This window comes from Flavobacteriales bacterium (genome assembly GCA_025210295.1).
Lineage (GTDB): Bacteria > Bacteroidota > Bacteroidia > Flavobacteriales_D > Parvicellaceae > S010-51.
Map to the genome: position 1 here is coordinate 1 of JAOASC010000019.1, position 47,582 is coordinate 47,582.

Annotated in this window: 26 protein-coding genes and 2 rRNA genes; 17 read left to right on the top strand and 11 right to left on the bottom strand. The window is 34.7% G+C overall.

Annotated elements, in window-relative coordinates:
• Both N4A35_05860 and rrf read left to right on the top strand, forming a co-directional pair.
• Nucleotides 1-1,141, top strand: a 23S ribosomal RNA gene (locus tag N4A35_05860); the annotation flags it as partial.
• Between the two features lie 79 nt (nucleotides 1,142-1,220).
• A 5S ribosomal RNA gene (gene rrf, locus N4A35_05865) occupies nucleotides 1,221-1,332 on the top strand.
• 332 nt (nucleotides 1,333-1,664) lie between these two features.
• On the opposite strand, the gene N4A35_05870 is transcribed toward rrf, so the two are convergent.
• The 6 genes from N4A35_05870 to N4A35_05895 form a co-directional block, all read right to left on the bottom strand.
• Nucleotides 1,665-3,119: a TlpA family protein disulfide reductase gene (locus N4A35_05870; protein MCT4580926.1), complete on the bottom strand. Its 1,455-nt coding sequence runs from the start codon at nucleotides 3,117-3,119 to the stop codon at nucleotides 1,665-1,667.
• A 35-nt stretch (nucleotides 3,120-3,154) separates the two neighbouring features.
• The gene (gene coaD / locus N4A35_05875) at nucleotides 3,155-3,616 is read right to left on the bottom strand and encodes a pantetheine-phosphate adenylyltransferase (protein ID MCT4580927.1); all 462 of its coding nucleotides are present in this window, start codon (nucleotides 3,614-3,616) and stop codon (nucleotides 3,155-3,157) included.
• A 169-nt stretch (nucleotides 3,617-3,785) separates the two neighbouring features.
• A complete protein-coding gene (locus N4A35_05880; GenBank protein ID MCT4580928.1) occupies nucleotides 3,786-4,574 on the bottom strand; it encodes a C40 family peptidase in 789 nt (262 codons plus the stop codon).
• 47 nt (nucleotides 4,575-4,621) lie between these two features.
• Nucleotides 4,622-5,578: a transketolase family protein gene (locus N4A35_05885; GenBank protein MCT4580929.1), complete on the bottom strand. Its 957-nt coding sequence runs from the start codon at nucleotides 5,576-5,578 to the stop codon at nucleotides 4,622-4,624.
• A gap of 10 nt (nucleotides 5,579-5,588) precedes the next feature.
• Nucleotides 5,589-6,971, bottom strand: a complete 1,383-nt coding sequence (locus N4A35_05890; GenBank protein MCT4580930.1) for a VWA domain-containing protein — start codon at nucleotides 6,969-6,971, stop codon at nucleotides 5,589-5,591.
• Between the two features lie 57 nt (nucleotides 6,972-7,028).
• On the bottom strand, nucleotides 7,029-7,874 hold the full coding sequence (locus N4A35_05895) for a transketolase (protein ID MCT4580931.1): 846 nt from the start codon (nucleotides 7,872-7,874) through the stop codon (nucleotides 7,029-7,031).
• A gap of 189 nt (nucleotides 7,875-8,063) precedes the next feature.
• Between N4A35_05895 and N4A35_05900 the strand changes: the two genes are divergently transcribed.
• From N4A35_05900 to N4A35_05945, 10 genes are all read left to right on the top strand, one after another.
• The gene (locus N4A35_05900) at nucleotides 8,064-8,447 is read left to right on the top strand and encodes a hypothetical protein (GenBank protein MCT4580932.1); all 384 of its coding nucleotides are present in this window, start codon (nucleotides 8,064-8,066) and stop codon (nucleotides 8,445-8,447) included.
• Between the two features lie 6 nt (nucleotides 8,448-8,453).
• On the top strand, nucleotides 8,454-10,901 hold the full coding sequence (locus N4A35_05905) for a gliding motility-associated C-terminal domain-containing protein (protein ID MCT4580933.1): 2,448 nt from the start codon (nucleotides 8,454-8,456) through the stop codon (nucleotides 10,899-10,901).
• Nucleotides 10,902-11,015: 114 nt separating this feature from the next.
• Nucleotides 11,016-12,107, top strand: a complete 1,092-nt coding sequence (ychF, locus tag N4A35_05910) for a redox-regulated ATPase YchF (GenBank protein MCT4580934.1) — start codon at nucleotides 11,016-11,018, stop codon at nucleotides 12,105-12,107.
• Nucleotides 12,108-12,158: 51 nt separating this feature from the next.
• Nucleotides 12,159-13,229 carry a type IX secretion system protein PorQ gene (porQ, locus tag N4A35_05915; GenBank protein MCT4580935.1) on the top strand — a complete coding sequence of 357 codons (1,071 nt, stop codon included), beginning with the start codon at nucleotides 12,159-12,161 and terminating at the stop codon, nucleotides 13,227-13,229.
• 82 nt (nucleotides 13,230-13,311) lie between these two features.
• Nucleotides 13,312-15,423: an RNA-binding transcriptional accessory protein gene (locus N4A35_05920; protein MCT4580936.1), complete on the top strand. Its 2,112-nt coding sequence runs from the start codon at nucleotides 13,312-13,314 to the stop codon at nucleotides 15,421-15,423.
• 37 nt (nucleotides 15,424-15,460) lie between these two features.
• On the top strand, nucleotides 15,461-18,799 hold the full coding sequence (locus N4A35_05925) for a gliding motility-associated C-terminal domain-containing protein (protein MCT4580937.1): 3,339 nt from the start codon (nucleotides 15,461-15,463) through the stop codon (nucleotides 18,797-18,799).
• Nucleotides 18,800-18,826: 27 nt separating this feature from the next.
• Nucleotides 18,827-20,122: a polysaccharide deacetylase family protein gene (locus tag N4A35_05930; GenBank protein ID MCT4580938.1), complete on the top strand. Its 1,296-nt coding sequence runs from the start codon at nucleotides 18,827-18,829 to the stop codon at nucleotides 20,120-20,122.
• A 93-nt stretch (nucleotides 20,123-20,215) separates the two neighbouring features.
• The gene (locus tag N4A35_05935) at nucleotides 20,216-21,775 is read left to right on the top strand and encodes an NAD(P)/FAD-dependent oxidoreductase (protein MCT4580939.1); all 1,560 of its coding nucleotides are present in this window, start codon (nucleotides 20,216-20,218) and stop codon (nucleotides 21,773-21,775) included.
• 14 nt (nucleotides 21,776-21,789) lie between these two features.
• Entirely contained in the window at nucleotides 21,790-23,445 is a 1,656-nt protein-coding gene (locus tag N4A35_05940) for a S8 family serine peptidase (protein MCT4580940.1), read from the top strand.
• 1 nt (nucleotide 23,446) lies between these two features.
• Nucleotides 23,447-24,181: a hypothetical protein gene (locus N4A35_05945; GenBank protein MCT4580941.1), complete on the top strand. Its 735-nt coding sequence runs from the start codon at nucleotides 23,447-23,449 to the stop codon at nucleotides 24,179-24,181.
• A 22-nt stretch (nucleotides 24,182-24,203) separates the two neighbouring features.
• Here the strand turns inward: N4A35_05945 and N4A35_05950 are convergent, their stop codons facing one another.
• A complete protein-coding gene (locus N4A35_05950; protein MCT4580942.1) occupies nucleotides 24,204-26,783 on the bottom strand; it encodes a BamA/TamA family outer membrane protein in 2,580 nt (859 codons plus the stop codon).
• Between the two features lie 64 nt (nucleotides 26,784-26,847).
• Between N4A35_05950 and N4A35_05955 the strand changes: the two genes are divergently transcribed.
• Nucleotides 26,848-27,600, top strand: coding sequence for an RNA methyltransferase (locus N4A35_05955; protein MCT4580943.1), 753 nt, complete (start codon nucleotides 26,848-26,850; stop codon nucleotides 27,598-27,600).
• A 69-nt stretch (nucleotides 27,601-27,669) separates the two neighbouring features.
• Here N4A35_05955 and paaZ read toward each other — a convergent pair whose 3' ends face one another.
• Nucleotides 27,670-29,718: a phenylacetic acid degradation bifunctional protein PaaZ gene (gene paaZ, locus N4A35_05960; protein ID MCT4580944.1), complete on the bottom strand. Its 2,049-nt coding sequence runs from the start codon at nucleotides 29,716-29,718 to the stop codon at nucleotides 27,670-27,672.
• A 302-nt stretch (nucleotides 29,719-30,020) separates the two neighbouring features.
• Here paaZ and N4A35_05965 point away from each other — a divergent pair, with 302 nt between their 5' ends.
• Complete coding sequence (locus tag N4A35_05965; protein MCT4580945.1) at nucleotides 30,021-30,779, top strand: LytTR family transcriptional regulator DNA-binding domain-containing protein; 759 nt, start codon at nucleotides 30,021-30,023, stop codon at nucleotides 30,777-30,779.
• A 4-nt stretch (nucleotides 30,780-30,783) separates the two neighbouring features.
• Nucleotides 30,784-32,697 carry a sensor histidine kinase gene (locus N4A35_05970; protein ID MCT4580946.1) on the top strand — a complete coding sequence of 638 codons (1,914 nt, stop codon included), beginning with the start codon at nucleotides 30,784-30,786 and terminating at the stop codon, nucleotides 32,695-32,697.
• 18 nt (nucleotides 32,698-32,715) lie between these two features.
• Here N4A35_05970 and N4A35_05975 read toward each other — a convergent pair whose 3' ends face one another.
• Both N4A35_05975 and uvrB read right to left on the bottom strand, forming a co-directional pair.
• Complete coding sequence (locus tag N4A35_05975; protein ID MCT4580947.1) at nucleotides 32,716-35,295, bottom strand: DUF5686 and carboxypeptidase regulatory-like domain-containing protein; 2,580 nt, start codon at nucleotides 35,293-35,295, stop codon at nucleotides 32,716-32,718.
• A gap of 66 nt (nucleotides 35,296-35,361) precedes the next feature.
• Nucleotides 35,362-37,365, bottom strand: coding sequence for an excinuclease ABC subunit UvrB (gene uvrB, locus N4A35_05980; GenBank protein MCT4580948.1), 2,004 nt, complete (start codon nucleotides 37,363-37,365; stop codon nucleotides 35,362-35,364).
• A 221-nt stretch (nucleotides 37,366-37,586) separates the two neighbouring features.
• Between uvrB and N4A35_05985 the strand changes: the two genes are divergently transcribed.
• The gene (locus N4A35_05985) at nucleotides 37,587-38,471 is read left to right on the top strand and encodes a cysteine dioxygenase family protein (GenBank protein ID MCT4580949.1); all 885 of its coding nucleotides are present in this window, start codon (nucleotides 37,587-37,589) and stop codon (nucleotides 38,469-38,471) included.
• 88 nt (nucleotides 38,472-38,559) lie between these two features.
• Here the strand turns inward: N4A35_05985 and clpB are convergent, their stop codons facing one another.
• A complete protein-coding gene (gene clpB, locus N4A35_05990; GenBank protein MCT4580950.1) occupies nucleotides 38,560-41,175 on the bottom strand; it encodes an ATP-dependent chaperone ClpB in 2,616 nt (871 codons plus the stop codon).
• Between the two features lie 250 nt (nucleotides 41,176-41,425).
• Here clpB and N4A35_05995 point away from each other — a divergent pair.
• The coding region (locus N4A35_05995) for a hypothetical protein (GenBank protein ID MCT4580951.1) at nucleotides 41,426-47,582 on the top strand (6,157 nt) is incomplete at its 3' end.

Here is a 47,582-nt window from a genome sequence, read left to right on the forward strand (position 1 = left end):
CGCTTACTTCTGGTAAGCCGCAGTGAATAGACCCAGGCGACTGTTTATCAAAAACACATGGCTTTGCTAAATCGAAAGATGATGTATAAGGCCTGACACCTGCCCGGTGCTGGTAGGTTAAGTGGAGATGTTAGCTTCGGCGAAGCAGTTAAATGAAGCCCCAGTAAACGGCGGCCGTAACTATAACGGTCCTAAGGTAGCGAAATTCCTTGTCGGGTAAGTTCCGACCTGCACGAATGGTGTAACGATCTGGGTACTGTCTCGGCCACGAGCTCGGTGAAATTGTAGTAACGGTGAAGATGCCGTTTACCCGCAACGGGACGGAAAGACCCCGTGCACCTTTACTATAGCTTCACGTTGGTATTGGATAATTGATGTGTAGGATAGGTGGGAGATTATGAAGCGGCTTCGCTAGGAGTCGTGGAATCAACCTTGAAATACCACCCTTTAATTATTCGATGCCTAACTTGGGAACAAGGACAGCGTGTGGTGGGTAGTTTGACTGGGGTGGTCGCCTCCAAAAGAGTAACGGAGGCTTCTAAAGGTGCCCTCAGTACGCTTGGTAACCGTACGTAGAGTGTAATGGCACAAGGGCGCTTGACTGTGAGACCGACAAGTCGAGCAGGTACGAAAGTAGAGCATAGAGATCCGGTGGTTCCGCATGGAAGGGCCATCGCTCAAAGGATAAAAGGTACGCCGGGGATAACAGGCTGATCACTCCCAAGAGCTCACATCGACGGAGTGGTTTGGCACCTCGATGTCGGCTCGTCACATCCTGGGGCTGGAGAAGGTCCCAAGGGTTGGGCTGTTCGCCCATTAAAGTGGCACGCGAGCTGGGTTCAGAACGTCGCGAGACAGTTCGGTCCCTATCTGTTGTGGGCGTTAGATATTTGAGAGAACCTGTCCCTAGTACGAGAGGACCGGGATGGACACACCACTGGTGTACCTGTTGTGGCGCCAGCTGCATCGCAGGGTAGCTATGTGTGGTTGAGATAAGCGCTGAAAGCATCTAAGCACGAAACTCTTCTCAAGATGAGATATCTTTTAAGGGTCGTTAAAGACGATGACGTTGATAGGCTACAGGTGTAAAGTCAGTGATGGCAAAGCCGAGTAGTACTAATTACCCGTAAGCTTTTAATAGGAGCATTTTATTTTGAATCGGGTCTGATTACAAGACTAATTTTATTAACTATTTTCAATATGTTATGATATTAACCGTTTTCGGTGACTATTGCAATGGAGTCCACCTCTTCCCATTCCGAACAGAGAAGTTAAGCCCATTAGCGCAGATGGTACTAGAGTAAAATCTGGGAGAGTATGTCGTTGCCGGTTTTTGAAAAGCCTTTACAAAAATAATTGTAAAGGCTTTTTTTTGATGAAAACTTTTTAGCGAAAAATTCGATCGCTCTTAATTAAAGACTAAAATTGAGCCCCTTTATCGTCCCTTGAATATAAAATAGTTTCTTAAGTAAGAATTTTATCTTTGATTTTTTATCATGACATCTACAATAAATAAAGGCCTCTCTAGGATTTATTTATCATTTTAATGTTCGTATGCATGTAGAACTATAAAATAGTCTCTATTGTCTTAATAAAGCTTTAACTTGAAATAATTAACCTTTAAATCAAAGAGTGAAGGGAGAAATTAATAGTATCAGTATATTCTAATTACTTTTACCGCCAACATTACGTGTATTTTTAGGTTCCTTGGCTTTTTTGATATAAAAGAAAGTTTTGTCAATACTAGGTCTTGGATAGTTAGGTGCTGGACTTAAAGCCTGAGCTTCTTGTATTTTCCCATTTTCATCAATTAAGACATAACTCGGAACGCTTAATACCTCATAATTTTTAATTATACTATTCTCTCCTTTATAATGAGCAATATGCCATTTATAAGCTCGGTTATTTTTCATATAAGCAGCAAATTCTTTTTCACTTTCATCTAATGATATACTAATAAACTCAACATATTTACCATATTTTTCATGCAAGTCTTTCATGATTTTTAACTCCTGAATTGCCGTTTGATTCCAAGAAGCAAAGAACTGTAGATAAACATATTTTCCCTTAAAATCTGAAAGAGAGATGGTGTCTTGTTTTATAGTGATTAAATCAAAGTTTGGGGCTTCTGAATTAGGGCTTAATAAATTAATTTGATCAAGCATGTTATCAATTAACTGTTGATGCTCATTAATTGTAGAAGTTTTACGAATTTGACCTAAAATAGATATGATGTTGACAGGATCAAAACTTTTCTGATAATATGATTCATATAAATTCAATAAGGTAACCAATTCTCGTATAGAATCATTTTTAAGAAAAGGGCTATTGACTAATGCCTCATCCAACTTCTGAGCACTACTATAATTATTGATTGCATGTTTAATTTTATCATACAAACCTAAATTTGATTGGAAAAAACCATCGAAATTTTGTTTGAAAAACTCCATGTAGGCATCATTATGATAAAGAATAGGATATTGGTTAAGGTAAACCTCGAATAAATAAATCTTATTTTTCATCATACCTCTCGATAGATAGAGTTGCTCTATACCAGCTACTGAATATTTAATGTATTCATGGAAATATTTATTTTTTATTGGTCTATAGTCTTTGATTAAAACTTTTTTGAGTTCGTTAATGCTGTCTTTGTAACTGTCATCTTGTAAAATAAGTCGTTGCATTCTCAAAGAGTCCCCAAATAAAAAATCATCTATTCTATAATTTAGCTCTAATATTAATCCATTTAAGTCATCTTTTGGTAAATTATCGTAAAGTAATGATACCGTTTGTCCAGTTATTTTCTGAGCATTGAATTCAGCTGCTGGAAAATAAACACTATACTTAGGAGTTGATGGGTCAATATATAAGATCGCAGAAGTATTTCCGATTTCAATTGAGGTCTTTTTTGCTTCTTCAGTCTCTATTTGAAAAGTAGCATAACCTAAACTATCAATTTGCTGTTTGTCTAACTTTTTTGTTTTATAAGTAACAAAATCTTCAGTGGTATTAAGTAAAGCATATTTTCCTTTGTATGCAGGAGCATATAATTTAATCTTTGTTTGGGCAGTTCCCCAAAGTGTAGCCAAGCTTAATATGGTAATGAAAAATAATCGCATAAATGTTGAATAGGTAAACAATTCTTATACCAAGATTAGTCAGTGAGTTTTATCGCAGCTGGAACAAACTGACTAACGTCTCCATTGTTTCTATAGATATCCTTAACAATTGTAGATGAAATAGCACTATATTCGGGTTCTGTTAACAAGAAAAATGTTTCTACATTATTCTTTAAAAGCTTATTCATCTGAGCAATTGTAAATTCATACTCAAAGTCAGCATTAGAACGTAAACCCCTTAGAATATAATTCGCCTCTTGTTTGATGCAGAAGTCAACAGTGAGTCCGCTGTAAGTCATTACTTCAACATTGGGAACATCTGCAAAAGTCTCCTTAATCCATTGCTCACGGGTAGGATGATCAAACATTCCTTTTTTGGAAGAGTTAACTCCTATTGCAACAATGATTTTATCGAATAAGGGAGCAGCCCTTTTCACAATAGATTCATGTCCTTTAGTTATGGGATCAAAAGATCCAGGGAATACAGCTATTTTCATATTTGTTGCTTAAGAATTGATTATACTAAAAACGTGGTGAATTAGGTACGAAGATACTGTTTGAAAGTTACACCTAGAGCTTCTTTTATAACAATATATACAAAAAGAGGAATAAACTTTTTAGATATAAGCTTGATAGAAAGAATTAATAAAAGACAAGAAAAGCTTCTTATTCAAAGTATCGTTTAATGATTCTTAGTTGATGCGTATAGCTTTTAGTTTCTTCATTATAAATACCTTGATGATCTAGTAGATCTATACGTACTTGACCAGAGGCGTGAATAATCTTGTTGTCATTTAAGATAATTCCCACATGAGTAATGCGTCCTTCAGCGTTATCAAAAAAAGCTAAGTCTCCAACTTGAGCATTAGCTACAAAATTAATCGTGTCACCTTCTTCCGCTTGTTGATAGGCATCTCGAGGTAATTGATAACCACAAAGCTTATAAACCATTTGAGAAAAGCCAGAACAATCTATTCCTGCTGGAGATTTACCTCCCCATAAATACGGAGCATTATGGTATTGCATGGCAAAGCTTTCAATATTTTGAATATCTTTTTGGGCAATATTTCCTTCAAATCGATATTGCTCGTTACGAATCCTTACTTTATTACGATGGTAGTAGGGCAGGGTAGCACCAAGAGGTAAATAGAAAGTACCTTTATTGTCATGATGTAGTTTAGTTAGAGTATCGCCAACTAAATCAAATTCATTTAATGTCAATTCATCAAACTCTTGTCCAGTAATTTCAGTAAACTGCTTTCGACAAATCCATGCTTCATAAGCATCATATTGAATTCGAATTTTAATCCATTTTTCTTGTTCTTCAAGAACTGTATAATGCTCACCAAAAAGTAATTGTGTCACAATTTCAGCGCGGTCATTAGGTTCAGCTCGACAAGGGATTACAGATAATGTGCAGATACCATAAGACATAATTCTATTTTTTAAATGCATAGAAAAAGGTTAATTTTCACTTAACCTTTTTCTAATTATGCAGTCGTTTATTTTTTACGTTGAATGGCTTTTTTGGCCGAAGCAACAATATTAGCAGTGTCTAATCCATATTTAGTCATCAACTCATTAGGCGTTCCACTTTCACCAAAAGAATCGTTAACAGCAACAAACTCCATTGGCGTTGGGTGATTTGTAGCTAAAACTTGAGCAATACTTTCACCTAAACCACCAGCTATTTGATGTTCTTCAGCACTTACAACAGCTCCAGTTTTTTTAGCAGACTCTATAATGGCATTGGTATCTAATGGTTTAATCGTATGAATATTGATCACTTCAACGCTAATACCTTCAGCTTCTAATTCTTTAGCAGCTTCTAAAGACTTCCATACAAGATGTCCTGTAGCAAAAATAGTCACATCTTTTCCTTCTGTTAAAGGCAAGGCTTTTCCAATTTCAAAAGCTTGATCTTCTGGAATAAAAATAGGAACTTTTGGTCTTCCAAACCTCAAGTAAACAGGTCCATGGTGCTTTGCTATTGCAATAGTAGCTGCTTTAGTTTGATTGTAGTCACAAGGATTAATAACGGTCATTCCAGGAAGCATCTTCATCATTCCGATATCTTCTAAAACTTGGTGAGTAGCACCATCTTCTCCTAATGTTAATCCAGCATGAGAAGCACAAATTTTTACATTTTTATCAGAATAAGCAATCGACTGTCTAATTTGATCATAAACCCTACTTGTAGAAAAATTTGCAAAAGTACCAGTATAAGGTATCTTTCCTCCAATAGTCATCCCCGCTGCTATTCCCATCATATTAGCTTCCGCAATTCCTACCTGAAAGAATCTTTCTGGATGCTCATCTTTAAATTGATTCATTTTTAAAGACCCCGTTAAATCTGCGCATAAAGCAACAACATCTTTATTTGTTCTTCCAAGTTCTGTTAAGCCGTCTCCAAAGCCAGAACGGGTATCTTTGTTGCCTAATACAGGATATTCTTTCATAATTGGTGATTTAAAAAGTTATTTTTTCAGTTAGATTTGGTGATATTTTTATTTCTTTCTCAATGGTGTGTGCTGTATTCATTGATTTTTCAGATCGATATACAATTCTATATTTTCCAGGTTGTAATTTATAGCCTACAAAACTAGCTGATTCTGTTAGATTGCATACCCACTTATTTTGACCGTCTTTGATTTGAAAGATAGCACATGGGCCTGCTCCTTTGCTTATTTCAAGTGTTCCGTTTTGTGGAATCGTAATAGCAGTTGATTTACTTTGGTTTATTTTAACATCCTCTATATAGATTCGAGGTAAGGTAAGAATTTCTAGATCGTAGGTACCTACAATATAAGAGTGATCATAGTTGAGTTGCTGAACGTTTAATGTAGACATTTTCCCTTTTTCTCTTACAATACAATTAATATTGGTGAATTTAGAGTCAGATCCTTGAAGCTTTAAGGAAAGTTTTCCTTGAGGAGCAGGTATTTCTATTGTATTATGAATTCCAGCTTTAAGTTTGATGTGTTCTTTGATTTGTTCAGGAACAGTATGTACAACAACTTTGTAGGTATATAATGGGTTTAAAGATATGGTGTCTGGAACCTGTTTACGGTTGATGGTGTGCATGTAAGTATGCATAAGCCGACCGTTTCTCTCATTATAAATAGACATGGTAACATCAGTTTCCTTCGCTTCTCCTTTGGTATTTAGTAAATTGATTTGGGCAGTGGTGTTATTTAAGGCTTGACTAATTACAAAATTCAAAACACTCTCAAAAGCATCTTCTGTTTCTGCACTCATAAATTCACCAATACATTCGAATTGACTTAAATAACTTGTGTCGAGTCCTAATCCAATAATGAATGGTTGAAGTTTAATTCCTTTTGCTTTCAATGCTCTTGAAACAGCGCAAGGATCTTCATCACAAGCTTCTATACCATCAGAAATTAGAATGATTACGTTTCTACAGTTATCACAGTCTGGAAAATCTTCAGCAGCATATTCCAGTGAACGAGCAATAGGAGTAGTCCCTTTAGGTTGTAATCCTCTAATTTTACTCTGTATTTTAGTAATGTTAGCCACTCCACTTGCCAAAGGAACTTCTAGTTTGGTGTCAGAGCAGTCTTGATGACCAGGGATAATTCTGGTTTGGTGACCATACATTCTTAACCCTACTTCAATATTGTCTAAGCCTTTTAAACTATCTAATGTTTGTGTTAATAGCTTTTTGGCTACCTTAATTTTTGTCCCTTTTTCCCATTGGGCATTCATACTGTTGGAACCATCAAAAATGAATAATATTCTTGTTGTTGGAACAGCTTGACTATAACCTAATTGGATTGAACCCAAAGGAAATAGCAAGAGAACAGTAAGTATTTTAATAAAACTTTTCATTCATTATAATTTTTGAGATTCATTAGTTCAATAATGATTCCAAAAATTAATTTACGTTTAATAATCGCCTAAAGTTTCAGGATTTTGAGCTAACGCAGAAGCTAATTGCTCATCATTTGGTGGTGAACCATGCCATTTATGAGTTCCCATCATAAAGTCAACACCATTTCCCATTTCAGTTTTCATGATAATAGCAATAGGTTGCCCATTACCAGCTAATGCTTTAGCCTTTTCCAAGGTTTCAATTACTTCAGCTACATGATTACCATCCATAGTGAGAACTTTCCATCCGAAAGCACTTAATTTCGCATTGAGATCCCCTAGTGGAAGTACATCATCAATATCACCATCAATTTGTTTGTGGTTATAATCAATCGTAGCAATAAGGTTGTCGACATTTTTTCCAGCTGCATACATTAAAGCTTCCCAAATCTGTCCTTCTTGTAGCTCACCATCACCATGTAAGGTATAGACTAGAGCAGGATCATTATTCAATTTTTTTGTTTCAGCAGCTCCAATGGCTACAGAGAGTCCTTGTCCTAATGAACCACTAGCAATTCTTACACCAGGTAAACCTTCATGAGTAGTAGGATGCCCTTGTAAACGGGTGTTTAATTTTCTAAAAGATGCTAATTCATTAACAGGGAAATAGCCTACGCGAGCCAAAACGCTATATAAAACTGGAGATATATGACCATTAGAAAGAAAGAATAAATCCTCATTTTTACCATCCATTTTAAAATCAGATGGTGTGTGTGTCATCGTATGATTATACAAAACAGTAAGAAACTCGGTACAACCTAGTGAACCACCAGGATGACCAGACTGTACAGCATGTACCATTCTTACTATATCTCTTCTTGTTTGAGTACATTTTCGTTCTAATTCTTCAATTTGATGCATCTTTTTTTGATTTAATTACGTCGATATTACAAATGTAAGTTTTTTGAGAATAAAAAAGTACAATATGACACTCCTATTTTAACTATAAATTTTAGGAATACTATTTTAGATATAATTAGGAGGTAATAATTAACGAAAAGGTAACAGAAATTTATTATCTTAGCAAACTGTTTTTAAACTATACTACTAATGATTAAGAAATTACTATTGTGTTCAATAGCCTTTGCAGGTGTTGGACTACTCTATGGGCAGGACGTTGAACCTGATTCTAGGTTAACGGTTAAATATACCAAAAGTGAATTGCAAGAATTAAAGTCAAATGATCAAGAACAATTGGAATTCTTGAATTTTTGTATTGACAACGCTTATACAATCATGCCATTTCCTGAAGAAAAAGCAGCTGCTTCGGAAATTAGAGGAAGCGTTACCTTGGGTAATATGAATGAAATTAACTTTTTTAGTTTAGGATATGAATTAGAAGAGGAAAATTGGCAGTATTACCGAATCAATGGGAGCCAAAAGATGTTAGTAATCTTCTCGAAAGAAGAGGTTTTACGTAGAATGAAAAAATAGTTGACCATGAAGAATTTTATTATAACAGGATTAATATCAGTATTGAGTTTATCATTTTATGGTCAAACTTTAATATCAGCTGCAGATACTACATGTGATTGTTCAAACGCAAGTAGTGTTTTTAATGATGGAAGTAATGCCAATTTCCAAGATGCAGGAGGTGGAGCTGATTATAGCTCAAACGAGAATGAAGTCATTACGTTTTGTCCAGATGCTGGTGCTTCAAAGGTTTCGGCAACATTTGCAACTAACTCAGGTTTCTCTTGGGATGTTGATGCTTCTGATACTTTATATGTTTATGATGGACCGTCGACTTCAAGCCCACTGATAGGAGCTTATAATTCAACAACAGATCCAAATGGATTTTTTGCGATAGCTTCTTGGAATAATCCAAGTGGTTGTTTAACATTTCAATTTGTGAGTAATGGTTCTGCTGAAGGAACTGGTTGGGATGCTAACATTTCTTGTGGAAATCCTCCTCAACCATTTGAAGTACATATGGAAGGTTTTATCAATGGTCAAGCAAATGGAGCTGATGATATGACGAACGATTTGAATCCAGTGGATACTGGATATATTGATATTTGTTTAGGAGATTCAATTATGTTGGTTGCAAATCCAGTATTCCCACATGATCCTTCTGTTACAGGTAATGGAGGTTACGATCAGATAGGAAATCATACGATCAACTGGGAGGCAACAAATGGTTTTTCAGCAACAGGTGATACGGTATGGTTTAAGCCAACTTTTCAAAGTGGATATTTAATTACACTTAGTGTTGTTGATGCTTTTCCTCAAACAGAAGGGTTAATGATGGTTGTAAGAGTATCAACTACACCTAGTTTTACAACTTGTACAGCATTAGATGATACAATATGTGAAGGACAAGTAACACAGTTAGTAGGGGGAATTACTCCAGGGGATACTGTTGGTGTTCAGGCAACAACAGGAGCTGTAGAAATTGGTGGAACATTCGCTAGTTTAACATTTTTACCTGATGGTTCAGGGCAAAATTACACTACAGATGTAAGTATTTCTGGGTTTCCAGCAAATGGAACAATCCAATCAGCTACAGATATTAATAGAATTTGCTTAAGTATGGAGCATTCTTTCTTAGGTGATTTAGAAATGATGTTGACATGTCCAAATGGTCAGTCTGTGACTGTATTTAATTCATATACAGGATCAGGACTTTTCCCAGGAGGATTCGGAGGTGGAGGTACTTACCTTGGAGGAGCAAATGATACCGGTAACGGTACCGTTGGTGTCTGTGAAGAATATTGTTTTTCTGAAATGCCAGGGTCATTAGCAAGTTGGGCAGTGTTAGATGCTGGAACAGGAATACCAACTTCTCCAGCTACAGGACCGTCAACAGGGACAATGGTTACTCCAGGTACATATAATCCTGAAGAGTCATTCTTCCCAGCTTTACAAGGATGCCCAATTAATGGAAACTGGACAATTACTGTTAGAGATAACTTAGGGATAGATGATGGTTACATTTGTGAATGGGGAATTTTCTTTGATGCCACATTGAACCCTAATAACGAAACATATACGGCGTCAATTGTGAATGAATTCTGGAGTCCAGATCCAACAATTATAACAGGTGATAATGATACAGCGATTATCGTACAACCGCCATTAGGAACAACAGGTTATACTTTTAATGTTGAAGATAGTTTTGGATGTGCTTATGATACAACAGTATTGGTTGAAGTGATCCAAGGACCATCAATTAATAGTCCAACAACAAGTTGTTTAGGAGATGATATTCAATTTTCAGGAACTTATGCTCCTGAAGGTGGAAATTGGTCATTCTCTGGACCAGGAAGTATTTCTTTCTTCCCAAATACAACATTTATTAACCCTAAAGTAACAGCAGATCAAGCTGGAACGTATTCTATAATATTCATGGATAATCAATGTGGAGATACAACAATTCAACAGGTTACATTCTTACCGTCTCCAACAGCAAATATTGTTCAAGATTCGGCAACTATTTGTAGTGGAGATTCTATTATAATGGCTGTTGAAACTTCTGACCCTAATAATGTAATATGGTTGTTTAATGGCGATACGATTTCGAATTCAGTATTAGTATCAATGGCTACTCAAGGGGTCTATACTGCCGATGTGTCAAGTCAATGTGGTTCAGCATCTGATGCTTTTGAATTATTCGTAGAAGATTGTAGAATGCCAAATGTTATCACTCCAAATGGTGATGGTCATAATGACATCTTTTACACTAATATTGCTGATAACTATACTGATACTCACGTTACAATATTCAACAGATGGGGAAGAAAAGTATATGAAAATACCAATTATGATAATTCATGGAATGGAGTAAATAAAGGTGGAGCAGCTTTACCAGGTGGTGTTTATTACTATGTATTAACATACAATGGTGGTTCACAAGAACAAAAAGGCTTTATTACATTAATTAAATAAAAGAATCAATTAGTTAAAGTTTAAATAAAAGCTCCCATTTGGGAGCTTTTTTTGTTGGTACATACTTGTAAAAAATGTATTTTCGCACCACATTTAAATAAATATAGTATGGCTTTGAAATGCGGAATTGTAGGATTACCAAATGTGGGTAAATCAACGTTGTTTAATTGTTTGTCAAATGCGGTAGCACAAAGTGCTAACTTCCCATTTTGTACAATAGAACCGAATGTAGGAACCATTACTGTTCCAGATGAAAGAATAACTAAATTAGAAAACTTAGTAAGTCCTGAACGAGTAGTACCAACAACTATAGAAATAGTTGATATTGCTGGTTTAGTTAAAGGAGCTCACAAAGGAGAAGGTTTAGGAAATCAATTTTTGGCTAATATTAGAGAAGTCGATGCGATTATTCATGTGGTAAGATGTTTTGAAGACGGAAATGTGATACATGTTGATGGTAGTGTAGATCCCGTAAGAGATAAAGAGGTGATTGATATAGAATTGCAATTGAAAGACCTTGAAACTGTTGAAAAAAGAATTGCAGGAGTTGCAAGAAAAATTAAGTCTGGAGATAAAGAAGCAATTAAGCAAAATGAATTATATGGAGAGTTAAAAGAATTGCTTGAGTCAGGTAAATCGGCTCGTTCTTTAACTTTAGATGAGGATAAACAAGCATTGTTGGATGAACTGCAATTAATTACAGCAAAGCCTGTGATGTACCTTTGTAATGTGGATGAGGCTTCCGTAAAAGATGGAAACGCTTATGTTGATGCCTTAAAAGAAGCTGTAAAAGGTGAGGGAGCAGAGGTTTTAGTTTTAGGTGCTGCTATTGAGGCTGATATCAATGAACTGGAAACTTATGAAGAGCGTCAATTATTTTTGGACGATTTAGGATTAGATGAGCCAGGCGTAAGTAAATTGATTAAGTCAGCGTATCAATTGTTAAACCTATCGACTTATTTTACAGTAGGAGTGAAAGAAGTAAGAGCTTGGACTATTACAACAGGGATGACAGCTCCTCAAGCTGCTGGAGTAATTCATACAGACTTTGAAAAAGGGTTTATTAGAGCCGAGGTAATAAAATATCCAGACTTTATAGAATTGGGCTCAGAAGCTAAAATTAAAGAGGCTGGAAAACTTCAGGTAAATGGAAAAGATTATGTAGTAGAAGATGGAGATATCATGCATTTTAGATTTAATGTATAATTTCTCTATTGTTTTATACTAATTTTAATTTGCTTTCGTTAGCCTATTAGCATGAAGCATTACCTAATAATTATTAGCTTTTTTACCTGTTTTTATAGTTTCTCTCAAATAGGGGGAGAACAAACATATCAGTTCTTAAACTATACCAACTCAGCTAGAGTTGAGGGGGCAGGAGGATACCTTATTGCAATAAGAGATAACGATCCCTCATTAGGGGTGGAGAATCCTGCATTGTTGAATCGTTCAATGCATGGTTATTTGGTGTTGGATTATACCAATCAGTTTGCAGGTGCAAATTTTGGTTTTTCTTCCTACACTAAACATTATGCTAATGTAGGTACATTTAATGCTAGTCTTTTGTATGCAAATTATGGAAAGTTTGATTATGCAAATGCTGAGGGAATACTTACTGGAGGAAGTTTTACAGCTAGTGATTTAGCTTTAAGGCTTAGCTATGGTAGACCAATTTCTGAAAGGTTTTCAGTAGGAGCTAACTTCAATGTTTTAGGAAGTTTTTATGAACAGTATAATTCTTTTGGGATAAGTGGAACTTTAGGGGCTAGCTATTATAATGAAGAAAAAGAATTTTCGAGTGGCCTATTAATTAAAAATATTGGTTATCAGTTAAAATCATATAGGAGTAATAATAAAGAGCAATTACCTTTTAATGCAGTAATAGCTGTTTCTAAAAAATTAGCACATGCTCCTTTTCGTTTTTCATTTACTTATCATAATTTACAACGATTTAACTTGCTGTATTTCGATGAAGATGCTCCGGTAGAGACAGATCCTTTAACAGGTGAAGTGGTTGAAAATAAAGCGCCAGGATTTGGAAAAAAGTTAGTGCAACACATTATTATTGGAGGAGAACTAATTTTATCCGATAACTTTCATATTCAAGCTGGTTATAACCATTTTGTAAGGACAATGAGTAAGGTCTCAGCAAAAACAGGAGCTGCTGGTTTATCTTGGGGAATAGGTTTTAAAGTGAAACGTTTCCATTTAAGCTATGGAATGGGGAAACGTCATATTGCAGGAGCCAATAATCATATCACAATTTCAACCAATATTGGAAAACAAGTTCCTGCCGAGGATACTTTTTATCGCCAGCATCAAAAATAGATAAAAGGCTGACTTTTTTAAGGAGGTATTATATTATATGTGCTAATTCAATACTATCTTTGCTTTCATTACGAATGGTGATATGAATACAGCAGATTTTGCAAAGATAATAGGGGTCAAAGAGACACAAATAAAAAGAGTAGAACAACTCATTGAAGAGGGGGCAACCCTACCTTTTATTGCTCGTTATCGAAAAGATTATACAGGAGGAATAACAGATATTGAATTAGAAAAAATAGCATCGTTTTTAACTCAAAAAAAGCAGTTTGAAGAACGTAAAGAGACTATTTTTAAAGCATTGAAAACCCTGAATGTACTAACAGATTCTTTAGCGGAAGAGTTGAATAAATCCAAAACAATTCAGGGATTAGAGGACCTTTATGCTCCATTTAAACCAAGAAGGAAGTCAAAAGTAGATGTGGCAATTGAAAATGGTTTGGCTCCTTTAGCAAAAATGCTGATGGCTCAAAATGGTACAGCTATAGAAAGCATCGCAAATCGCTATGTAAAAAATGGAATCAAGACTATAGATGAAGTGCTAGAGGGAACAGTTGATATTGCTGCATTATGGATTAGTGAACGGGTAAATATAAAGCAGCAATTGAGAAAGCTATATTGGAGAAAAGCTGTTTTAAAAACTAAATTGGTAAAAGGAAAGGAAGAAGCGGGAGAGAAGTATAGAGACTATTACGATTATGAAGAAAGGTTAGGACGACTAAAATCTCATCGTTTTTTGGCTATTTATAGGGCACAAGATGAGGGGATTTTAAAAGTCAATATAGCTCCTGAAAAAACAGAAGCAATTGAAATTATAGAACGATATGTTCTTAAATCAAATCACCAAGATACTTTTCTGTCAAAAGCAATTGTTAAGTCCTATTCCAAGTATTTTAAACCAACTTTAGAAGCAGAGGTAAGAAAAGAATTGAAAACGCAATTTGATGATGAAGCTATTGTTGTGTTTGCTAATAATTTAAAACAATTATTACTCCAAGCTCCACTAGGAGGTAAGCGTATTTTGGCCATAGATCCTGGCTTTAAATCAGGATGTAAATTAGTCTGTTTAAATGAAAATGGAGATCTATTATCTAATGCGACAATATATCCCCACCCACCTCAAAAGGAAGTTACTTCTTCTAAAAAGAAAGTCGCTACTCTAATAGAACAATATAAGATTGAAGCTATAGCCTTAGGAAATGGTACAGCAAGTCGTGAGACCGAACGTTTTTTAAAAAGTATACACTACCGAAATGATTTATCAATTTATATCGTCAATGAAGCTGGAGCCTCTGTATATTCAGCATCAAAAGTTGCAAGGGAAGAGTTTCCTAATTATGATGTAACTGTAAGAGGAGGGGTGTCTATAGGTAGGCGTTTAATCGATCCTCTAGCTGAGTTGGTAAAAATAGACCCTAAGAGTATTGGGGTTGGACAATATCAACACGATGTGAATCAGAATAAGTTAAAGAGTAAGTTAGATTATACCGTTGAAAACTGTGTTAACAGTGTTGGTGTAAACCTCAATACAGCAAGTAAATATTTATTGTCTTATGTTGCAGGGATAGGTCCGCAATTAGCAGAAAACATCATTAAATATCGTGCAGAACATGGTAGTTTTAAATCAAGAAAAGACTTGATCAAAGTACCGAAATTAGGAAAAAAAGCTTTTGAACAAGCATCAGGTTTTTTGAGGATAGTTGAGGCAAGTAATCCATTAGATAATAGTGGGGTACACCCTGAAAATTATAAGCTGGTGGAGTTAATTGCTCATGAACACCAAACATCAATTGTTGATTTAATAGGGAATGCATCAGCTGTTAATGCCATTCAATGGTCCAATTATTCAACAGATGAAGTAGGTGTACATACATTGGCAGATATAAAAAAAGAGTTATTACAACCTAATCGAGATCCTCGAAATAAGTTAAAAGCATTTGCATTTGCTAAAATCAATTCTATAGCTGATATTGAGGTTGGTATGGTGTTACCTGGAATCGTTAATAATGTAACTAATTTTGGTGCTTTTGTTGATATTGGGATCAAAGAAAATGGATTGATACATATTTCAGAATTAGCAGATGAATATGTTAGTAACCCTGCCAGCGTAATTGCGTTACAGCAACAAGTGCAAGCAAGGGTGATTAATATAGATAAAGAACGAAAAAGAATTAATTTAAGTTTAAAATCGCAATAATAAACAACTTCTAAAGCAATTATACGTTAGTTATACAGTGGGAATCCTAAAGAAAATAACACAAGCAATTCAATTGTTAACCCTAACAGTTGTTATGCTGTTGGTTGTCAATAAAATGTGGGCAAACCACCTTGTTGGTGGAGAGTTAACATGGGCTTGTTTGGGTACAGGGGAGTATATCTTTCAAGTAAAGGTCTATCAAGATTGTAATCAATTTCAACCACCACCAACCTCCATGCAGATAAAGGTTTGGAACAACCCCAACCTTTCAATTATACCATTAACAAATGTAGGTAGTAATGACTTTTCGTTAGTTTGTACTGAAGTTCCTGGAGGTGATCCGCAATACGATTGTGCAACTCCTGGAAGCGGAAGTATTTCAGAATATGTTTTGCAAAGTGCGCCCCTTACATTAACAGGTGTCCCTCCTGTAGATGGTTGGCATTTCACATGGGATGCTTTTTTTAGAACGGGCGTAGCTCAAAACTTAACTAATGCTCAAAATGCAGGGTTGACATTACATGCATCAATGTATAGTTATAATGGCCAAAGTGCAGCTCCTTGCTTTGACAATTCACCACAGTTTATTAAACCACCGCTTAATGTTGTTTGTGCCTCAGAAGATATCGCATACAATATTGGAGGATTTGATAGCGATTTAGATTCAATTAGTTATCAGTTTGCAGATGCTTTAAATAATGATTTTGGAACTAATTTTACACCTCCAACTTCACCAAGTATCGTAGCTTGGGAAGCTGGATACAGTACGAATAATCAGTTGCCAAATTCCAATCAAAATGCAGCCAATACTGGCGCAACATTAAATCCTAGTTCTGGTGCGTTAACGTTTAATGCTGTTACATTAGGAAATTTTAGCACTGTCGTAAAAGTAGAATCGTGGAGGTGTGGGCAATTAATAGCTGTTGTTTATAGGGAGATGCTTATTAATATAGTGAATTGTGCTGGAAGTAATATTCCCCCAACAATGACTTTATCTGGGATAACTGGAAACGCAGTTACCGTAAACGCAGGAGATATCGTAACTTTTGATATTCTAGCTCAAGATAACGGATTGTTATCCAATGGAGCAGACCAAAGTGTAACGTTAAATATATATGGTGGAGAAGTAGGAGATGGGTTAACCAATCCTAACTCTGGTTGTCCTTTTACGCCATGTGCAACTGCAAGTGGGGGAATGCCTTTAACCAACCCGCAAATAGTGAACTCAACTTTTAATTGGGAAACCAGTTGTAATTTATTTACAGAAGACTGCTATCGCCCACAAAAAACGTTTTACTTTACTATTGTTGCCCAAGACGATTATTGCTCCTTACCTGGACAAAATGAAACTACTGTTGCAATTACAGTAAATAATCAACCGCCAATTGAAAGCCCTCCCATTCACTGTGCGGATGTAGCTGCAAATGGAGCCGTGACGTTAAATTGGGATGCGCCTGTAAATAGCAACAACTCTTTTCAGGAATATCGCATTTATGCGTCTAATAATACCAGTTATAATTTAGTCGGAACAATACCGAATATTAATACTACCACATTCAATCATCCTAATGCAGATGCTCACATTGCTCCTGTGAAGTATTTAGTTAAATCAGTTTATGGGTGCAACAGCTCAGAAAGTCTAGTTTTAGATACGGTTTCGACCATCTTTCTGACCGTTAACAACCCTAGTGATGGAACAGCTGTTTTGCAGTGGAACCCAATGAGTGTTCCTCCAATTAGTTCAGCTTATAATTGGTATTATATTTATCAAGAATATCCTGCTGGAACTTGGACGTTGATAGATTCAACAGAATATGGGGATGAGTACTATCGAGATACAATTGCTGTTTGCGATGCATTCTTAAATTATAAAATAGAACTAAAAGATCAGTCAGGGTGTTCATCCTTTTCAAATATTGATGGCGATCAATTTCAAGATATGTTACCTCCAAATTTACCCCTCTTAAATTGGGTGACTGTAGATACAGCAACTGGAAATGCCGCTTTAAATTGGAACCCTAGTTCATCTGAAGATGCTAGCGCTTATATTGTGTTTCAGTTTTTTGGAGGGGGCTGGATAGCCATTGATACTGTTCATGGATATAACTCAACAAATTATACTTATCTTAATTCTAATGCCGATGATTATAGTGAGACCTATGCCTTAGCAGTTTATGACAGTTGTTTTAGTCCTACACCAAATACTAGCCCATTAGGAATACAACAAGAAACAATGTTTATTACAACAACGCTAGATGTTTGCCAAAAAACAGTCGCTTTAAAGTGGAACGCTTATAAAAATTGGATAGATCATGTTAAAGAATATCAAATAGAAGCATCAGTGAATGGAGGACCATATAATATTGTTGGAGTGACGACAGATACCTCTTTCGTTTTCGAGGGAGGGCTAGCCAATACTAATTATTGTTTTTTAGTAAAAGCAGTTGCAAATGATGCCGTCAAAACTTCTTTGTCAAATATTAGTTGCCTTTTTTTACATCAGCCTCCAACACCAGCGTTTAATTATCTACAAACAGCTACAGTTGTTGATGATCATGAAATAGAGGTCAGAGTTCATCAAGATTTAGCGGCTCAGATTTCAAACTTTAGGTTAGAGCGATCTTCCGATAATAGCCCAGGGAGCTATGAAGAAATAGCAATAACAGCAGGGACCAACACTCCAATTGTATTTAATGATCTTGATGTAAGCGCCAAGGAACAAGCTTATTTTTATCGAGTGATGGTTGAGGATAGTTGTGGAAGACCAACAACTTATTCTAATATAGGAAAAACAATAGTATTGAATGTTACAGAAAATACCACGCAGTTATCCAATTTGGTTCAATGGTCGGCTTACCAACAGTGGAACGGGAATATTATTGCTTATGAAGTTTATCGCTCTATTAATGGTGTTTTCGAAACAACTCCTGTAGTTACATTACCGCCCAATAAATTCTTTTACAATGATGATGTTAGCGATGTGATTGGAACAACTGTTGAGGGAGAGTTTTGTTATTATGTAAAGGCGGTAGAAAGCACCAATACTTTTGGTATTAATGAAACAAGTGAGTCCAATGTTAATTGTGCTTATCAAAACCCTATAGTATATGTACCCAATGCATTACTCATAAATGGACATAATAATACCTGGAAACCAGTAGTGAGTTTAATAGAATATGACTCTTATGAAGTCAGAGTTTTTAACCGCTTTAGTGAAATAATTTTTGAAACTAATGATGTTCATCAGGCATGGGATGGAACGCATCGAAAAAATGGAAAAATGGTTCAGCATGGTTTGTATATTTATCAGATTACTTTCCGAAGAGCTGATGGAGAATATCAAGAATTAAGAGGACATATTACTTTGATTAGATAGTTCCAAAATAACATTATTTTTGTGCGCATGTTTACAGTTTATTCACCAGTCACTTCTAATCGTTTTTTATATGCCGTAAAGCTTGTGTTAGCTCAGGTTTGTGGACTAGATTATCGTATTGTTAAGGATAAGAATGAAATTGAGGAGGGAGATAAAGTGATCAATTATTCGGGGAGCAGAATTGAAGGGAGTTTTCAAATACATCCTTATGGATTGCTATCTGAAAAATATTACCAGCAATTTGATGTAAGTTTTGATTATGGTGGTCCAGAAAAGCTTAAACTATTTTTGACTGAATTTGATCACTTAGGATATGATATTTTTTCGGCTTCATTTTTTCTAGTATCTCGAATGGAGGAATATTGGGCGTTTACATCTGATAAACATGGACGATATACCGCTACAGATAGTGTAATGCATAAATTAGGTGTATTACACTTACCTTTGGTTAATATTTGGTGTAAGGCATTTTTAGAGCGATTAGGGGCCTATTTTCAACTTGAGTTAGGTTTAACAACAAGGTTTAAAATCATCAATACGGTTGATGTAGATAATGCTTGGGCCTATAAAAATAAAGGATTAATACGTAGTGTTGGAGGAGTAGGGAAAGCATTAGTTAAGGGGAGTGTTTCAGAAGCAAAAGAAAGAATTGATTCCGTTGTCTTTGGTAAGGAAGATCCCTACGATACCTATAGTTACATAGAACAAGTTAGTCAAGATAAAAAAATAGAAAGTATCTACTTTTTTTTGTTAGGGGATCGTAGTGAATTTGATAAAAATGTGTCACATAAACATCGTGAATTAATTCAGTTAATAGCTGAGTTGGCAAAAAAGCATCAAATAGGGATACATCCATCTTATCAATCATATCTAAATCAAGAACAACAAGAAAAAGAATGTAAGCGGTTAGCGGAAATATTAGGGAAAGCTGTAACAATATCTCGAAAGCATTTTTTACGGTTGAATATTCCTGAAACCTATCGTATTTATGAAAAAATAGGGCTTAAAGCAGATTATACTATGGGCTATGCCGATCATGTTGGTTTTAGGGCAGGTATATGTACTCCTTTTTCTTTTTTTGATTTGTTAGAAGATAAAGAAACCTCATTGCTTGTACATCCCTTTTCGTATATGGATGGAACCTTAAATCAGTACATGAATTTACCTGTGGAAGAAGCCATTGTTAAAGTTCAACAACTAAAAGAAGAAGTAAAAGCTGTTGAGGGACAATTTATTGGAGTTTGGCATAATGAAACCTTGAACGATAAAGGGATTTGGAAAGGTTGGAGAAAGGTGTTTGAAGAAGGGCTTAAAGCAGAATAAACAATGATAATTTATCTAAAAAATCCTCATTAAATCTTTCAACTTCACCAAAAAAATAAGTAATTTGGCACTATATTTATTCAACCAATTCGAATGAAAGAATTAGAAAAATACGATTTGTGTATAATCGGTGCAGGGCCAGCAGGTTATGCCGCTGCCATGAGAGCAGTAGATTTTGGAAAAAAAGTTATCTTAATTGAAAAAGATAAAGTAGGAGGGGCAGGATTATACAATGGAGCATTGTCTTCCAAAACACTATGGGAGCTTTCTCAAAAAGTAAAGTCAGTTAATGAAAGTATTGTTTCGGTAGGACGAAGTAAATTTGAAATTAGTTGGGAGGAAGCACAAAAAACAGTAAAAGAAGCTGTTTTTGATCGTAAGTCTCAATATTCTTGTCACATTAAATTGTTAGAAACCGGTTCTAATAGTCTTTTTCATTACGAAAGAGGTCTAGGAAGTTTTGTGGATAATAAAACCATAGAAATTCAGAAGAAGAATGGAAAAGTAAAACGTATTCATGCTGATTATACCATTATTGCTACTGGAAGTACTCCAAGAAAATTACCTAATGCAATCGTGGATGAAAAAGTGATTCTTACCAGTGATGGAATAGAGCAAATTGACGACTTTCCTAAAAGTATGGTAATTGTCGGAGCTGGAGTTATTGGTTGTGAATATGCAACGATCTTTTCAAATTTTGGTAAAACAAAGGTTTACTTGATTGATAGAGCTGATCATATTTTACCTTTTGAAGATGAAGACATCTCGAATATGGTAGAGGGGAATTTAGATGCTAATGGCGTAACGATACATCATAATTCTCAATTAGAGAGATTGGATATTGTTGATGGAGAAGTTGAGTATGAATTATCGTACAAAGACGGTAAAAGAGAAGTTATTCGTGTAGAAAAAGCATTGCTGGCTATTGGGAGAGAACTCAATGTCAAAGGGCTTAACATGGATAAAGCTGGGGTTGAAATGAGTAAAAGAGGTAGACATATCGGAGATGTAGATACCCAAACAAATATCGAAAATATTTATGCCGTTGGAGATGCAAGTGGTCGTATTGCATTGGTGAATATGGGAGAACTAGAAGGCCGTCAAGCTGTTGAAAAAATATTTGGTAAGAAAACAACTCCATTGTCTTATGATAATGTAAGTACAATCATGTTTTTAGAACCAGAAGTAGCAGCTGTTGGCTTAAATGAAAAACAGTGTGCTGAACGTGGACTACCAATCAAAGTAGTTAAAATAGATTTTTCATGTATAGCAAGAGCAATAGCGATGCGTAAAACTCAAGGTTTCTTCAAAATTATCGTTACCAATGATGATGAAATGAAAGTCTTAGGTATGCGAGCGATTGGAGAACACGCATCAAGCGCCATCCAAGCAGTTGCATTGTTAATCAAAACAGGACAAAGTATTCGTTTATTAGCAGATTTAGTACATCCGCATCCATCTATTATTGAAGGGATTCAAGAATGTGTTAGAATGTTAATGAATCAGTCTGTATTTAAGTCATCTGTATTTAAAGATAACCTTAAGGCCTATAGTTGCGTAAATGGGGTGTGTACTCCGTTACAACAATTAACAGGAGGGAATAATTTAGATGATGGAGGAGTTGAAATGGAAAACACTTTTGACTTTTCATAATTAATCAAAGTAATATGGTGCGTTTTTTTCTGTTTATTTTAATTATAGGAAGTAGCACTTGTTTATGGGGGCAATCTCGAAAATACTGGATACGTTTTAGTGATAAAGATGGGGTAGAGTTTAACCCATATACCTATTTTGATGCTAAAGCTATACAACGACGTACCAAACACAATATACCATTGGTTGAGTTTTCTGATTTGCCGATTCGAAACGATTACTTTCAAAGAATTGATGCATTGGCGGATTCAATAACAGGGAAATCACGTTGGTTTAATGCTGTTGCATGTTGGGTAGATGATGCTGCTATTGATCGTGTAAAAGATTTGGCATTCGTTCGCGAAGTTGTGGCAATGAGTGGAGAGCAGGAAATTTTATCTACTGCAAATTTACTCAGTTTAGACAATGGGGAAAGTGAGTTGTTAGAAGCGCAGATTACTTCCTTAGAAGGGCATTTATTTGATAGTTTATATACAGGTAAAGGCATTCGAATATGTATTATCGATGCGGGGTTTCCTGAAGTTGATGAATCTCAATTGTTTGAACACATTAGGAATAATAATCGAATTATTAAAACTTGGGATTTTAAAAAAAACAAACCAGACGTTTATCGATATAATTCACATGGTACATCTGTTTTGTCTTGTATTGCAGGAGTTTATAATGGCAAAAAAGTAGGGATGGCTACAGATGCTGAATTTCTTTTAGCAAGAACAGAAAGAGTTACCTATGAGGGGATAGCCGAGGAAGAAGATTGGTTGGAAGCAGTAGAATGGGCTGATAAAAATGGAGCTGATATAATCAATAGTTCGTTAGGGTATACCAAAGCCGCTCATTTTTTAGAAGATATGGATGGTAATACAACCATCATCTCGCGTGCGGCTAATTTAGCTGCTCGTAAAGGTATTTTGGTGGTTAATGCAGCAGGTAATGAGGGGAGAAGTGAATGGAAGTATGTCGCAGCACCAGGAGATGCGGATAGCGCACTAACTGTTGGAGGGATAAACCCCTGGACAGGTTTGCATACTTCATTTAGTTCGTATGGCCCCAATGCTAGACACCATCTTAAACCGAATGTAAGTGCCTTTGGTCATGCATTAGGCTATGATACCTATTCGATTTTAACTGAGTTAACAGGAACATCATTTGCAAGCCCTTTAGTTGCTGGTTTTGCCGCTTGTGTATGGGAAAAAGATAGTAGTTTAACCAATATGCAGTTGTTTAAGGAAATAGAACGATCAGCTTCTTTATATCCTTATTTTGATTACGCCACTGGTTATGGTATGCCAAAAGCAAGTTACTTTATTGATTCCTTAAAAAGAGGTATGGTTACTCCAACCTTTTCTCTTGATACAACAGATAAGGTCGAATTAATAGTAAGAATAAATGAGGAAAGCTTTGTAGAGAATAAGTGGGTGACCTCTGAGAAAGCTAGAAAGCGTATAACGTTTTTTCACTTAAATGACTTTTTTAACCATCAAGCGAGTAATATTCCTAATAGTGAACCAGATGTTCTTTATTTTCATGTAGAAAATCAAGAAAAGTATTTAGATGAGTATCAGGTGATAGCAGTCAACCAAAAAGAAGTTTTGAGGCTATTTTTAGATGAATATAAAGGTAAATTGTTGAGGTTTAGTTATAAAGGGTACGTTCAAGAGTTAAAATTATAGTATGGAAAAGAAGCGTGTACATATTTTAATCTTGCTGCTGTTATTACTTTCGGTATCATTGGGTTGTGTGGGACAGACAGTTTTGATTAAAGACCAAGTTCCTGAAGATTTTTCAACGATTGATAATGGTTTTGGACCTAATCGAAAAAAGTATTATTATTCTTATTTTGGTTTAGGTAAAATTATAGCGACTCCTTTTCAGGATACTTCACTATCTGTAAAATGGAATGCATTAAAAGTGGCATCAGGGAGTACTTATAAATATCAACTAAATAAATGGTTTGCGGGGATTTTTGATTTCGATTTTTCATTGGAGAGTTATGCTTTAAACCAAATTAACTCCACCAATACCTTGAATTATAAAGCAGCAATTGAAAAGGCGAGGTATGTCTTTTACAAAGTCAGTACTGATTTAGCGATGCAATTCAATTTAAGACCTAAAAGAGGGAACCAATTGGGAAATTATATTACACTTGGAGGGTATGTGGATTATAATATCTCAAGGCGATTTGTAACAAAGTCAGTATATGATAATGGTTATCCCATCAATCAAAAAATAGTCTATAAACGACTGCCATTTGCTCCTCCTTTTCAATATGGAGTGGTAGCAAAATATGGAAAGCATTATTGGGATATTTTTGCGAAGTATCGCGTTTCAAATGCCTTTGATAATGGCCAAACAGAAATACCAAGACTAATTATTGGATTGGAATTTTTGATTCATGAAAATGAATAATGATTTTCTATACCAACAGGGGTTAAAAAGGATAGCCAATTCCTAGATTAAATTGCCAAGGAAAAAAACTTCTTCTAAACGAACCATCATTATAACTTGAATAATCACTGAGCTTCCCGTAGCCAATCCATCTTTCATTAACAGGTAGGGCTGGATTTCTTAATGGGAATGCAAAGTCAAAACGGATAATAAAAAAATCCAAATCCATTCGTAAGCCAAATCCCGTTCCTATACCAATCTCAGCAATAAAGTTTTCGGCTTTAAATTCAGCACCAGTACGTAAAGAGTCTTCATTGATCAACCAAATATTTCCAGCATCAAGAAATGTAGCTCCTTCAATCCAGCTAGAGATAGGAAAGCGAATTTCAAAATTCCCTTCTAATTGAATATCTCCGATTTTATCAAAACTACGAGTAGAGTCGTAATAAGACCCTGGTCCTAACGTACGCGCTTTCCAAGCACGCATACCATTGGCACCCCCAGCATAAAAGCTTTTTTCAAATGGAAGAGCTTCATTAAGGTTTTTAAGAGGTATCCCAACTCCTCCAGCAACCCTAGATACCACGCGAATTCTTTTTGTAAGGTTGTTGTAATGTCTGAAATCACCAGAAAGCTTAGCAAATTGGGCAAAACGTATTCCCAAAAACTCATAGGCTCCATCACTGTTCAACTCTTGGTTAGTTAGGTTGTAAAAAGCTCTTAAAGAGTTTCCTGCCGTTTCAAAAATAGATTGGAAATAATATTGATTTTTTTGTTTTTTCTTAATGTCTTGACCATTATAGGTAAAACTTAATTTAGTACTTGCAATAATATGATCCTGATAACTAGCAGCCAATAACCGATCATTTAATTCATCTATTTTTTGTTGAAAAGCATCCGATTTAGTGATGTCAATAGCACTAATGTTAATAGGAGTAAATCGATAGGTGATAGGTGATTTTTCATGCCATACATAACCAAATGAAAAGTTTTCCTTGTTTCGAGTGAAATCGGGACGTTTTTGATAGTTGATTACTCCTGAAAATTCAGTTTTGGGATTATAGGCTTTAGGAAATAATTTGCCAATAAAAACGAACCTAGGGATCGTAAGATTTACCAAGGGACCAAATTCGATGGTATTGAAACTAGAAAAATTAGAGATAACATCTTCCAGTCCATCTTCATCAGCTGATTGGTCAACTAATAGTTGTTGCATCTCTATTCCTCCGCTTAAGCTAATTTGAAGTTTTTCTGCTCCTTTAAAGATGTTTTTATGAGAGTATGCTACTCTTCCTTCAATACCTAATAGCCCATTCCTATGGGTTCCGTCTGTGGCAATCGTAAAACTTTGTGTCTTTGCTGGTTTTAATCGGATTTTTGCAACCAAATCATTACAGCCATTTTCTAAGGTGTCAAATTCAATTGCAGTCGATTCAAATGTTCCCAAAGAAGATAGTGTTTTGTAGGTCGCAATAACATTATTTTGATTGTATAAATCCCCCTCCATAAATCGTACAGAGTTGTAGAGTAATTTTGGTTTAAACCCTAATTCTTTACGAGAAATAATAGAAATATTTTTAGTGAAGAAAAGAGAGTCTTTATAAGCATAATCGTCTGCTTTAAGAGAAAAATCAGGATATATTTCAACCTTCATTACATTATATTGCGCATGGTTACGTTCCAAAATGGTATCGTAAACAGGATCTTTATATTTATAATTTTGTATTCTTAATTCAACGTTTACCTGATTACTGTTGAGGTTACTGTCTATTTTAAAGTAAATAAATTCCTTGTTAAAGTATTTATACCCATTATTCATCAAAAATGTAGTGATACGCTCTCGCTCTTTATTGAGTTTCTCAGAATCGTAAATTTGGTTAGTCTTAATGATAGCTTGATCATCAATTGAATCAAGGTAATTCAAGATTAAAGTGTCGGTTACATTGTATGAAATACCCTTTATTCTGTAGGGCTTTTCAAGGTTGATCAGGTAATCAATTTCTCCACGATTTGCTTTTCGTTTATGTTTGACTTTGAACTTTCCATTACGTTTAGGAATCGTATCAGGATAATAGGTAATTTGATAATCAACAGTATTGTTAAAATAACCTTTATTGATAAGGTAAATATTCAATTGTTTGGCAGAAGTAACTGTTTTTACAGAATCAATGATAACAGGTTTTTCACCAGATTCTCTAACGCGCTCACCAAAAGTTAATTTAGGTTCGACAGGTGGTTTGGGTCTAAATTCAAGAGGTGGATAAATAGTGTCGTTTTGAATGCCTTTAGCTTTTAACTGTTCGTTCTTTTTAGCAACTTTTTTTTGTTTCTTCTCGTTTTTTTCGTGAATACGTTTATTTTTTCGTTCAGCTTTTTTTTGTTGTTTGATTCGATGCTTGACGATTCGTTTTTCACTAGAAAGGTTGTATAAACGTAAGTAGAAACGGACACGTCCCAATATTTTTCGATTAGGTTTTTGCTTTAAAATATCCTGCATTTCCTCTTCGTCGATGTTTTCATGTTTAGAAAACAAAAGGCTAGTATCTTGCTGAATTTTAAAGTTGTTTTCATCTAGTAGAAATTGGTTTTCGGGTACATGTTTAGTGATGCTACATGAATGCATGAACATAAAAATAGGAAGTAGAATTCCAAGATATATGTAGCCCCTTTTTATCAAAATCAATTAAATGCTTAACTTCGCGACTGTAAAAATAAGAAAGGTGCTCACAAAATCAGATATAAAACGAATTAATTCACTTAAACGTAAGTCAAAAAGGAAAGAAAATGGGCTTTTTGTCGTAGAGGGAATAAAAATTGTAGAAGAATTGTTAGTATCAGCTTATCGAATTAATGCGATTTATGCATTAAAAGAAGTTGCAGGTAACTTTCCCAATGCTATCGTTGTTTCTGAAAAAGAATTAGAGCGAATAACACATTTATCTTCTCCTAATAAAGTCTTGGCTTTAGTCGAAATTCCTCAGGAAAATAGTGTAGTAGATACTTCGGAAACTATTTTGGTAGTAGATGGAGTAAATGACCCAGGGAATTTAGGTACAATTATTCGTACTGCTGATTGGTTTGGAATTTCACAAATCGTGTGTTCTACGAATAGCGTAGACTGTTACAACTCCAAAGTGATTATGTCAACAATGGGGTCTATTTTTAGAGCGAAAATCAACTATATAGATTTACCAACTTTTTTCAAAGAGGTCAAGTTGCCAGTATATGGGGCATTACTAGAAGGCAAATCAATTTATCAAACAGCATTTGTCAATCCCTCAATAATTTTAATGGGAAGCGAATCTCATGGGATTTCAGAAACGCTAAAACCTTATATAACACATCCTGTAACAATACCTGGTGCAGGAAAAACAGAGTCTTTAAATTTAGCTGTTTCTACTGGAATATTTTGTAATGAATATTATAGACAGAACAGGTAGTATATTTATTTTAGTAAATTAGTTTTTGTAAAAAAAAGCCCCAACTATTTCAGTTGAGGCTTAATCAATTTATTTCGATTGATCTAATTTTTTAACCATTGTTAATATAGTGGCTAAAGCAACTGTTTCTCCTGTCTCATCATAAACATCGACTAAGAACTTTACAATTCCTTTCGCTACATCATCTTCAGATTTCTTTTCTTGATCAATTTTTTCTTTTACAGTAAAACGAACACCAATAGTTGTTCCTGGGTAAACAGGTTTTATAAAACGGCATTCATCAATCCCATAATTCAATAGAACTGGACCTTTTTTAGGGTCTACAAACATTCCCGCAGCTTTGGATAAAATATAATATCCATGTGCAACTTTTCCTTCGAAAATAGTCCCTTCAAGAGAAGTAGCATCAACATGTGCGTAAAAATTATCTCCGCTCACTTGAGCAAAGCTATTAATATCTGATTCGATAACAGTATGTTTATGAGTAAATACAGTATCCCCAACTTTTAACTCTTCAAAATGTTGTCTAAATACATGTGGGTTCGCTTCAGGTTGCTTGGCTCCAACTTGGAATTGCTTCGTAATAGCTGTAATTGTTTGTGGATGACCTTGAATAGCAGTACGTTGTAAATAGTGTAAAATACCTCTTTTTCCTCCCATTTCTTCACCGCCACCAGCTCTACCTGGTCCACCGTGTGTTAATAATGGCATTGGAGAGCCGTGCCCTGTACTTTCTTTAGCACAGGTTTCATTTAAAACTAAGATACGTCCATTAGTATGTGCAGCTTCCACTACAAAATCAGTTGCTAAATGATCATCAGCAGTAATAATAGAGGTAACCAATGATCCTTTTCCCATTCTGACTAAATCAACAGCATCATCAAGATTTTTATAAGGAATCAAAGTAGATACAGGTCCAAAAGCTTCGATGTTGTGTACATCTGTATTTTCAAATGGATTGTTGTTTCTGAATAAAATAGGAGAGAAGAAAGCTCCCTTTTCTTTACTCCCTCCAGTAATTTCAAAATTCTCCATATCCCCAAAAACAACTTCTTGCGATTGCATTAATTGCTCAACATTTTCTTTGACACGTTCTACTTGTAATCTAGAAGCTAAAGCCCCCATTCTTACACCGTCAATAGAAGGATCTCCAATTGTATTTTTAGCTAAACGAGCATTTAATGCACTTTGAACATCATCAATTAAGTTTTCAGGAACCAAAATACGACGAATTGCCGTACATTTTTGTCCAGCTTTTACCGTCATTTCTTTTTGAACCTCTTTGATAAAAATATCAAATTCAGGCGTTCCAGGTTTAGCATCTTCACCTAAAACAGAAGCATTTAAAGAATCTGCCTCAAGGTTAAAAGGCACTGAGTTTTGGATGATATTGGATTGATTTTTCAATTTCATCCCTGTGTGTGCAGAACCAGTAAATGTTACAACATCTTGATAATTAACATGATCAATAATACCATGCCCTTTTCCTGTAACCAGTTGTAAAGCTCCTTCAGGTAAAATTTTAGAGTCGATAATTTCTCTAACCATCAATTCCGTTAAATAGCTCGTGTATTCTGAAGGTTTAACAACTGCTGGTACACCTGCCATTAAGTTGACTGCTATTTTTTCTAACATCCCCCAAATAGGAAAGTTAAACGCGTTAATATGAACCGCTACCCCTTGTTTAGGAACCATGATATGATGTCCTATAAAACTTCCTCCTTTAGAAAGGAGAGCTGCTTCGCCATCAACATAGTATGGTAAATCTGGGAATTGTCTTCTTAGAGAAGCATTGGCAAAAAGGTTCCCGATTCCTCCTTCAATATCAATCCATGAATCAATTTTTGTTGCACCAGTAGCAGCACTTAGTGCGTAGAATTTCTTTTTAATAGAAAGCAAGTGTAAAGCCAAAGCTTTTAACATTAAACCTCTTTCTTGAAAAGTCATTTTACGTAAAGCACGACCACCAACTTTACGTCCATAGTCTAAAATTGCTTCATAGTCTAAACCAGCACTGGAAACATTTCCTATAAAATCTCCATTAATGGCGTTAAAAACTTCCAATTCAGTTCCTTCTCCATCAATCCATTTTCCCTGTACATAGTTTTGTATTTTCATTGTAATATTCGTTTTAGTTTAGTGGTACGAATATACGGAAAATGTATGAGATTTTATCTAGAGGATGCCTTACATAAAAAGCTTGTTCGTTTCTCTACATATTTAATACGTTTTACAACGATATAAAGGCTGTTTACAACATTTTTTTTGTTATGCTATGACTTAATAGCACCTTAGTCTAAAATTTTATTGAATAAAGATAGTATTGAATATTTTATATAAATAAAGGTTTAAGGTGTAGGTAAAATACTGTTTTTTGATTTACTTAGCAAATTAATTAAAGCCTCTCGTTATTTTTAATAATGAGAGGTTTTGTTATAAAAAGAGATAGACTTGTGGAAGAAATAAAAGTGTTGATAGTAGAGGATGAAATGCTTATTGCAGATACAATAGCAGATACATTATCTAGTTTGGGATATCTGGTTTTAGAACCTGAAATAAATTTTACTAATGCTGTAAAAGCAATAGAAAATGAAAAGCCTGATATAGGGATATTTGATATAAAGTTATCTGGTAAAAAAAGCGGAATTGATTTAGCAAAATATGTTCAAGAACATTATAAATTTCCTTTTATATTTTTGACTTCTAACTCTGATAAACTCACTCTTAATGAGGCAAAGTTAACAGAGCCGGCTGCATTTTTAATTAAACCATTCAATAATCAAGAACTCTTTGCAGCTGTTGAATTAGCTTTGCATAATCACGCTATTCAAAAGGAAAGACAGAGTAAAGCAATTAATACTTTATTAAATAAATCAATTTTTATAAAGGATAAAGATGGATTTAATCGCGTTGATTTAGAAGATATTATTTATGTGAAAAGTGATAATATTTACGTTGAGGTTAGAACAAAAAGTAATCAAAATTATATAGTAAGGTCAACTTTGAATGAATACCAAGAAAAGCTAAATGAAAACTTTTTAAGGATTCACAGGAGCTATATCATCAATTTAGCATATCTAGAGCGTATAGAACATGCTAACCTGATTATTAATTCTATTAAAGTTCCATTAGGAATAAAGTATAAGAGAGGGTTAATGAACCATATTAATAAAGGTTAATGATATGTGTAATAAAATAGGAATTCTAGGTTTTGTTTTTTTCTTCAGTTTAAGCTTGTTTTATGGTCAAGTCGATGCTTTAGAGGTTAAGAAAATAGAACGTTTTATATTACAAAATAAGAAAGACTCCGCATTATTGGTTTATGAAGAATTAAGCGGAGATACAGCATCGAATAATTATCTGAAAACGCTTCATAGAATAGCTCTTTCCCAAGAGTGTAGCAATGAAGATATCTATGCTTTTATAAACAAAGTAATCAATGATAATACAATAAATAAAATTGATGTTCATCACTACTTAATTGAATATTTGGCTCCTCCTAAGGAAGAGTTGATTGATATTTCTTATGTTAAAATTAAGTGGCTTCAAATTACATTCTTAACTGAACTTGTTATGATGGAGGAGGCAGAAAGAGAACATGAGGTGCTATCTAAGTATATTGACCAATTCAATGAAAAAGATGATAATGTACAAAGAGCGATCTTTTATAAAAATATTTATCCAATAATATTAACCATCATCAAGAGAAGCCTAGAAGAAGGGGAAAAATTGTGTTTTGAGAATAAAACAATCGCTGAGGGTTTAAAGGATACAAGTCTAATGATAGTCTCTAATTATTATTACAGTGATTTTTTGTTAATGAGAGGCAGATTAGAAGCGTATATAAGTCTTTGTGAAACGAATTTGCTTTTGGAGCGTAAGCGTCCTAATAAATCCATTTTTTATTATGGTAATCTTTGTCATCTTATAGACGCTTTAATTTATAAAGGAGGAGAAGAAGAAAGAATATTTAAATTGCTGGATGAAGTATACAACAGTACTAATTATAAGGAGTATAGTTATTCATATTATATCCAATTATTAGGGAACTTCTCCGATACTGCTTTGTATTCGAAGAAGATTCTAAATAAATTTAATGTTAATGATATCATAGCGCTTTCAGATACGCTTATTCAGCAATCTAAAGCTGTCATTCCTCCCAATGAATATTATCAGCTTTTAAGAATAGTTGGGGAAGCTTTGTTTAGTAAGGGACATTATGAAAAAGCGAAAAAAATCCATTATTTAAGTGTTACACATATAAGGGAAATTTATACTAAAGATCTGGCAGGAGTATTAGCAACTAATAAAATAAGAGCGGTAGTCAAGGAAAATGAATATGAGTTGTCCTTAGCCAATGAAAAATCAAAGCGATTCTTATATAGTTTGATGTTATTGGGAGTGATTGTATTGATGGCAGTTATAAGTATATTGATTCTCAGAATAAAACATAAAAAACTAACCAAAAGAGAACAAGAAAAACAACTGTTGCTTCAAGAAATACATCATAGGGTAAAAAATAATTTTCAAATAGTTTCCAGTTTATTAAAGTTACAGGTAAAAGGTATTAAAGATGAAAAAGCTATAGAAATGGCTATAGAGGGGCAAAATAGAGTGAAATCTATGTCCTTAATCCATGAGAAGTTATATCAAAATGACGATTTAGAAGTAGACTTTGAGGACTATATCAATACGTTAGTTAGTAATATTAATATCTTATATAATAAAGTTAGTATCACAAAAGAGATTAAAGTACCCCAAGGATGTAAGCTTGATATTGATACAGCTGTACCTTTAGGATTAATCTTAAATGAGTTGATTACTAATGCTTTTAAATATGCTTTTGTCGACTCAAATGAGCAAAATATCCTAACAGTTCTTTGTCAAAAAGAAGAAGGTCTGAATGTCCTTACCGTAAAGGATAATGGAAAGGGAGTTTATAGTGGTGTTTCATTTGAAAATCCAAATACAACAGGTTTGAGATTAATCAAAAGTTTGGCAAAACAATTACATGGTTCTGTTGAGTATGAATACAATGAAGGTGCTATTTTTAAAGTTTTTTATAAGGAAACCGTTTTAAGAGAAGCAGTAGATTAACTTTAATGCGTTGACTGTTTAGTAATTCCACTTTTTTCTACTAGAATCATAAAAATCTATTCCTACTTTAAACCTAAAGTTGGCATTATCTAGGGTATTGTCAGCGGTAACAAAATAGCCTCCTAATCTTAGGGGTTGAGTTTCTCCAAATAATCGTACATTAAAGATACGTTCTAGTCCTCCAAAGGCTTCAAAATGAGCAAAGTCTATGTCTCTAATCAATAAGGTTCCTGCACCTCCAACTAATTGAAGTTTAAGACGGTTGATTAAAGGAACTTTATTAAGAATAGCTCCTTCAAAATGATGAATGTAATTGGCTTGGAAATACTCATTTCTAGTATCAAATTGGTAGCCCATCAGTTGAAATGAATTTAAAGGGTCAGCAAAAAGTCCAGCATCAGAACCTCTAAAATATTTATGCTCCAAAACTCTTAAGTTGTTTTTATTGGTAAAAGTACCAGTGCTAACTTTCCAAGTAGAATACCCTAATTGTGGTAACCTTACGTGGTCTTCTGCACTAACCTCTATGTATTCAAAATCTACCTCGCTATTAAACATATTAGGAATCCCTCTTCTATATTTTAGACTTACAATAGGAAGTTTGGCTTCTGTAATGACTTTTTTATTGTTTTTGATATAGTACTTTTGCTTGAAACGATACTTTAATGAGAGTTCTATTTCAGTTTTTTTATAATCTTCAAAAGAAGTAGGGGTGTTTAAGTTTTCAATAATGCTTTGGTCAGCAGTGTCTCCTAATGCAAGAGCGGAGTAATCAACTAATTGCAGTCCCTCTAAAGAAAGTTGATGCTGATAAGACAGAGTAGCTTCAGCATATAGTCCATTTATGATTTCCATACGTTGTGCAATGCTAACATTTTTAGAGCGAACATAGTTACTTCGACTCAAAACAGCCGTAAAAGAAGCATTTTGATTAATGAGTTCATAAGAATCTCCAAAACGTATAAATGTACGAACGAATTTCAGTGGGACATAGGTTAAGCCAACTCCAACTTTCCCTTTTACGTCTTTGTTTTTAAATCCATAATCGATTTGGCCTTCCGTTTCTAGCAGGTAGTTGTTAGGGAATTCTTTGTTAAAGTATCCACCTAGCCTATGGCGATATCCCCCAACTCCTAGGGGAACGATCTGATTGATGAGCCCTCTAAACCTAAATTCGGTTCCCTTAAAACTGTTTTTATGTCCAATTCCTGTCAATAAAAAGCTCCAGATATTAATTTTATTAAAGGCCGAGTCAACTCTTTTTAAGTATTCTGGACTAGTGTATAAACTGACCAAACTATCGTATTCTCCAATAAAAGTTAACTCATCTTTCTTTAATGTAATTGGTCGATTAGCGTCCCAAAATTGTTCATCTTTATCAAAAGCATCAACCTCAAAGCGTTTCACTTCACTGTTAAATGTTTTCTTTGGAAAAGTAGGAGAGAGGTTGTAGTTGGAATGATTCACCCTTGTATTTCCAATAATATTATAGTCTCCATCTTTAATGTTATAAAATAATTCTCTTCTTACAGGTAAATAAGCAGTCGAATCAAGTTGTTCATAGTTTTGAATAATTTTGAATTCACTACAAAAGAATAAAGCGCCTTTGTTTACATTTAAATCTACCGATTTTAAAGCCCAAGTACTATCTTCGATATAGATAGATCCATAAAATAAGGCTTCATTTTTAAATCTAGGAATAACTTCTAAATGGTAAATCTTTTTTCCATCTTCAATAAAACTACCTTTATAGTCGTATGCGTAGCTCAGGGCAGATGAGTTGGCTAAAGGAGAAATAAAAGGTTTAGCACTAATAGCAGAAAATGAGATCTTATTTTTATAGAAATTAAAATCAGAGTTGGATATATCAGTATAAATGAGATAGGGGTTTTTGTCTTCTCCTGTTTCTTGCGCAACTTGTGATTCACCAATTTCCATCCCAAAAGAAATGTTGTTAACTCCCATAGGGTCATCAACTTCAGCATAATCATGGTGGGCTTCTATAATTTCTTTGTAACGGTTAGGAGCTTTGAAATAGGTGGTTGAAATGGTTTCGATTAAATTTAAGTTTTGTTTTTTTAAACGGTCTTCTTGTTGCTCATCAGGAGTGTAAATTAAACTTAAGCTGTCAGCTTGATTTTTAATAACGGGTTCTTTTTCTAAAGAAGACTTCAAATAGGTTTTACAAGCGTATTGATTTATTGCATTGAGGTAAGTGGTACGTTTAGCTCGTACTTCTTTCATAATTATTTTTGCTCGATCCCTAGTTTTAGCAACGATCTCTACGTCAGCTAATAAAGCAACATCTTCTTTTAGCTGAATGTTCAATTCAATAGTTTGGTGAGCGGAAGTGATTTCGATTTCTTTCTCTACAATTTGAAAACCAATAAAACTGTATACAATGGTGTGTTTACCCTTTTCTATTTCAAGAAAGTATTCTCCTTTTAAATTGGAGGTTGTTCCATAACTTGTATTTTTAATGTAAACACTAGCAAAAGGGAGGACTTCATTATTGGTGTCTAGTATTTTTCCTTTGATTGCTCCAGCATAAAAAAAATGAGAAATCAAAGTGATAATAAGTAATAGAATGTATTTCATAATAAGTAAGGGACGAAGAACAATTAAAAAAGTTACATTTAGTTTAAAAAGTTCAAAAAAAGATGATTAAAAGCGGTCAACTAATTCTTTCTGCAATTCAAATAATTCATCTCTTAAACGTGCGGCATCCATAAAATCTTCTTGTTTTGCTGCATATTGCATTCTAGTTTTTACATCTTTAATTGCTTTTTCTAATTCATCTCTTGTAGTATATTGTGTTTGCTCTTCGGCTGCAGCAGTTAAAGCTTTGTTGATTTCATATTCTGATAATTGTTTTTTATTCTCGAAAACTTTGTCTGTATTTTTAACAATTTGTGTTGGGGTGATTCCATGCTTTTCATTGTATTCGATTTGAATAGCTCTACGCCTACTGGTTTCAGTAATCGTTGCATTCATAGAATCAGTGATTTTATCAGCATACATGAGTACTTTTCCGTTAACGTTACGTGCAGCCCTACCTACAGTTTGTACTAAAGATCTACGGTTTCTTAAGAAGCCCTCTTTATCGGCGTCTAATATGGCAACTAAAGAAACTTCGGGAAGGTCTAGTCCCTCCCTTAACAAGTTTACACCTATTAAAACATCAAATATTCCTTTTCTTAGATCTGCAAGAATTTCAACCCTATCTAAGGTGTCTACATCTGAGTGAATATAGCGACTTCGTATTCCCATTCGAGAAAAATAAGTATCTAACTCCTCTGCCATTCTTTTGGTAAGTGTAGTGACTAATACACGCTCATCTCGTTCAATAACCAGTTGAATTTCCTCTAATAAATCATCTATTTGATTTAAACTAGGTCTTACTTCAATAATAGGATCTAAGAGGCCAGTAGGACGAATAATCTGTTCTATTAGAATTCCCTCAGATTTTTCTAATTCAAAATCTGCTGGTGTAGCACTGATGTATAAGGTCTGGCCAATTAGTTGTTCAAACTCTTCAAATTTTAATGGACGATTGTCAATAGCAGAAGGCAGCCTAAAACCATATTCTACAAGGTTCACCTTTCTTGAACGGTCACCTCCATACATGGCTCTGATTTGAGGAATGGTGACATGGCTTTCATCAATCATCATAATAAAGTCATCTGGGAAGTAATCCAAAAGGCAGAATGGACGACTTCCAACTGGTCGTCTGTCAAAGTAACGAGAGTAATTTTCTATACCAGAGCAGTACCCCAGCTCACGCATCATTTCTAAATCATATTCAACACGTTCCAATAGCCTTTTAGCCTCTAAGTTTCTTCCAATTTCTTTAAAATAGTCGTATTGTTTTACCAAATCGTCTTGAATTTCTTCAATAGCAGTTTTAATGGTGTCATTACTCGTTACAAAAATATTAGCAGGAAAAATTTGATAGTTTTCAAAGGTTTCTATGACTTGATTATCATTCGGGTCAAATGTTTCGATTGATTCAATTTCATCACCCCAAAAAATAACGCGTAAGGCAACATCAGTATAAGCTAAATAAATAGAAACCGTATCTCCATTAACACGAAACTGTCCTCGTTCCAAACCAGTTGTACTTCTAGAATACAACACCTCAACAAGTTGATGCAAAAATTTATTACGGGCAATATTTTGTCCAACACTTATCTCAATAACTCCTTGTTTAAAATTGGCAGGGTTACCAATACCATAGATACATGAAACAGATGAAACAACAATAACATCTCTTCTTCCCGAAAGTAATGATGACGTACAACTTAACCTTAATTTTTCAATTTCGTCATTAATGGATAAATCCTTTTCGATATATGTTCCTGTTGTTGGAAGGTAGGCTTCAGGTTGGTAGTAGTCGTAGTAGGATACAAAATATTCTACTGCATTATCAGGAAAGAAAGCTTTGAATTCTTCATATAGTTGAGCTGCTAATGTTTTGTTATGTGATAAAATAAGAGTAGGGCGATTGGTTTGTGCAATAACATTGGCTGCCGTAAATGTTTTTCCTGATCCTGTTACTCCTAATAATGCTTGATGTTGTACCTTATTATTAAAGCCCTCTACAATTTGTTGAATGGCTTGTGGTTGATCACCTGTAGGTTTAAAATTTGAGTGTAGTTTGAAGTCCATGATGTAAAAATAAAGAAATACTCGAACTTATTTCATTCGAATATTTAGTTTTTCCTTTTTATTGAGAAGAACAATGGTCGATTGATCTTGATGATATTCAGGATGTGTTTTTTAGGGGGAACAAGTTATGACGAATTGTAGCTATAAAGTGATTGATGTTACCAATAGATTAAGAAGTTCTTCTTATTTTTGCACGCAGATTTCAATTAAAATAATGACTAATGGATTTACCAAAATCGTTGACATATATAAGGGAAGAGTTAATATCAAAAAAGATTGTTAAACCGCATGAAGTTATTCGGATTATTCAATCTGCTGGAGTTCGAAAAGAAGATTTAGAACCTTGGGCTGATTTTAACCATCCAATCAAAGACAGTTACGGGAGAAAAATGGTTTACAAAGCTCCAAACTTTGAAATAATGGTAATGTCTTGGTTGCCAGGGGATATGTCGGCAATCCATAACCATGGTTATACAACATGGGGGGCTGTTCAAGTATTTGGAGAAAACGAGCATGCAACGTTTAAAATAGAGGATAACCATTTGAAAACACTGACAAGAAGTCAATTTAAAAATGGTGAGATTGTTGGAGTCGGTCACCATTTGATTCATCAAATGGGGAATTTAACCGACAATAATGTTTTGACATTACATGTGTATGGTGTGGAAGAAGCAATTGACAATATAACAGGTGATGCTCACCTCTATGATCCGAGTAATGGTACAATTCAGATTATAAATGGAGGAGTGTTCTTTGATTTACCCAATACGCAAATTGAAGATATTATAGAGGGTCCAAAAGGAGATTATCCAACACAGTTAAGACATTTATTAGAGTTAGCGAAAAGAATTAGAAGATATAATCCTAATTCAATTAAGTTAAAAGAAATAGAAAATATTATCGTTTCTAAGAGTCAGGTGGAACAATTGAGCAATTTTGTTAGCAGTTTGAAAGATGAGCGTGGTCATATAATGAATCAAAATCAATGGAATATATTGAATCGAGAGTTGTGTGAAACAAAAGCCTATTTATTAAATAATGCTTATTTGTTAGAGGAATTTAATAAAGCCATTCAAGGAATTATCACTGTAAAGTGTGTGTTATGATGAGATTTCAAAGAATGATTTGAAATAAAAAAATCCCAAACTTTATCGAGCTTGGGATTTTTTATGTTATGATTTATTAACTGATAGCCTACACTGGAGTGGTAGTCATAGATTGAAATTCTAAGTTTCCATTCAAAACAGTTAGCTCAATTGTATCTGATGTTGAAACTTTATTGGAAAGTAAAGCTTTAGATAGTTGATTTAAAACTTGTTTTTGTACCACTCTTTTAACAGGCCTAGCTCCAAATTGAGGATCATATCCAAGTTTTGCAATTTCCTTAATCGCTTCATCAGTGATGGATAATTGAATGTCATTTTTCAATAGCCTTTGTTTTAATTTGTTTAACTGAATCTTTACAATATTTTGAATGTCTTCTAACGTTAACGGTTGAAACATAATCGTTTCGTCAATACGATTCAAGAATTCAGGTCTAACTGTTTGTTTCAGTGCTTGATAAACATTGTCTTTGGTGTTTTCAACAACTTCAATTTGCTCGAGTTGAGATTTAAGTTCAAAACCATTAAAACTATCCTGTATAATTTCAGCTCCGATGTTGGAGGTCATAATGATAATTGTATTTTTAAAATCAACTACTCGTCCTTTATTATCTGTTAATCTACCGTCGTCCAACACTTGAAGTAGGATGTTAAATACATCAGGGTGTGCTTTCTCGATTTCATCCAGTAAAATCACAGAATAAGGCTTTCTTCTGACAGCTTCAGTTAATTGACCACCTTCATCATAGCCTACATATCCTGGAGGAGCTCCTACTAATCTAGATACAGCATGACGTTCTTGATATTCACTCATGTCTATTCTGGTCATTGCATTTTCATCTGAAAATAAGTATTCACTTAATGCTTTAGCAAGTTCGGTTTTTCCTACCCCAGTAGTACCTAAGAAGATAAAAGAACCAATAGGTTTGTTGGAGTCTTGTAATCCAGCTCTACTTCTTCGTACAGCATCAGATACGGCTTCTATTGCGTCCAGTTGTCCCACTACTCTTTTTCCAATTTCATCTTCCAACTTTAAGAGTTTTGCTCTTTCACTTTCTAGCATTTTACTGACAGGAATTCCTGTCCATCGAGCTACAACATCAGCAATTTCTTCAGACCCTACTTCTTCTTTAATCATTTTTGAATTAAGTTGAAGCTCAGCTAATTCTTTTTTAGCATTTTCAACATCATTTTCTAATTGTTTAAGTAGGCTGTATCGAATTTCAGCAACACGACTAAAATCCCCAGAACGTTCAGCTTGTTCAGCTTCAAGTTTTAGTTGTTCAATTTCTTCTTTGGAATTTTGGATCTTTTCAACAACTTCCTTTTCACTTTTCCATTTTGCTAAAAAGCTGTCCCTCTTTTCGTTCAGTTCAGAAAGTTCTTCTGCTAGTAAATCTAGTTTTTTTGAATCTCCCTCTCTTTTAATCGCCTCTCTTTCAATTTCAAGCTGCATGATTTTACGTTCAATTTCATCCAGTTCTTCAGGCTTTGAGTTGATTTCCATTCTTAATTTAGAGGCTGCTTCATCAATTAAATCTATTGCTTTGTCAGGAAGAAAACGAGTCGTAATATAACGTTGAGACAACTCTACAGCAGCTATAATAGCACTATCTTTTATTTGTACTTTATGATGGGTTTCATATTTTTCCTTAATACCTCTCAAAATACTAATTGCATCTTCAGTATCAGGTTCATCTACAATAACTTTTTGGAACCTTCTTTCTAAAGCCTTATCCTTTTCAAAATACTTTTGATATTCGTCTAGAGTAGTAGCTCCAATTGATCGAAGTTCTCCTCTAGCTAAAGCTGGTTTTAAAATATTGGCTGCATCCATGGCGCCTTGACCTCCTCCAGCTCCAACTAACGTATGGATTTCATCAATAAATAAAATAATTTCACCATCAGAACTAGTTACTTCTTTGACTACAGCTTTTAGACGCTCTTCAAACTCTCCCTTGTACTTTGCTCCTGCGATTAGAGCCCCCATATCCAAGGAATAAATTGTTTTTCCTTGTAGGTTTTCTGGAACATCGCCACTTATTATCCTGTGTGCAATTCCCTCAGCAATAGCTGTTTTTCCAACGCCTGGCTCTCCAATAAGAATAGGGTTGTTTTTAGTTCGTCGTGTTAATATTTGAAGAACTCTTCTTATTTCTTCATCTCTTCCAATAACAGGGTCCAACTTTCCGTCTTTAGCTAATTGATTAAGGTTGTTGGCATATTTTGCTAAAGAATTATACGTTTCTTCCTGACTTTGAGAAGTAACTCGATTCCCTTTTCTAAGTTCTTGAATGATGTTGTCAAGTTCTTTGGTATTAAATCCATGATCCTTCAGTAATTGGGTAGTACTTCCAGAGCTGGCTAAAATCCCATAAATGATATGTTCTAATGATACAAAATCATCGTTCATTTTTTTGGCTGTACTTAAGGCCTTATCCAAGGTTGTTTGCGCATTTCTTGAAAGTTGCTCTTGTCCACCAGTTACTTTGGGGTAGGAGGTGATAATGCTGTCTAAAGCTTGCTTAAAAACAGTAAGATTTACTCCCATTTTCTTAAAAATATGTGGGAATATATTTTCGTCAACTTGAAAGCCACCTTTCAATAAATGGCCATTTTCGATTTGTTGATTGTTGTTTTCAACAGCTATTTGTCTGGCCTCAGAGATAGCTTGTTGAGACTTTGTTGTAAACTTATTGAAATCCATTTTTTTTTATTTTAATTAAACTCAATTTGGTGTTCACAAAAAATTATCCATCCCTAAAAAACTGCCTGAATAACATGATTTTTAATGAATTATCGTGTTTAATCTGAAAAAATGTCTGCTTTAAATAAAATCTTAAGACAATAAGTCACAAATAGTTGTTAATAAAAACGTTTAATAGTATATTTTCGCTCTATAAAAAAAGCAACTAAGTCGAGTTTAACTCGTCTTTTTTTATAATTAACACTTAAACATGAATAATAGTTCTATATATAAAAAGTTAAGTTCGATATTCTTAGCTTTATTTCTTACGTTTTCATTTTTTGGACAAAGTAATTTAATTCTGGTTAATTCAAGTGTAAGTAATGGGCTAACGCCTTGTTTGGGAGTAGCCGATTTTGTGGTGAATATGGAGAACCCATCGCCTTTTACTATTGCAAATGATACCGTTACGATAACACTTCCAGGGGGAATCAATTATATTGCAGGATCAGCAAATAATGCTAATGAAGTAGATATATCTGATTTGGAAAACCCTGTCTTTGTTATTCCAGATTTAAATACCTTGTCAACCTATAGTTTTTCTATTCAAATTGAAACAGGATGTGATGTACAAGCATTTATAGATGGAGGAGGTACAATTTTAAATAGTGTGTTATTTGATTTCGATGCGATTAATAGTTCTGGTGCAATTACCCCAGGGACATTTACACACCAGAGTAATGTTTATGCGATTACAATTCCTAACTTATCAATTACGAATATCACTAATCAAAGTTTTACAGGTTCGGTAGGAGATGTGTTTGACCGTTGTATCACGATTATTAATGGAGGTAGTGGTCCATTAGCAACATTTACTCTAGAAGATCAACACGGTTCAGGGGTTATGGTAAACTCTGTAAGTGTAGGAACAAATACCACTACTGGTTTTACTGAGAACATCGTATTAAATGGAGCTGATTTTACTACTGTTGGAAATGGAGATAATTTATTCGATCCAGGAGAGAGTATTACGATTTGTGAAAATATAAGTATCGTCCAATGTGCTGGAACTGCTTCATTCTTTTCTTATCATTGGGGATGTAATGGACAACAATGTCAAACATTAACTGATGGAGCCAACATTGTCTTTCCAGGAGAAGCTCCAAATTTAGTATTTACCAAATGGAGTGGGTATTCCAGAGGAACAGGAAGTGGTGGTAATAATGGATCTTGTTTTGGCAATAATGGAACAGGAGACTTCCCAGCTTCATTAACAATAACTAATGATGGTACGGGAACAGCATATAATACTAATATCGATTTGTTTAATGGTTGGACAACTTATATGGTGAGTAACTATTACAGTTCATTTAATTTATCAAGTTTTACCTACACCATTAACGGAGGAGCCCCTCAACCATTAACGTTTGATCAAACCTACAATTCAAGCAATAAATCATGTTTACCTGCTAATCCTATTGGTCGCGTTAAGTTTTCTTTTGATAGTATTCAAACGACAGATACCATAGTGATTAGTTGGAATCATTTTACTTGCTGTGAAGACGATGGAGTATGTCGTAATTCAGAGAGAAGACATTTGTTAGGTTGGCGTTTTGAAGGAACTTATGAAAATAAATGTGCTGAAGAATATCCAATCGTTCTTCAACAAGGAATTTATACCTCATATTACAGACACAGAATGTCTTTAGATCAATCTCCAGGAACACTTTTTGGAACTTCTACTGGAACAATGAGTTTTCTGACTTCTAATTTCGAATTTCCATTCCCTAATAATAGCACTAATCGTGTCTTTTGGTATGAAATAGTTTTACCTTCTTGTTTAACCGTTGATCCAGCAACATTTATCGTAAGAGATTATCAAAATACGGTTATAGGTGGTATCCCAGATTCAGTTAGAACAAGTGGAGATACCATACGAATTTATTACGACCGACCAATAGGAGGAACGCAGTCTACTGTTTCTTTTGATATACAATTAGATTGTTCAACTTGTGGTGCTACTGGCCCAGCTACTGTTGAGTTAAACTCTTATTTTATACCAGATAAAAATTGTGGATGTGAAATGAAATTAGGTTGTACAAGTGGTCAAGTTGAGTTGATTTGTCCAACACCTTGCGAAGGGATAAGTATGTATGATTTTGAATCACAAAGAATCAACTTTGGTTTACCTGATAATGATAATAATGGAATTCCAGATGGGGTAGGAGTTGTCGATCAAACTTTAGCTCGACCTGATCGTTTAATGTATGGAGATACCTTAGGAACAGTATTCAAAGCTACAGTAAATAGAACAACTGGAGTAAATTGGAATTACATTTATGCTAGAACATTAATCGAAAATGTTGGAAACAGGTTTGCAGCAGCTACCAATTCAAGTATTACCATATATGATGCAAGCACTGGAACCTATTTTACATGTAATACTATTCCTGCTCCTGCTGTTGCAACAACAGGAACAACTAGAGATTTTGTACATGAATTAGATTTAAATACATTAACATCTAATGGCTGTTTCCCTGCTGGATATATTTTAGATCATGGAGACTCCATTATTTTTAATGCAAATTATGTCGTAAATTCAAATGTTGGTGGGGCAATTATTGCTGGGACGTGTGATAATATGATTTATGCAACAACAGTTCAAAATCCAGCATTGACTGATACACCTAATATTTATGGATGTCCAAATATTCAAAGAAGTTTCTCTGTATTGGGATATTACACGACTAACTGGGGAACAAGTACTTATGAAACAAGTACCTGTGGGCAATTTACTACAACTCAAAATTATTATTTGAGTATAGGCCCTTGTTGTAACAATTATGCTGGAGGTAATTTATTTCCTTATGAATATCGTCATTGGAATACACCATCTATATTGCAAGTTACTATGCCTGATGATTATACTTATATCAGCGCAAGATTTAATTTCAGAAGAACAACTGGTACATTAGCAAGTAGTACTACTGTTGGGTTAAATGGTAGTTATGATCCATCCGGTTATTTCGATATAACACCAGCTACCATCACTGGAAATACTTATCGCTTTGATATTGGGCAGTATTTTGGAACCGATGCTATAAATGATAGTATTTTAGTTGGAGATGATGGATATTATGGGACATTACTTGTTACTTATGAGCCAAACTGTCAAGTTGAAGATTCAACAGCTTTTATCCAATACAGATGGGAATATACACCAACAGCTCAACTTCACCCAACTGCTTATACTATAAACAATGCCAATAACCAAGATAAAATAACATATAACAGACCTAATGTAAGTATGCAAACCAATCTAGTTTCAGTAAATACAGCAACTGGAGATGTGGAATGGGACTTAATGATTAACAATTCATCAGCACTTTCAGATGCTAGAAATATTTGGTTTGGAGCGCCTACTACTGGTACTATTATCGCTGATAGTTTGTTTGATATTTCAGGGAATACTATGCTATACCCTTCTACAAATGGAATTTTTCAAGCCAATCAATTGTTAGCTACAGAAACACGTAACTATAAGTTATATACCCATATAAATTCTTGTTTTTCGGATAGTATAAAAGTGTATTTTGGATGGGATTGTACTGGATATCCAGCAGACGTAGGTTCTTACCCATGTGATATGGAAGAAGTAACCTTGTATATTACTCCTTTAATGCCAGAACTTTCTAATACTATTGCAACAATAAGTGCCGATACAATTGGATTGTGTGATACTGCTGAATTTGAGATCGAAGTTCGAGATTATCAATTAGGAAATGCCTATAATGTCTTGACTGATATTTACCTACCCTCAGGAATGTTTATAGCTCCAGGAAGTGTCCAGATGGATTATCTTACTGGATATACAACAATTCCTGATCCAACATTAGTTTCTGGTAATACTTTTAGATGGGATATACCTGTTATTGATGATACTATAGGCTTATATGGGTTGAGTGGTGTATTAGATAATACCAGAAATTCGTATAGAATTCGATTTAAATGTTATACAGATTGTGATTTCGTTTCTGGAAGTCGTGTATCTTGTAAAACAACCGGAAATGCTTTTTGTGGTGCTCCTCGAAGTTCTAATATTGGAGTTTCTAATCAAGTCTTTATAGGTGATGCTTTGCCTCCATATCTAGCAACAATAAACATTAATACAACATATATTACTCCTTGCTTGGCTGGAACTCCTGTTGAAATCGAAATTATTAATAATGGACCACAAGCGTTTAATACAAATGATTCTATTTCGGTCCTTTTAGGAAACGGATTAAGTTATGTTAATGCTTCATTTAATGGTCAGTTAAACCCACCAGCTAATGGCGTTCCTCAAATTACAGGAAATGCTCTTGCTTGGAGGCTACCTTCTGGAGTTGGGGTAGGAGATACTTGTCGATTTGATTTCCAAATTAATGGTGATCCGAATGATTTATTATGTGGAATTACACAAGTGAGCTCACAAATCACAACTTATGGAAATGCTTTGTGTTCATCTACTGGAATAAATTGTAATATCGATGTCGCTACAGCTGATACTCTAAGAAATGTTTTCGTATTTAAAGGTTATTTAAATGTTTCAAATAGCTCAGCAACTTCGGTTCCAAACCCACCATCTGGTGAAACAGTAACAGTGAATTTTGATATAAATAATACAGGAGAAACAATTAGTACCGGAACCAATACAATTGTTCAGTACTATAATGATGATGACAATAATGGAGTTTATTCTGTAGGAGATACCTACCTCACTAGAGATACGATTGTAGATGCCTTGGTCGCTAATACGGTATATAATTATACAACAACATTAAACCTAAATGCAGGGAATACTTGTAATATCATAGCGGTAATTGATACCAGTTTAAACCCTTGTACTTGTACACCATCTCAAATATTGATTAATATTGATTTAATAGGTCCAACTACAAGTCATGTATTATGTTCTGGGGAAACAGTAAATATAGGAAATGCTCCAATCAATACTTATACCTATTCTTGGAATCCAACAATTGGACTCAGCAGTTCTACAATAGCTCAGCCCAACTTCTCCAAAAATGTAGTTTATCCAAATACTGAAAACCTAACATATATTAGGACGATTAATAAACAAGGCTGCTTTGCAACAGATACGGTATTGTTTACCATTTATTCAATACCAACAGCTGATGCTGGAATAGATCAAGATTTATGTAATACTTATACTACGACGTTAGCAGGAAACCAACCACAAGGAACTGCAACAGGAATGTGGACCATGGATGCCACACATACGCAACCAAGTGTAGTTACGTTTGCTGATGCGACGCAGTATAATACAAATATTAGTAATTTACAAGAAGGGACTTATCGTTTGATATGGACCGTAAGTAATGGAACTTGTACACCTGCTACAGATGTTGTAGAAATTAGAGTTTATAATCAACCAACTTCAAATGCTGGTACAGATCAAGATTTGTGTAATGTATACACGACTACATTAGCAGGGAACACACCTCCAGGAACTGCGACAGGATTATGGACGATGGATGCTACCCATGCGCAACCAAGCGCAGTTACGTTTGCAGATGCGACGCAATCTAATACAGGAATAAGTAATTTACAAGAAGGGACCTATCAATTGGTTTGGACTGTGAGTAATGGAACTTGCCCCCCTGCTTCTGATACAGTGACTATTCGTGTATATGATCAGCCAACTTCAAATGCTGGAACGGATATAGATTTATGTAATACTTATACAGTAGCATTGGCGGGGAATAATCCTCCAGGAACTGCGACAGGATTATGGACCATGGATGCCACGCATACCCAACCAAGTGTAGTCACTTTTGCTGATGCAACGCAGTTTAACTCTAATATAAGTAATCTACAAGAGGGAACCTATCGTTTAATATGGACCGTAAGTAATGGTACTTGTACACCTGATACTGATATTGTAGAGGTTCGAGTTTATGACCAACCAACTGCTAATGCAGGGATAGACCAAGATTTATGTAATATTTATACCGCTACTTTGGCGGGGAATTCTCCACTTGGAACTGCAACAGGATTATGGACGATGGATGCGACTCATACCCAACCAAGCGTGGTAACCTTTGCAGATGCTACACAGTTCAATACCAATATTAGTAATTTACAAGAGGGCACTTATCGTTTAATATGGACCGTAAGTAATGGAACCTGTACACCAGCAACAGATGTTGTAGAAATTCGAGTTTATGACCAACCAACTTCAAATGCTGGAGTAGACCAAGATTTATGTAATGTTTATACGACTACTTTAGCAGGGAACACACCTCCAGGAACTGCGACAGGAACTTGGACCATGGATGCAACGCATACCCAACCAAGTGTGGTAAACTTTGCAGATGCTACGCAATTCAATACCAATATTAGTAATTTACAGGAAGGAACCTATC

Excerpts from the sequence above, each read along its gene's own strand:
- clpB (MCT4580950.1), bottom strand. The coding sequence starts at position 41,175 with ATGGATTTCAATAAGTTTACAACAAAGTCTCAACAAGCTATCTCTGAG.
- N4A35_05900 (MCT4580932.1), top strand. The coding sequence starts at position 8,064 with ATGATTAAGAAATTACTATTGTGTTCAATAGCCTTTGCAGGTGTTGGA.
- porQ (MCT4580935.1), top strand. The coding sequence starts at position 12,159 with ATGAAGCATTACCTAATAATTATTAGCTTTTTTACCTGTTTTTATAGT.
- N4A35_05940 (MCT4580940.1), top strand. The coding sequence starts at position 21,790 with ATGGTGCGTTTTTTTCTGTTTATTTTAATTATAGGAAGTAGCACTTGT.
- paaZ (MCT4580944.1), bottom strand. The coding sequence starts at position 29,718 with ATGAAAATACAAAACTATGTACAGGGAAAATGGATTGATGGAGAAGGA.
- N4A35_05965 (MCT4580945.1), top strand. The coding sequence starts at position 30,021 with ATGAGAGGTTTTGTTATAAAAAGAGATAGACTTGTGGAAGAAATAAAA.
- N4A35_05955 (MCT4580943.1), top strand. The coding sequence starts at position 26,848 with ATGCTTAACTTCGCGACTGTAAAAATAAGAAAGGTGCTCACAAAATCA.
- N4A35_05935 (MCT4580939.1), top strand. The coding sequence starts at position 20,216 with ATGAAAGAATTAGAAAAATACGATTTGTGTATAATCGGTGCAGGGCCA.
- N4A35_05975 (MCT4580947.1), bottom strand. The coding sequence starts at position 35,295 with ATGAAATACATTCTATTACTTATTATCACTTTGATTTCTCATTTTTTT.
- coaD (MCT4580927.1), bottom strand. The coding sequence starts at position 3,616 with ATGAAAATAGCTGTATTCCCTGGATCTTTTGATCCCATAACTAAAGGA.
- N4A35_05880 (MCT4580928.1), bottom strand. The coding sequence starts at position 4,574 with ATGCATTTAAAAAATAGAATTATGTCTTATGGTATCTGCACATTATCT.
- N4A35_05870 (MCT4580926.1), bottom strand. The coding sequence starts at position 3,119 with ATGCGATTATTTTTCATTACCATATTAAGCTTGGCTACACTTTGGGGA.
- N4A35_05890 (MCT4580930.1), bottom strand. The coding sequence starts at position 6,971 with ATGAAAAGTTTTATTAAAATACTTACTGTTCTCTTGCTATTTCCTTTG.
- N4A35_05930 (MCT4580938.1), top strand. The coding sequence starts at position 18,827 with ATGTTTACAGTTTATTCACCAGTCACTTCTAATCGTTTTTTATATGCC.
- N4A35_05895 (MCT4580931.1), bottom strand. The coding sequence starts at position 7,874 with ATGCATCAAATTGAAGAATTAGAACGAAAATGTACTCAAACAAGAAGA.
- N4A35_05970 (MCT4580946.1), top strand. The coding sequence starts at position 30,784 with ATGTGTAATAAAATAGGAATTCTAGGTTTTGTTTTTTTCTTCAGTTTA.
- uvrB (MCT4580948.1), bottom strand. The coding sequence starts at position 37,365 with ATGGACTTCAAACTACACTCAAATTTTAAACCTACAGGTGATCAACCA.
- N4A35_05885 (MCT4580929.1), bottom strand. The coding sequence starts at position 5,578 with ATGAAAGAATATCCTGTATTAGGCAACAAAGATACCCGTTCTGGCTTT.
- N4A35_05920 (MCT4580936.1), top strand. The coding sequence starts at position 13,312 with ATGAATACAGCAGATTTTGCAAAGATAATAGGGGTCAAAGAGACACAA.
- N4A35_05950 (MCT4580942.1), bottom strand. The coding sequence starts at position 26,783 with ATGCATTCATGTAGCATCACTAAACATGTACCCGAAAACCAATTTCTA.
- N4A35_05945 (MCT4580941.1), top strand. The coding sequence starts at position 23,447 with ATGGAAAAGAAGCGTGTACATATTTTAATCTTGCTGCTGTTATTACTT.
- N4A35_05985 (MCT4580949.1), top strand. The coding sequence starts at position 37,587 with ATGGATTTACCAAAATCGTTGACATATATAAGGGAAGAGTTAATATCA.
- N4A35_05905 (MCT4580933.1), top strand. The coding sequence starts at position 8,454 with ATGAAGAATTTTATTATAACAGGATTAATATCAGTATTGAGTTTATCA.